This window comes from Microcystis sp. M20BS1 (genome assembly GCF_020245305.1).
Taxonomy (GTDB): Bacteria; Cyanobacteriota; Cyanobacteriia; order Cyanobacteriales; family Microcystaceae; genus Microcystis; species Microcystis ichthyoblabe_A.
This window is the reverse complement of sequence record NZ_JADBUZ010000030.1, coordinates 1-57,671: the sequence shown is the minus strand read 5'-3', so window position 1 is coordinate 57,671 and position 57,671 is coordinate 1. Positions and strand designations below refer to the sequence as shown.

At 41.0% G+C, this 57,671-nt stretch carries 43 protein-coding genes (1 of these 43 running past the window's edge); 24 read left to right on the top strand and 19 right to left on the bottom strand.

What is annotated here, in order from left to right; genetic code table 11:
• Together IM507_RS03110 and IM507_RS03105 are read left to right on the top strand one after the other, a co-directional pair.
• Window positions 1-192: the final stretch of a DUF29 domain-containing protein gene (locus IM507_RS03110; RefSeq protein WP_069473880.1), read on the top strand. It extends 300 nt beyond the left edge of the window; 192 of the gene's 492 nt are visible here — the last part of the coding sequence; the start codon falls outside the window, past its left edge; its stop codon occupies window positions 190-192.
• A gap of 13 nt (window positions 193-205) precedes the next feature.
• On the top strand, window positions 206-697 hold the full coding sequence (locus tag IM507_RS03105; protein ID WP_002736970.1) for a DUF29 domain-containing protein: 492 nt from the start codon (window positions 206-208) through the stop codon (window positions 695-697).
• Window positions 698-706: 9 nt separating this feature from the next.
• Here the strand turns inward: IM507_RS03105 and IM507_RS03100 are convergent, their stop codons facing one another.
• From IM507_RS03100 to cobN, 5 genes are all read right to left on the bottom strand, one after another.
• Entirely contained in the window at window positions 707-1,087 is a 381-nt protein-coding gene (locus IM507_RS03100) for a DUF7682 family zinc-binding protein (RefSeq protein ID WP_002735921.1), read from the bottom strand.
• 206 nt (window positions 1,088-1,293) lie between these two features.
• The gene (locus tag IM507_RS03095; protein ID WP_042790604.1) at window positions 1,294-2,346 is read right to left on the bottom strand and encodes a phosphotransferase enzyme family protein; all 1,053 of its coding nucleotides are present in this window, start codon (window positions 2,344-2,346) and stop codon (window positions 1,294-1,296) included.
• Window positions 2,347-2,629: 283 nt separating this feature from the next.
• Entirely contained in the window at window positions 2,630-3,301 is a 672-nt protein-coding gene (locus IM507_RS03090) for a DUF4276 family protein (protein WP_002736813.1), read from the bottom strand.
• A gap of 4 nt (window positions 3,302-3,305) precedes the next feature.
• Window positions 3,306-4,595, bottom strand: coding sequence for an AAA family ATPase (locus IM507_RS03085; RefSeq protein ID WP_287636551.1), 1,290 nt, complete (start codon window positions 4,593-4,595; stop codon window positions 3,306-3,308).
• Between the two features lie 273 nt (window positions 4,596-4,868).
• Window positions 4,869-8,486 carry a cobaltochelatase subunit CobN gene (gene cobN, locus IM507_RS03080; RefSeq protein ID WP_002736989.1) on the bottom strand — a complete coding sequence of 1,206 codons (3,618 nt, stop codon included), beginning with the start codon at window positions 8,484-8,486 and terminating at the stop codon, window positions 4,869-4,871.
• A 471-nt stretch (window positions 8,487-8,957) separates the two neighbouring features.
• Between cobN and IM507_RS03075 the strand changes: the two genes are divergently transcribed.
• Window positions 8,958-11,159 carry a hybrid sensor histidine kinase/response regulator gene (locus tag IM507_RS03075; protein WP_287636549.1) on the top strand — a complete coding sequence of 734 codons (2,202 nt, stop codon included), beginning with the start codon at window positions 8,958-8,960 and terminating at the stop codon, window positions 11,157-11,159.
• A 506-nt stretch (window positions 11,160-11,665) separates the two neighbouring features.
• Here the strand turns inward: IM507_RS03075 and IM507_RS03070 are convergent.
• From IM507_RS03070 to IM507_RS03060, 3 genes are all read right to left on the bottom strand, one after another.
• Window positions 11,666-11,782: a photosystem I reaction center subunit VIII gene (locus IM507_RS03070; RefSeq protein WP_002737043.1), complete on the bottom strand. Its 117-nt coding sequence runs from the start codon at window positions 11,780-11,782 to the stop codon at window positions 11,666-11,668.
• A 57-nt stretch (window positions 11,783-11,839) separates the two neighbouring features.
• A complete protein-coding gene (locus tag IM507_RS03065; protein ID WP_002737469.1) occupies window positions 11,840-12,322 on the bottom strand; it encodes a photosystem I reaction center protein subunit XI in 483 nt (160 codons plus the stop codon).
• 518 nt (window positions 12,323-12,840) lie between these two features.
• The gene (locus IM507_RS03060; RefSeq protein ID WP_016516027.1) at window positions 12,841-13,251 is read right to left on the bottom strand and encodes a universal stress protein; all 411 of its coding nucleotides are present in this window, start codon (window positions 13,249-13,251) and stop codon (window positions 12,841-12,843) included.
• A 163-nt stretch (window positions 13,252-13,414) separates the two neighbouring features.
• Between IM507_RS03060 and IM507_RS03055 the strand changes: the two genes are divergently transcribed.
• Window positions 13,415-14,623, top strand: a complete 1,209-nt coding sequence (locus tag IM507_RS03055; RefSeq protein WP_002750594.1) for a phosphoglycerate kinase — start codon at window positions 13,415-13,417, stop codon at window positions 14,621-14,623.
• A 133-nt stretch (window positions 14,624-14,756) separates the two neighbouring features.
• Here the strand turns inward: IM507_RS03055 and IM507_RS03050 are convergent, their stop codons facing one another.
• The 4 genes from IM507_RS03050 to IM507_RS03035 all read right to left on the bottom strand — a co-directional run bounded on the left by IM507_RS03050 (window position 14,757) and on the right by IM507_RS03035 (window position 20,010).
• On the bottom strand, window positions 14,757-15,341 hold the full coding sequence (locus IM507_RS03050; RefSeq protein WP_287636547.1) for a Uma2 family endonuclease: 585 nt from the start codon (window positions 15,339-15,341) through the stop codon (window positions 14,757-14,759).
• 157 nt (window positions 15,342-15,498) lie between these two features.
• Window positions 15,499-16,854, bottom strand: a complete 1,356-nt coding sequence (gene opcA / locus IM507_RS03045; protein ID WP_002736509.1) for a glucose-6-phosphate dehydrogenase assembly protein OpcA — start codon at window positions 16,852-16,854, stop codon at window positions 15,499-15,501.
• Between the two features lie 105 nt (window positions 16,855-16,959).
• A complete protein-coding gene (gene zwf / locus IM507_RS03040; protein WP_002736082.1) occupies window positions 16,960-18,489 on the bottom strand; it encodes a glucose-6-phosphate dehydrogenase in 1,530 nt (509 codons plus the stop codon).
• A 330-nt stretch (window positions 18,490-18,819) separates the two neighbouring features.
• Complete coding sequence (locus tag IM507_RS03035; RefSeq protein ID WP_069473873.1) at window positions 18,820-20,010, bottom strand: DUF3747 domain-containing protein; 1,191 nt, start codon at window positions 20,008-20,010, stop codon at window positions 18,820-18,822.
• 460 nt (window positions 20,011-20,470) lie between these two features.
• Between IM507_RS03035 and IM507_RS03030 the strand changes: the two genes are divergently transcribed.
• The 3 genes from IM507_RS03030 (at window position 20,471) to IM507_RS03020 (ending at window position 28,034) form a co-directional block, all read left to right on the top strand.
• Window positions 20,471-26,608, top strand: a complete 6,138-nt coding sequence (locus IM507_RS03030; protein ID WP_287636544.1) for a translocation/assembly module TamB domain-containing protein — start codon at window positions 20,471-20,473, stop codon at window positions 26,606-26,608.
• 82 nt (window positions 26,609-26,690) lie between these two features.
• Window positions 26,691-27,182, top strand: coding sequence for a GNAT family N-acetyltransferase (locus IM507_RS03025; RefSeq protein WP_002735254.1), 492 nt, complete (start codon window positions 26,691-26,693; stop codon window positions 27,180-27,182).
• Window positions 27,183-27,530: 348 nt separating this feature from the next.
• Window positions 27,531-28,034, top strand: a complete 504-nt coding sequence (locus tag IM507_RS03020; RefSeq protein ID WP_287636541.1) for a hydrogenase maturation protease — start codon at window positions 27,531-27,533, stop codon at window positions 28,032-28,034.
• Here IM507_RS03020 and IM507_RS03015 read toward each other — a convergent pair.
• From IM507_RS03015 to IM507_RS03005, 3 genes are all read right to left on the bottom strand, one after another.
• Entirely contained in the window at window positions 27,961-29,643 is a 1,683-nt protein-coding gene (locus IM507_RS03015; protein WP_002736343.1) for a mechanosensitive ion channel family protein, read from the bottom strand. The two genes, IM507_RS03020 and IM507_RS03015, sit on opposite strands and share 74 nt — an antisense overlap.
• 3 nt (window positions 29,644-29,646) lie before the next feature.
• The gene (locus IM507_RS03010; protein WP_002736382.1) at window positions 29,647-30,744 is read right to left on the bottom strand and encodes a saccharopine dehydrogenase family protein; all 1,098 of its coding nucleotides are present in this window, start codon (window positions 30,742-30,744) and stop codon (window positions 29,647-29,649) included.
• 92 nt (window positions 30,745-30,836) lie between these two features.
• Complete coding sequence (locus IM507_RS03005; protein WP_002736280.1) at window positions 30,837-32,276, bottom strand: sensor histidine kinase; 1,440 nt, start codon at window positions 32,274-32,276, stop codon at window positions 30,837-30,839.
• Between the two features lie 834 nt (window positions 32,277-33,110).
• On the opposite strand from IM507_RS03005, the gene IM507_RS03000 reads away from it, so the two are divergent.
• From IM507_RS03000 to IM507_RS02935, 14 genes are all read left to right on the top strand, one after another.
• Complete coding sequence (locus tag IM507_RS03000; RefSeq protein WP_002736163.1) at window positions 33,111-34,457, top strand: glycoside hydrolase family 10-like protein; 1,347 nt, start codon at window positions 33,111-33,113, stop codon at window positions 34,455-34,457.
• Window positions 34,458-34,502: 45 nt separating this feature from the next.
• The gene (locus tag IM507_RS02995; RefSeq protein ID WP_287636535.1) at window positions 34,503-34,769 is read left to right on the top strand and encodes a hypothetical protein; all 267 of its coding nucleotides are present in this window, start codon (window positions 34,503-34,505) and stop codon (window positions 34,767-34,769) included.
• A 17-nt stretch (window positions 34,770-34,786) separates the two neighbouring features.
• The gene (locus IM507_RS02990; protein ID WP_287636533.1) at window positions 34,787-35,116 is read left to right on the top strand and encodes a hypothetical protein; all 330 of its coding nucleotides are present in this window, start codon (window positions 34,787-34,789) and stop codon (window positions 35,114-35,116) included.
• 203 nt (window positions 35,117-35,319) lie between these two features.
• A complete protein-coding gene (locus IM507_RS02985; RefSeq protein ID WP_002736279.1) occupies window positions 35,320-36,870 on the top strand; it encodes a glycoside hydrolase family protein in 1,551 nt (516 codons plus the stop codon).
• Window positions 36,871-36,961: 91 nt separating this feature from the next.
• On the top strand, window positions 36,962-37,258 hold the full coding sequence (locus tag IM507_RS02980; protein WP_069473869.1) for an SH3 domain-containing protein: 297 nt from the start codon (window positions 36,962-36,964) through the stop codon (window positions 37,256-37,258).
• Window positions 37,259-37,597: a hypothetical protein gene (locus IM507_RS02975; protein WP_002738181.1), complete on the top strand. Its 339-nt coding sequence runs from the start codon at window positions 37,259-37,261 to the stop codon at window positions 37,595-37,597.
• A 94-nt stretch (window positions 37,598-37,691) separates the two neighbouring features.
• Window positions 37,692-38,573 (top strand): hypothetical protein, encoded by an 882-nt coding sequence (locus IM507_RS02970; protein WP_002737178.1) that lies wholly within the window; start codon window positions 37,692-37,694, stop codon window positions 38,571-38,573.
• The gene (locus IM507_RS02965) at window positions 38,557-38,907 is read left to right on the top strand and encodes a hypothetical protein (RefSeq protein WP_002736715.1); all 351 of its coding nucleotides are present in this window, start codon (window positions 38,557-38,559) and stop codon (window positions 38,905-38,907) included. The genes IM507_RS02970 and IM507_RS02965 overlap by 17 nt, the downstream gene beginning before the upstream one ends.
• 250 nt (window positions 38,908-39,157) lie before the next feature.
• The gene (locus IM507_RS02960; protein ID WP_002737462.1) at window positions 39,158-40,135 is read left to right on the top strand and encodes a DUF3616 domain-containing protein; all 978 of its coding nucleotides are present in this window, start codon (window positions 39,158-39,160) and stop codon (window positions 40,133-40,135) included.
• Between the two features lie 409 nt (window positions 40,136-40,544).
• Window positions 40,545-43,667, top strand: coding sequence for a DEAD/DEAH box helicase (locus IM507_RS02955; protein WP_002735148.1), 3,123 nt, complete (start codon window positions 40,545-40,547; stop codon window positions 43,665-43,667).
• A gap of 13 nt (window positions 43,668-43,680) precedes the next feature.
• Window positions 43,681-44,520: an SWIM zinc finger family protein gene (locus IM507_RS02950; protein WP_287636527.1), complete on the top strand. Its 840-nt coding sequence runs from the start codon at window positions 43,681-43,683 to the stop codon at window positions 44,518-44,520.
• Window positions 44,521-44,745: 225 nt separating this feature from the next.
• A complete protein-coding gene (locus tag IM507_RS02945) occupies window positions 44,746-46,017 on the top strand; it encodes an AAA family ATPase (RefSeq protein ID WP_103111932.1) in 1,272 nt (423 codons plus the stop codon).
• Window positions 46,017-46,442, top strand: coding sequence for a hypothetical protein (locus tag IM507_RS02940; RefSeq protein WP_002737875.1), 426 nt, complete (start codon window positions 46,017-46,019; stop codon window positions 46,440-46,442). The genes IM507_RS02945 and IM507_RS02940 overlap by 1 nt, the downstream gene beginning before the upstream one ends.
• A 287-nt stretch (window positions 46,443-46,729) precedes the next feature.
• Window positions 46,730-48,754, top strand: coding sequence for a potassium channel family protein (locus IM507_RS02935; protein ID WP_287636522.1), 2,025 nt, complete (start codon window positions 46,730-46,732; stop codon window positions 48,752-48,754).
• A 49-nt stretch (window positions 48,755-48,803) separates the two neighbouring features.
• On the opposite strand, the gene IM507_RS02930 is transcribed toward IM507_RS02935, so the two are convergent.
• Complete coding sequence (locus tag IM507_RS02930) at window positions 48,804-50,576, bottom strand: hypothetical protein (protein ID WP_002737748.1); 1,773 nt, start codon at window positions 50,574-50,576, stop codon at window positions 48,804-48,806.
• A gap of 248 nt (window positions 50,577-50,824) precedes the next feature.
• Here IM507_RS02930 and groL point away from each other — a divergent pair, with 248 nt between their 5' ends.
• Both groL and IM507_RS02920 read left to right on the top strand, forming a co-directional pair.
• The gene (groL, locus tag IM507_RS02925) at window positions 50,825-52,507 is read left to right on the top strand and encodes a chaperonin GroEL (protein WP_002797729.1); all 1,683 of its coding nucleotides are present in this window, start codon (window positions 50,825-50,827) and stop codon (window positions 52,505-52,507) included.
• A gap of 190 nt (window positions 52,508-52,697) precedes the next feature.
• Complete coding sequence (locus IM507_RS02920) at window positions 52,698-54,587, top strand: ABC-F family ATP-binding cassette domain-containing protein (RefSeq protein WP_287636518.1); 1,890 nt, start codon at window positions 52,698-52,700, stop codon at window positions 54,585-54,587.
• A gap of 29 nt (window positions 54,588-54,616) precedes the next feature.
• Here IM507_RS02920 and IM507_RS02915 read toward each other — a convergent pair whose 3' ends face one another.
• From IM507_RS02915 to rpmF, 3 genes are all read right to left on the bottom strand, one after another.
• A complete protein-coding gene (locus IM507_RS02915; RefSeq protein WP_287636517.1) occupies window positions 54,617-55,087 on the bottom strand; it encodes a hypothetical protein in 471 nt (156 codons plus the stop codon).
• Window positions 55,088-55,302: 215 nt separating this feature from the next.
• Complete coding sequence (locus IM507_RS02910) at window positions 55,303-55,902, bottom strand: sulfite oxidase-like oxidoreductase (RefSeq protein WP_123229989.1); 600 nt, start codon at window positions 55,900-55,902, stop codon at window positions 55,303-55,305.
• An 88-nt stretch (window positions 55,903-55,990) separates the two neighbouring features.
• Window positions 55,991-56,173, bottom strand: coding sequence for a 50S ribosomal protein L32 (rpmF, locus tag IM507_RS02905; protein WP_002737202.1), 183 nt, complete (start codon window positions 56,171-56,173; stop codon window positions 55,991-55,993).
• A gap of 189 nt (window positions 56,174-56,362) precedes the next feature.
• Between rpmF and acsF the strand changes: the two genes are divergently transcribed.
• Window positions 56,363-57,421 carry a magnesium-protoporphyrin IX monomethyl ester (oxidative) cyclase gene (gene acsF, locus IM507_RS02900; protein ID WP_123229990.1) on the top strand — a complete coding sequence of 353 codons (1,059 nt, stop codon included), beginning with the start codon at window positions 56,363-56,365 and terminating at the stop codon, window positions 57,419-57,421.
• Window positions 57,422-57,671: the final 250 nt, after the last annotated feature.

Sequence of the window (57,671 nt, the reverse complement as noted above, 5' to 3'; positions counted from 1 at the left end):
AGTCTCAAACCCTATTTATGCGAGATACTTGAGGAATGTTACAGCGATGCTCGGGAGATAATTATTGATATAACCCAATTAGATGCCAGTATTTTCCCCGGGGAATTGTTAGCTAATCTCGAGGAGATTCTCGATGAAAATTGGCTGCCGGATTGGGAAGCTATCAGCAATGATTCTGAAAAGTGCAATTAAGGAGTAAAAAATCATGAATATTACCATCCCAAATCTTTACGATAGCGATTATCAACTTTGGTTAGAGTCCACTATCAACCAATTGCGTCGGGGGGATTTTCAAGCGGTAGATTGGCCGAATTTATTAGAGGAGTTGGCAGATTTGGGAAAAAATAATCGACGAGCGCTTAAGAGTCTCTTAACTCGACTTCTAGAACATTTACTGAAGTTAACCTACTGGCAATCCCAACGAGATTACAACCAAGCGGGATGGAAAAAAGAAATCAGGAATTTTCGCCTACAAATTGCTGATCTTTTAGAAGATAGTCCCAGTTTAAAGTCCTATTTAAGGGAAATTTTAGCAAAATGTTATCTCGATGCTCGCAATCTGATGATTGACGAAACCAGATTAGATGCCAGTATTTTCCCCGGGGAATTGTTAGCTAATCTAGAGGAGATTCTCGATGAAAATTGGTTGCCGGATTGGGGAGATATAAACAGCGATAAATCTTCCGAGGTGAACTAAAGATTAGCTTCACCTACCCGGTTTACAGACATTATAGTCCTCGTGAGAGATCACCGCTTCTGGGACGAGAAGATTGCCGTGGTCGCGACAGATGAGGCGATAATTGCGGGTAACGGGGATACTGATAATAAAGCGATCGTGTCGCAATCGTTTACCGTGGAAATCTCGATAATTGCGGTGATCTTGCAATCCTTGCAGGATTTCCCTAGCTTTAAGTACGACATTTTTCGGTAATTCCCGCAGATCGATCGGATCCTGGGAAAAAGTGGCTTCCCAAGCATTTTTTTGACGTTTTCTTTCTTCCCAAGCGGCATCTAGTTGAGCGCAATGATGGCAGACTTGGCCATAACCCTTGTGACCACAGGGAAACTTCTTCTTTCTTCTGGACATAATACCATCTGTCTGTAAGGCTGTGAGCGACTATTCAAGAGCGGTAAAGCTTGCTTCACTTTTGGCAGATGGAGAAGAAAGTCTTTACCCAGTGATTATCTATACTTACCAGCATACAGGGATCGATACCTCGTTTGGCCATTGACCAGCCAGAAAGTTGATCTTGGTTAGTTAGGGACTGCTGTCACCAACAGGATTAAGGCTGCTTAGAATAATTCCCATTCTTGGGTTCTTAAACGTTTGAGAATAGCTAAACGGCTACTAAAATAATTAGCACAGAGACGACTATAATCGGTTAAACGCAGGTTATTTAAGCTAATTGACCAAGACCAAATATAGGCCGCTTGGGTGAGATACTGAAGACAAGATAATTCACCATCGGTTAAAGGCACTGTTTGCTCGTAACCTTGGATAAAACTGTGGCGAATCTGGCGATTTAAGCCGGATTGTAGGGAAACTTGCAAAAATTTAGCGATATCAAAAACTCGCCAACCATAACCGCACTGATCGAAATCAAATAGGGTCATCTGATTATCAGGGGTGATATGCACATTACCACTATGAGGATCGCCCCAACAAATGCTCCAATAGGGAGATTCTGTCGGTAATTTAGCGGTTTCTTCCTCTATTTCCCCAATGGTTTCTAAAACACAGTCTAGGTCGCTCGGTCGTTGGTGCAGAAAAGGTGCGATAATTTGCAGGGAATCCTCGAGAAGATATTTGAGGTTGAGGGGATGACGATAGGCTAGGGGTTGAAAATCTGCCGTCACCCGATGTAAATTAGCTACGATCGCGCCTAAATGATAGGCTTGTTCTATATCTATATCCCCAATAGCAATTCCCCCAGGAGCATAGGGAAAAAGGACGGCGTAACGTTTCCCTTCCGGGGCATTAATTTCTAAGCATAAATCACCGTTTTTGCTGCGAATTGGCGCGGCGACGGGAACCTGAGAGCGATCGAGATAATCTAATAATTCTAGCTCGAAGTCTATTTCCATTTTGCTGCGCCAATGGCAGTGAGATACGCGCAAAATGTAGGGAGTTGTCAGGGTTTCGAGGAGATACACATCACTTAAACCCCGATGCCAAAATTGACAATTTTTCGGCATATCAATCTCGTAACGAGAAAAAACTAAATCTGCTAGGGCAGCGGGAGCCAGAGTGGAGTAGAGTGTGGGAAAAGTCCATTCTCCAGTGCGAAAATTGGCAGCGGGAGAACTAGAAGGCAGTAAATTGAGCGAAGCCAGAAAAGTCGTCACGGTTCCCTCCCGATGCAAGTGTGGACAACGCTCGCATCATCCTATTTTATAGGCCACATATATTACAAATCGGTTCGATCGCTCCGTATATTTCGCTACATTCCTCTGTTAATCAGTCTTTAAGTAGTCAGGCAAAATTAATTACCAGCCACAGAGGGCTGAAAGCCTTGCTAGACAAGGATCGCTATGGGTAAATAATTTTACCCAGATACTTAATATCCCCTACTGCCCGCTCTCGACGATTATTTTAAATGCCTAAAAGTTTAGCCTGAAAAAATATTGCTCATCTTGATTCTTCCTGACTGAGATGACGTAGTTTATCTCGAAAATAGCCAAAGCTGGGCGATCGATTAATGTCCACATTCATCTGAGGAGAAATATTTTCTGCCCAGACTGTTTTCTCTTGACCCACAGAAGCTCCACCTAACTTAGATAATTGTTTCGCTCCACCTCTGTATATAGCATCTGCCAGTTTTTCCCAAGTACCACAGATACTATCATTAATATAGGAATCCAAGATAGCACTTTTGGCCTGGGGATAAGCAATTTTTATGGCATTAATATCACCTAAATACCAAGCTTCTCCTTCTTCAATAGCAATACAGAAGTAAATTTGGGATTGGATAGCAGATTTTTCCAGACAATTGCTTAATTCCTGTCGAAATTTCCGAAAACATCGATTATCCAGATCGCAAACCACAATCAGTACAGCAGCATAATTATCAGAGTAACTAGAAAAAGTTTTATCATATCCTTGAATCAGTTTAGGTAGTCGCTCAAGAAGAATCCTTTTACTAGGATCGGAAACAGACTGTAAGTCTCTGGGAATATGACCACTGCCTTTATAGGAATGAACCCTAAATGTATGACCTGCATTCATGTCAATAATCTTAGGAATTAGAATATCAAGTGCTTTTTTTCCCGACAAATCCTCGACCAAAATTTCAAAGTGCATGACCTTATCTCTCATCTAAGTAATCACTATACCAAAGACTACCAAGGGGCAATCCTTCTGAGACGAGATTCTTAATTAAAGGATTGTCACTGGCCCGTTTAATCCGAGAAAAACCATCATCACCCTTTTCCAGAATCCAAACTTCTTCCGGCTGGAGAGCATCAACAAAATAAGGTTGATGAGTGGTGATAAAAATTTGAGAACTTCCTCTCTGTCCTGTGGCGTGTTTTCTAAATTCTTGAGCCAAGGTTTCTAATAGTTTATGGTATAAGCCGTTTTCTGGCTCCTCAATACAGATAAATGGCGGTGGGGAAGGGTTTTCTAACAGTAAGAGATAGGCCAATACTTTTAAAGTACCATCGGACATTTGCTGTACATAAAATGGGTCTTGGAATCCCCGATCATTAAATTTTAATAGTAGTCGATTATCGGGACTTTTTTCGGTGCTAATTTTTTCTATACCCGGTATCTTACGAGAAATACTATTAAGTATATTCTGAAATTTCTTGGAATGCTCTCTTTCCATAAACTGCACCACATTACCGAGATTATCTCCATGGATATTCAAATGTTTCTGGGGTCCGGCTAGGGGCAAACTTCTGGCGGCATCGGGAGTAAAATAGCTGAGATACCATCCCTCAATAAATCTTCGAAATAGGGAAATTCTCGGATGCTGTTTGAGAGAACCTAACGTAGCAATTCCTAGTTTGCGCTTATCATTCAGTTCCACTAACTCGGTTTCCTTGCTTTCCTCATCAGCTTCTCGTTGAATTTTTTCTATTAACTTAAATAAATCAAAATGGTCTTGACCTTCTTCTACTTGTTTCCCTTCTTCTTCTCCTTTCCAAACGATTCCTTTCCCTTCATCGAGGAGTAAAAATGAAAAAGGCCATCCGGTCTTTTGACCTTTTCTTCTCTGTCTGAGTCTTTCTTTTTTTACATAAGGTCTATTATCCGTATCTAGATCAATAGCTAACTCATAGGTAATTGGTCGGGAATTGTAATCTTCTTTATAGTAAATCTGAAATTCAATGCTTCCTTCCTGACCCTGGGAACGAAGACGCTCAAACCCGCCCCGACCTCGCGCATCACAAGCTTCTTCTACTCCTCCTTTAAGACAATCAGATAAAAAACCGAACGCATCAAAAAGTGTGCTTTTTCCCACACCATTTTTGCCGATAACGGCCGTCATCGGTGTCAGAGAATCTCGATTTTGAGTATTCCATAACTTGCCCAGGGTTATATCCTTGAGCGCTCGATAATTTTTAATCCTCAATCCCTCAATTCCGGCCATTATTTAGTCCCGTTTCTCATTACTAAAGTAATTTGAGCAATTTCTCCCCGGAGAATATATAGTATAGATTGATTCTAGACCAGTTATTAATAGAGTTCTTGCCTAATTAATTTTTGAGAGTTCAAAAATGAGAAAAATAGGCATAAAATTGCATAAAATCCTTAGATAGAGCATTTAATTGATTAATGCTCATTCTTAATTCTCCTGACTACTGACTACTGGCTACTGACTCCTCACCTAAGGTCAGATTTTTGATTTTTGCCAGAGGTCTAATTACTGACCCGATTCGATCGCTCCTTCGGCCTCATGGACAATTGCCCTCAATTGATCTAAAGTTTTCTGGTCCACCTGAGTCCATAATCCCCGTTGTTGAGCTTCTAATAATCTTTCGGCCATATCTCGCAATGCCCAGGGGTTTTTCTCCTGAATAAATTGTTGTACCTTCTCGTCAAATAAATAAGCTTCGGCTACTCCCTGATAGATAAAATCCTCCACCAGATGAGTAGTGGCAGAGTAGGCAAAAATATAATCTACGGTCGCAGCCATCTCGAAAGCGCCTTTATAGCCGTGTCGCATCACTCCCGCTATCCATTTGGGATTAACCACTCGCGAACGGTAAACCCGGCGAATTTCTTCCTCTAGGGTTCTGATGCGGGGATTTTCCGGACGGGAATGATCACCAAAATAGGTGACGGGATTTTTGCCGGTTAATGCCCGGACACTGGCAGTTAAGCCGCCTTGAAATTGATAGTAGTCATCGGAGTCGAAAATATCGTGTTCTCGATTGTCCTGATTGTGCAGCACTATCTCTAATTCTTGCAGTCTATTTCTCAATACTTCCGGTAAAGAATGGGCAGTTCCTTGGCTATCATAGGCATAACAACTCCAGTTAATATAAGCATTAGCTAAGTCTTGATCATTTTGCCAGTTTTGTGACTCGATTAACCCCTGTAAACCGGCCCCATAAGCACCCGGTTTGCAGCCAAAGATTCTGGCAGTAGCTCTCAGTTTCGCCTCTTTTTCTCCTAAGCCCTGATTTAGCCAAAACTCCCTCTCTGTCTTCACTTTCGCCGCTAAAGGATTAATTTTTTCCTCTTCCTCTTGACAAGCTACCGCATTTATGCCAGAATTAAGAAGATGTAGTATGCTGGGGAAACTGTCCCTAAAAAAGCCCGACACCCGAACGGTCACATCAATACGAGGACGGCCTAAGCTAGACGGGGTAAGGATTTCAAACCCGACCACCCGACGGAAAAAACCATCCCAAAGGGGACGAATTCCCAGTAAAGCCATGGCTTCGGCCACATCTTCGCCACTATTTCTCATCGTCGAAGTTCCCCAGATAGAAATCGCCAAAGTGCGGGGATATTCGCCATTTTCTTGGGTATAACGTTCAATTAGTGCCTCTGCAGCCTTTCTTCCCACTTCCCACGCGGTTTCTGTGGGGATTGCGCGGGTATCGACGGAATAGAAATTTCTGCCGGTGGGGAGAACATCGGGACGGCCGCGGGTGGGAGCGCCGGAAGCACCACTGGGGACGTATTGGCCAGCGAGACCTTTTAAGAGATAGGTAAGTTCATCTGGGGTTTGTTTTAAAGCAGGAATTAACTGATTTTCTAGCCAAACCAATTCTTTTGCCGTATTTTCGCCTACAGGTTCAATTTTCTGGCTAATTAAATCCTGAGCGAGACTTTCCAGATAAGTAGTGGTATCGTTATATTCCGTCAGGGGGTCGCAGTCGAGATGGAGGTCAAGGGCGATCGAACGGGTTAAACCGGGGCGGTCGGGACTAGGAGAACGGGCGATCGATTGGATTAAATCAATTAACTGCTGACCCTGGGGACATTGACCGAAGATATGTAAACCGTCGCGGATTTGTGCTTCCTTGAGTTCACAGAGATAACCATCCACGAGGGTGAGAAATTGACCAAAGGAGGCGCTAATCGTGCCTAGCTCTCGATCGAGATTAGTTTTCGCCACCAGATCGTTAATCCGCTCGCGAATCAGAGCTAAACGAGAAGGATCAAGAGATTCTGCTTGATAATATTCATCGATGAGGGACTCTAACTTTTCCCAATCCCCATACAATTCCGCTCGCGTCATTGGGGGAGTGAGATGGTCGATGATAACAGCTTGGGAACGTCTTTTAGCGTTGGAACCTTCTCCGGGGTCATTGACAATAAACGGATAAAAATTCGGCAGCGACGAGAAAGCGATTTCGGGATAACAATGGGGAGAAAGAGCGAGACTTTTCCCCGGTAGCCATTCTAAATTGCCGTGTTTACCGAGATTAATCACAGCAGTGACGTGGAATTCCTGTCGTAACCAATGGTAAAAAGCGAGATAGCTGTGGGTAGGTTCGAGGTCGGGGGAATGATAATTAAGAGTCGGGTCAAGGTCATAACCGCGAGAAGGTTGAATACCGATAAAGACATTACCTAACTGGATGCCGGGGATAGGAAAATCCTTGTCTGGATGTCCCCAACGGTCAAGCAGAGCGCTTTGATTATCGGGGGGAAGGGAGGAGAAATAATCTAGATATGCTTCTAGGGAGAGAGATTGATAGATAGGTTTTAATTCCCTTGTTTCCAAGTCATTAGTGATACCGGAAATCAGCAATCGCATTAATTCGTCGCTATGGTCGGGTAGGTCGGTGAGGGTATAACCTTGGGTTTGTAGTGCGCGAAGAATTTCCAAACCACTAGCGGGAGTATCTAAACCGACTCCGTTAGCGATACGACCATCCTTATTGGGATAGTTGGGGAAAATGAGAGCAATTTTTTTCTGGGAGTTGGGAAGGGAGGAGAGTTGACAATAGTTTGCGGTTAAATCAGCGACAAAATCAACCCGGTGGGGGAGGGGTTGATAGATAACTATTTCCGTTTCTAGTTTGGGATGTCGGGTGAGGACAGATTTAAAGGAAATAGCGCGGGTGATAATTTTGCCATCCATTTCCGGTAAAGCGATATTCATGGCCACATCCCGGGGGGAAAGACCTTGATAACCCTGTTGATAAGCTTCTAAACTGCTGCTGCTGAGGATTACTTGGAAGATGGGTTTATTGAGGGACTGCCAGAAGTGATGATTTTGTTTGTCTTCCGGTCGCTGGATAGAGAAGCTAGTGGTGTCAAGAATTAGGTCTGGGGGATGGTGGGAAAAGAGGGTTAATAGTTCCTCTTGCACTTCGATTTCCCGGAGAGAGGAGAGAAAGATGGGGACAGTTTCAATGTTTCTTTGGGTGAAAGCGCTGATTAAAGCATCGATAGCTTTGGTATTACCCGCGAGATAATGGGAACGATAGAAAAGTATCCAAGTCCGTGCTTGGGGTTGGGATAGGGTTGTCTGGGAATAGATTCCCAACCTAGGGACAACCCCAGGAGGAGAGGGAAGATAGTCGAGATGGAGACAGGTATGCGCGATAAATTTAGCAGCATTAATCCAGTTATCTATCCCTGCTTCCGTGAAATAGCACCATAACTGGTTAACAGTAGTCAGGGAAGCAGTGGAATGACTCATCAACTCTAAATCCGGTTTATCCTCTCCCGGGAGGACAAATAAAGTCGCACCGGTTTCCTCGACAATTTCCTTAACTACTTCCAACCCGTAAGACCAACTCCCCCGTCCCCCCAATAAGCGAAGAATAATCACTCTTGCTTGGGATAGTACCTTGTCCCCATAGTTATCGATACTGTATTGCTGCTGTAACTGGGATAAATTGAGGGCGCGAATTGCGGGAAAATTATCGGGTAGATGGTCGATAGCTGCCGCTAGAGTTTGAATATCGGTATCAGCCATGGTGAGGAGAACAATCGGGGCCGGATTTTGGTCAATAATAATCACCCCTTCGGTATCTGCTGTCCAACCACCCGCTTGGGGAGCAATACGATGCATAAATTTTGAGAGTTAGGTTAAATAATGATTAGGTTTTGAGAATCAGGGTCTCGATCGAGGGATCATTCCTAGGTAGATAGAGATGATTATATCTGTCTGCGGCAATTTAAAGAACAGGGAATAGGGATTAGGGAATAGGGGATAGGGATTAAGCAAAATCTTCACTAAAACCCCAACACCCTAAAACCCCAACACCTTACTGATGACTGGGGTGTAGGGAAGTGGGGAAGTGGGGGAATTTCAACTAAAACCCTAAAACCCTAACACCCTATCACCCTATCACCCTATCACCCTATCTCCCTATCACCCTATCACCCTATCACCCTATCACCCTATCTCCCTATCTCCCTATCTCCCTATCTCCTCCTGCCTCCTGCCTCCTGCCTCCTGCCTCCTGCCTTCTGATAACTGATAACTGATAACTGATAACTGATAACTGATAACTGATAACTGATAACTGATAACTGATAAATGAACGCTTCTCCCGCTTATGTTTACTGTCAAGTGTTGTCATCTACTCACCTCGAACAAATTCGTTCTTGGTGGGGACAGTTGGCAATACAGGTAACAGGGCCCAGGATTAGTCTCAGTGAAAGAGATATTCCCCCACAGACAGGGGAAATCTATCAACTCTTGCTTTCCACTGACCTACAAGCTTTATTGTTAGCCAGTCCCCAAGCACATAACTTTGATTACGAAGTCCGCATTAGTTTTGAAGCGAACACGATTAAAAGTTTTCTGCAAGGACTGGCCGTCAAGTCTCTCCACCAACCGAAAATTGAGCAGGGTTATCAAATTTTAAATCTGCCTCTATCCACTAATGTCAGCAGTTTTCAAAATAAAATTTTAGTCAAAATTCTCTCGATAATTTCTTCTCCGTCTGCTGAGGGGGGTTGTCCCCGCATCTTCTCCGTTTGTCAACCGATAGAAGCTGCCCTATCCCAACAAATCGAACAGGAAAGATTATTAAACCAAGTCATCACCCAAATGCGTCAGAGTCTGGAGTTACCGGTGATTCTGGAAACCGTAGTCAGGGAAGCGCGGGAGTTTCTGCAAGTGGACCGATTGTTAATTTATCAATTTTTCCCCGATACTGGTGAGGGAAAGGGGAAAATAACTTCCGAGTCGCGCATTTCTGACCAGATAAATTCCGTGTTAAATTTAACCCCCGAAGACGATTGTTTTTCCTATATTCCCCAATACAAGGAAAAGTATCGTCAAGGATTAATTCTGGCCGTGGATGATGTGGATGTTAACTATTCTTCTTCCTTCTGTTTGTCCGAATTTTTGCGACAACACCAAGTGCGATCAAAATTAATCGCCCCGATTGTGGTACAAGAAGAATTGTGGGGTTTATTAATTGCCCATCAATGTGTAGGAAAACGCCAATGGTTGCCGCAGGAAAAGAAATTTTTAGGTCAGATTGGTGAACATCTCGCCATCGCTATCTATCAAGCGCAATTATATTCCCAAGTACAGGAACAAAAAGATATTTTTGAGTGCCGGGTAATAGAAAGAACCCAAGAATTACAAGATACTTTAATGGCCGCAGAAGCCGCTAACCTCTGCAAAAGTGAATTTTTAAATAATATGAGTCATGAGTTATTAACTCCCCTAACTTGTATTATCGGTTTGTCCAGTACCCTGCAAAAATGCTCGGCAGCCAATAATTTTTTACCCCCCGACAAACAAAAACACTATCTAAAAGTTATTCAGGATAACGGCAATAAACTATTAGAATTAATCAATGACTTGCTTAATTTTTCGCAAATTTCGGCAGGAAAAGCTGTTTTAGATATTAAACAATTTTCGCTAAAATACCTCTGTAATCACGTTTTAGAAATTATCAAAACAGAGGCAGAAATTAAAGAAATTAGTCTAATTTTAGAGATGAAAATTGCCGAAAAAGAGCATTATTTTTACGCCGATTATGATCGAGTTCAGCAGATACTTTTGTACTTGTTAAAAAATGCCCTGAAATTTACCCCCGAACAGGGTGCTATCACGCTGAGACTGTGGAAAGAAGGCAGTCAGGTCATTTTTCAGGTAGAAGACACGGGCATCGGCATTCCTGCTCAAAAAATACCGCTTCTGTTTGAAAAATTTACCCAGTTGGATGGCTCTCGTAAACGTCGTTATGGTGGTATGGGATTAGGATTGGCTTTAACTAAACAATTAGTGGAACTCCATCGTGGCACGATCGAGGTAGAATCTTGCTTAGATAAAGGTTCCATCTTTACCGTCCGTTTACCTCAACAAAAGCCACCCAAATCTCAACCCCAACCCTCGGATCATAATCCCCATTTTAATCAGCACCATCCCACTATAGTTTTAATTGAAAGTGACGAAGAAATTGCCAATCTTATTTGTGAGTTATTGATGGTGGCACATTATCAAGTTATTTGGTTAATCGATAGTGTCTCCGCTATCAAAAAAATTGAGATCGTGCAGCCAAGTATTATAATTGTTGATCGAAAAATGCCCGATATATATCATCTCTGTCATCTCTTAAAAAAATCCAGCCAAACTCAAGCCAGTAAAGTGCTAATCTTGAATGATACCCCCGAAATCAGCGTTAATTTCCTCGGTCGTCATGGCATTGATGACTATCTCCTCAAACCGATTCAACCCTCCCTATTGTTGGAAAAAATCCGCTATCTAACCGCTTTATAAGTGGGGTTTGCGGCAAAAAGTTTTTCGGTGGGGGTGGGGGTGTGGGGTGTGGGGTGTGGGGTGTGGGGTGTGGGGAGAAACAATTCATAACTTGAGAGTTAATCACACTATTAAAAAGGGATTTGGTATCATTTTTGTCAATCTACTAATTTGGGATTTTTCAGGGGAAACTTTCTCCTAAAATTGGGTGTGTTACTTTCAGTTTTATCACTCAATCCAAGCTTTTGGGGGGTTCTACCCCCCAACCCCCCCGCGCATTAGGTTAACTGTGAGATGCTTACACGCGATTGTTCATATTTTTTTACCAATTTCAGAGTCACTGATAATTGCTGATTGTCGGTATTTCTGCAAATGTGGGATGCAGCCGGGGGCAGGGTGTGGGGTCTGGGGTTTTACCCATTTTCATCTGGTCAATGTTTTTCTTTTTTCTTCAGAAAATAGGACTTGGAAACTAACTATAAAATAGCTAATTTTCAAGTCCTTAATTGTAGGAATCCTAGGCTAAATTAGGATTCACTTTCGATATAGATAAATAACAACCCCATAACCACGGCTGGCATTAACCAACAGACGATTGGGATTAAAATCCAAGGCAGATAAGAAGCTGCGTAGGCACCAGTCATGTCAAATGCTCCTAGTAAAAAAATAAGGAAATGATAATCAGGTAGAACAAGGGTTAATTATTGATTAAAAACCCCGCGCATGATGCCATCAACGACACCAAGATTTTCTAGGAGGAAATAGGCCACAAAAGCGCCACCCATACCACCAATAAAGAAACCGGCGGCGAATTGACTCCAACCCTCGGAGGATTGCAGAGGATCACCACTAGCGGCCTTACCTTGGAAGGAGACAAGACCATAACTAGCTAAACAACCCGTAGCCAAGAGAACCATGGCCAAAGCGGGGATTAAGCCGCCGAGATTAGCATATTCCGAGTCTCTCAAGGGACCCAGGACAACCCAGGGACCACCGAGGAAATAACCGTGGGCCATACCCACTTCTAGACCGCGCAGAATCGGAGCTAGACCGGGACGATAGGCAGGTAAGTTACCAATAAAAGCTTTGGTAAAACCAGAAGCGGAAATGGGGGTAGCTAGATGACCAATGAACGGATCATCATTGTAGGGTGTCACCACCTGTTTGTATCCAGTTTCAGCCATTGTGTTTGAGTTCTCCTTTTTCCGATCAACAGGAAAATTGATCATAAAACTTTAAGATTACACTTTAGGCCTAAGAATTACTTCAAGCAACCCCATCGATCGAGTTTTCAAGGGTTGACGGCTGAAACTCTCACAATTCGTTACATTTCTCTGAGGAGACGGGGGAGTGGGGAGCTTTGTTTCAGTGTTGCCAAAGGCACGGCGTAGCCGTCCAGTAAACAGTAATCAGTGAACTGAAAACTCACATCTGATACTAAATCCGTTGAGTATAGGCTACATATCAGGATAGGCAAGAGGCAAGGGGCAAGGGGCAAAAGGAGGAATAGATAATCAGTCTTTAATAACTGGATTTAGTATGATATAGCCTTTTTCAGTCTGCTGAGCTACAAAAGTTATGGGTTTTAGGCACTCATGCACTCATGCAAGAGGCAAAAGGGAAGAAAAATAGGTGTACCTCACTAGCTTAGGAAACGCTATAACTGCTCACTGATAACTGCTCACCGATAACTGCTCACTGATTAAGGGATAATCAACACTGGACAGGGGGCAAGGTTAATAACTTTGGTGGTGACGCTTTCGGACACACCTTCGCTAGTTAATCCTAAACCGCGACAACCCATAACAATCAGGTGAGCATTAATTTCATCGGCCACATCACAGATGACAAAAGAAGGCATTCCCTCCCTTTCAATCATTTCCGCCTTGATGCCAGCTTGGGCGAAAATGGCCTGTGCCGATTGTAACAATCTATCCACCGCTTCGATCGAACTCATCTTATCGTCGGCGGCAATTTCTCCGGTGGGTGTCGTTTCCACCACCGACAACAGCACCAAACGACTGTCAAAGATTTTGACTAATTCGATCACACTACTGGTAGCGTCACGACTTTCGCGGCTGTGGTCGATGGGAAATAAAATCGTCTCAAACATAATTAGCAAGTCTCTCCAATCAAATTTTTCTGGGCAAATCAGTCTTGGAACTGCAACACTGATCCCCAAATCTGAAATAATCTTTGTCAAAGTAATTGCCGCAAGTAGCGATACCCTGATTTAATCTTTATTGTACGGTAAGCAATCTAGGAGGTTATGGGCTGTGCCAAAAAAAACAGTAGCGAATTTAACAGAGGCTGATTTAGCGGGCAAACGGGTCTTAGTCCGGGTCGATTTTAACGTTCCCATGGACAAAGCCACCGGGGCAATCAGCGATGATACCCGTATTCGGGCAGCACTGCCAACTATTGAGGATTTAATCAAAAAAGGGGCTAAGGTTATTTTATGCAGCCACATGGGTCGTCCCGACGGTCAAGTTAAAGAAAATTTGCGTCTGACTCCTGTGGCTAAACGTCTCTCGGAATTACTGGGCCAAGAAGTAATCATGTGTCCCGATTCTATTGGTGAGGGAGTGACGGCAGCGATTAGTCAAATGTCTAACGGTCAAGTGGCCCTGTTAGAAAATCTGCGTTTCCACGGTGAAGAGGAGGCAAATGATCCCGATTTTGCCAAAAAATTAGCCGCTAATGCCGATTTATACGTTAATGATGCTTTTGGTACCGCCCACCGCGCCCACGCTTCTACGGAAGGCGTTACCCACTATCTCAGCCCCTCGGTGGCGGGTTATTTGATTGAAAAAGAGTTAAACTACCTACAAGCAGCTATTGAAACTCCCCAACGTCCCCTAGCGGCGATTATCGGCGGTTCTAAGGTTTCTAGTAAAATTGGCGTGATCGAAACTCTATTAGAAAAGTGCGATAAACTGCTCATCGGTGGCGGTATGATCTTTACTTTCTACAAGGCCCGCGGTTTAAGTGTTGGTAAGTCTTTGGTGGAAGAGGACAAACTGGAATTAGCCAAATCCCTGGAAGCGAAAGCTAAAGAAAAAGGGGTGGAATTTCTCCTTCCTACTGATGTGGTGTTAGCGGATAAATTCGATAAAGATGCCGAGTCCCAAATCGTCAAGGTCGAAAATATTCCCGATGGTTGGATGGGATTGGATATTGGACCTGAATCAGTTAAAGTTTTCCAAAAAGCTTTATCTAACTGTAAATCTGTCCTCTGGAATGGCCCCATGGGGGTGTTCGAGTTCGATAAATTTGCGGCGGGTACAGATGCGATCGCTCACACTTTAGCCGATTTAACCGCTACGGGTACAACTACCATTATCGGTGGTGGTGACTCGGTAGCGGCGGTAGAAAAAGTGGGAGTGGCGGAAAAAATGAGCCATATTTCCACCGGTGGTGGCGCTAGTTTGGAATTACTCGAAGGGAAGGTTTTACCCGGTATTGCCGCTCTCGATGAAGCCTAATTATCGCTAATATCTCAGGTTTAAACAAGGTGGGTCCTGGCCTGCCTTTTTTTTATGAATTAGGGAGTGGGTTTTTAAAGTTGGATTGGGAGTTAATCATACCAGGACTTTTGCGGCAAAAATAGTTGAGCCACTAGGATACTTCAATCGCGGTAAAATCGACACGCTGATATAAATCTGTCAGGGATATTTGAAAATCTAGAGAAAACAAAGTTAAAATCGCTTCTTGAGCGTGATAATCCCGAAATGCCCAATGATCGCCTCTTTTATGAAACTGTTCTATATAATAACCATATTGATCGATTAAAATATATTCTTCAAAACTATTAAGAGAGCGATAAAATTTAAACTTATCACCCCGATTATAGTCTTGAGTAGATTTTGATAAAACCTCGATAATCACCTGTGGATTGGTAATCGTATCGGTGCGTCCTCTTTCAAGAATTGGTTCTCCCTTAACGATCATAAGATCGGGATAGGTGTACACATTATAGGCGGGTATTGCCAAGCGTAGATCGGTGATAAATATATCATAGGCTTGATTCTGGATAGTTAAGGGAAATCTTCTATAAAAATTTCCCGCAATGCGATTATGGTTAGGAGTTCCCCCAGTCATAATAATAATTTCTCCATCTCGATACTCGTGTCTGTCGGTGGCAGTTTCCTCTAGTTGAAAGTATTCTGCGACTGTGTAGCGTTTCTCAGTGGTTGCGACCATATTGCCCCCTTGAAAGCAAAGCTCTGTTTTTATGATAACCTGTTTTCTGAAAAGCTACAATTATCGGTTTTAATCAGGTGCTGACTGCTGTATAAATATCGAGAGACCTTGTTAACAAGGTCTCTCCAAAGTGGGTGGGATTATTGTTGCTAATTTGTTAATCCGGTTGGGATAATTTGAGGATAGCGCTAGTGACTTTCATGCTTTCTTGATAAAGCACGTCCTGGCCCCAACGCTGTAACTGTTTACCTAGGAGAGTTTCTGTTTTTTGGTCTTCCAGATGGGACACTTGTTCAACCCGGCAAGATTGGGCCCCTCCCGAAGCTTCCATCCGCATACAGCCAGTAGTTCCCGAACAAATTACCGTACAACAATCAGCCTGAAGATTAGTAGAAGTGAGTTTAATACTAATCAGATCCCCTTGTACCTCACCCCAATCGGCCACGGGAATACCGGCTAATTCCGCCTCAATTAAACGCTGGTCCTGACCGAGGAAGCTAATCCGATGAATAGCGTAATCTCCCGACCGGTGACTATATCCCACCGGTCGCCATTGTAACCGGCTGGCCATCCAACCGAGGAACATAAAAGCTTGACAAGGATTGCCCTTTTCGTAATCAATAGTGATGCGATCGACTTCCAGAATAGCATCCCGGCGCTCCGGTGGATCAAAAGCCTCGGCGGTTAGTTCTTGCCAGGGAGCGAGACGACTCCAGTTTAGGTCAGCTAATGGCACATCTGTTGCTAATAAATCCCCCACTTGCAGCAGTTCCGTTTCCGGTTCCCGAAAAGTGCTGGAATCGACGATAATCGTATCACATTGACTGGCCAGACGCTTAAATAGTCCATATTCCCCATCGGGACTGGCTTTCCACCAGAGAAATTTGGGCAAACTGGGAATAGTTAACTCGGAAATAATGCCACCAATTCGTTCCAAGGCTTCCGCTGTGCCGCTTAAAGTGACGTATTCACAGCAAACTAAAGTGTTCTGACTACGTTTGTTAACGGGACAATAGGCAGAAACGGAGGCTTTTACCCCTTCATCGGCCTCGGCAGTGGGACAGAGGGTAATAATGCGACAGGGATTGGAAGCAGCGATCGCATCTGCCACCCCAATCGCATCCAAATCGGCGGCGTATTGACGATGATTAGCCCCATCCTCGGCGTTTTTTTCCGCTTCCCAGGCCGCCCTTAACCGAGCGACAAATTCATCGCTAGAAAGCCCAGTTACTTCTAGTTCTAGGTCCTTCTGGGCCACTTTGATGGCGGCGTGGGTCCGCGGACCGGCAATACCATCAATCGGGCCAGTGTAATAGCCGAGAAGGGTTAACAATTCCTGTACCGCATCGGGTTCATAGACAATAAAGCTAAAGGTGGTGGCCCGGGTGGCGGCCATCCCATCCTCATTATTATTATAGGATTGCCAGATATCGCGCAGTTCCTGCTCGATCACATCGATGGAAACATCTTTTGGTGCTTGCAGGGAGACAATGGGGGGGCTTTGGGTAGTCATGTCAGTTATCAGTTATCAGTTATCAGTTATCAGTTATCAGTTATCAGTTATCAGTTATCAGATGTGAGTTTTTAGTTTACTGTTTACTGATTACTGTTCACTGTTTTAGAGTCGTCGCCAACGACGGCCATCGCGGTTAAGGAGAAATTCCGCCTCTGTGGGTTCCCAGGTACCCGCTTCGTATTGGGGTACGGAGGCGGGATCGGCGGGGGCATCCCAAGCGGCGAGAGCGGGAGTAACGATGCGCCATGCTTCTTCTACCTCATCAGAACGGGTAAATAGGGTTTGATCTCCCAGCATAGCGTCTAAAAGTAGGCGATTATAGGCATCGGCGCTGGTGACACCGAAGGAGGAACCATAACTAAAGTCCATTTCTACCGTGCGTGTGCGTAATTCTGACCCCGGCATTTTTGCCTCAAAACGGAGGGCAATACCTTCGTTAGGCTGAATCCGCATACTCAGTACATTTGCATTAGTTTGTTGAGCCGCCGATTGGAAGATTAATAACGGCACATGGCGGAATTGGATGGCAATCTCGGAAACTTTTTTCGGCAGACGTTTACCGGTACGCAGATAGAAAGGGACACCCTGCCAACGCCAGTTATCTACCATTAATTTCATGGCCACGTAGGTGGGAGTGGTCGATTCGGGATTAACCCCCGGTTCTTGCCGATAGCCCAGAATGGGTTTTCCTTTCATCCAACCGGCTTTATACTGGCCGCGGATGGCGGATTTTTCTAGGTTATTAATATCGGCCAGGTGAGTCGCTTGCAGGACTTTGACTTTTTCGCCACGGACACTATCAGCGTTAATAGCGTTGGGTGCTTCCATCGCCGTCAAGCAGAATAACTGCATCAGGTGATTTTGCACCATATCGCGCAAAGCTCCCGATTTTTCGTAATATCCGGCCCGCTCCTCCACTCCCACGGTTTCGGCCACGGTAATCTGGACGTGATCGATAAATTGACGATTCCAGAGGGGTTCAAAGATGGCGTTAGCAAATCGGAACACCAGTAAGTTTTGGACGGTTTCCTTGCCTAAATAGTGGTCAATGCGATAAACTTGGTTCTCCTGACAAACCTCTTGTACGACTCGATTGAGAACTTGGGCAGAACTGAGATCTTTGCCAAAGGGTTTTTCGATCACTAACCGGTGTTTAATTGGGTCTTTCAGCATTCCAGCCGCGCCAAGGTTTTTAAGACCGGGAGGGAAGAAATTAGGAGAAACCGCTAGATAAAAGACTCGATTGCCACGGGTTCCCCGGATTCCGTCTAATTCTTCCAGAAAAACTTTCATTTTGGCGTAACTTTCCGGATCGTCCATGTTGCCGGGGAAATAGTACAACCCTTGGGCGAAGTCTTGCCAATATTCCTCACTACCAATCCCGTCGGAAAATTCTTCGATGCCTTGGCGCATCTGTTGGCGAAAATAATCATGACTCCACTCTCGGCGCGCTGTACCGACGATGGTTAATTCGGCCGGTAGTCGTCTTTCCCGTTTCAGTTGATAGAGAGCAGGAACCAGTTTTCTTTGGGTTAAGTCTCCCGATGCCCCAAAAATGACTAAGATTAAGGGTTCTGGGGTTCTTTCTTGTCGCAATCCCACTCGGAGAGGATTTTCGAGCAGCTTTACCATAGGATTTTGTCTAGCCGAGGTGCATTATTTTCCAGTCTAGCGGGAATACTCGACGGCATACCTAAAGTAAAAATTAATAACCACAATCAGTAATCAGTAATCAGTAATCAGTGACCAGTAATCAGTAATCAGTCATCGGTCATCGGTCATCAGTCATCAGTAATTGGATAATATCTTTAGGCCTTTTTGATATCAAAAAGTTCTGGGCATGGGAGTGAGCGGGGGGAAAATTGGGGGACTTTTTCCCTGAAAATTAGGTAATTGACCACCCAAAAATGGGTGAAACCCCACAACCTACCCCTAGGAAAAACTTTTTGCCGCAAACCCTACTTATTTTTTGGCGGTTTTAACACAATCGAGGGTACGGACGATGGCGGCCGCTGCGTAGTTACGACGGGTGGGATCATTTGGTACAAAAGCACTACCCTGTTCGTTCAAGGGAGAGGCCACAGCGCAAAATCCCGACATCTGGGTAATTAAACCAGCGGCCCAATGACCAGAAGTATCGGAAAAATTGGCGGGGGTTTTAGTTTGGGCCAAATCGGGGGCTTGTTTTTGCTGAGTTTTCAGGTAGGTGGCGGCCTGTTTGAGGATCGCCATCAATTCGGCCCGGGTGATGGGGTCGCCCGGACGGAATTCGCCGTTAGCTTTGCCGGCAACAATACCATTAGCCCGGGCCCATTGGATTTTTTTGGCACTCCAACGCGTCGCGTCCACATCGTTAAAACTGCCGCTGCCGGGGGGAATCTCTTCTAGGTTAATTTTGGTGACAGTTCCCATCCCTTCAATAATCATCGAGACGAATTGTTCCCTAGTGACGGGATTTTCGGGGCGGAAGGTGTTATCTTCTTTAAAACCGGCCACTATCCCAAGGGCGATCGCTTTTTCGATCTCAGTTTTATAGATATCGCCGCTAATATCCCGGAAACTGGCCTCAGCAGTAGGGGGAGGAGAGGTTTCGTTGATAGGAGGTCTGCCGGCGGCTGCGAGAACTTCTGTTTCTTTGCCGCTAAAGTAGAAGTGGCCTAAACTTTTGCCTTGGAAAGTACGACGGCTAAATCTCCAACCCGGTTCGAGGATAATTTTCATAAATCCCGTTTGCATTCCTCGGGTTCTTCCCACCACTAATTCCGGTCTGCGAGCATCCCGGGGAGTTCCCACTAAGTATAATTCGCCATTGCGTTCCACAATACGCAGGATGTAATCTAGCCCAAAATCCCGGCCATCGAGACGGATAGAATAACCATTACTATCGGTGGCGCGGCGACAAATGCCGGTAAAGTCAAAGTTGAGAAGCAGCGGGTCGATCATGACGGGATTTGAGCCGCTTTCGCTCCAACACTTCTGTTTTCCCTGGATTTGTTCCAAGACTAGCAGGTCAAATTTATTACCTCCGTAGGGACGAGCGATCGCTACTACCTGGGTCTGCTCGATGTCCTGTTCGTCAAAGTTGGCCGCTGGTGTGGCAGTTATGCCCAAGGTCATTAGGGCGGTTAGGGCGATCGATAATCTAGCTTTCATGATCTTTATCTATAAGACGATTTTTGCAGTAAAAATAATAGACGTGCTAATCCCACTATTCTAAGACTGAATACTTCCGGTTGTTGTTCCAGACTGCGCCGGATTGTTGTCTGTCTGCACAACTTTTCTCTCAATCTTCAATTTCCAAACCTATTGATCCTAGCAATATTCTGCTTGAACTGGTGGGTTGATCAATATTAATTCGGTTAGCTGTTGAAACTGGCGAGATGTTGGCGAATTGTTGAAAATTTTAGCCAGCCATTCGAGTCTTAGGCTAAGATGGGGAGAGAGGCTTTTAATTGGCCGCAGCCCTTGACTTCCCCACAGGATTTAAGCCCAATAATTGCCTAAAAAATGGCAATTAATCGATTGAGGGCTATCAGTGCCGCGGTGAATTATCATAGTTCATTAGCTCTGGTGAGCCATTGCCCTTTCTTTGGTGTGTGTGAGGTAGACAATTATGAGTAACTCCCCTGGTGATCCTTCTCCTCGTCCTAATCTTTTTCTGAGTATCGGTCGATTTGTCCGCCGGCCTTCTACTTTAATTGTCGGGGGAATTACTCTCCTAGGAATTACCTCCCTTGGCTATTTTACGACTCGTTATTTAGTTTATGAACGTCTAACCCCAATTTTAGACAATATCTTCAGTGAAATGCTGCACAGACCTGTCAGGGTAGGTAAGATAGAGGGCTTTTATTTTAATCGCATTCGTATCGGTAAATCGGCAATTCCAGCTACGGCCAATTCTGCCGATAGTGTATCTGTTGATGCGATCGAATTGGGATTAAATCCGCTGCCCTTACTTTTAGGTCTGCCGCTGCCAGTTGATGTCAAGTTAATTAATCCCAGTATTTATCTCGATCAGGATAAAAATGGTCAATGGCTCGATAATTTAGAAAAAATAGCTAGTAACTTAGATCGGGAGGCACTCATCAGGTTAAACCTGGGTTTTCAGGTGGAGAAAGGAGACATTACTATCCAACCCTATGCCCTGAAAAAACCGATAGAAATTAAGGCCAATGGTCAGGGAAGATTCATCGATAATCAAAGGCAACCTCTCACCTACGATTTTAGCGCAGAAATTCTCAAAAGTCAAGTAAAAATTCAAGGAGAAACGGCGTTAAAAACGGGCGAAAGTCAAACTAATCTTCAGATTGATAGTTTGAACTTAAATGAACTATTAACTTTAATTCCTCGGAGCAATTTCCAATTAAATCAAGGACAAGTAAATGCTAATATTGCTCTCAATATTCCCAGTTGGGCAAAGCTAAATCAAACCGAAGGAAATGGCAATTTTCAGGTGACAGATTTGGCGGGAAAATTCCAACCGTTCCAGTATCCAATTAAGCTAACAACTAAGTTAAATTTACAGGGAGATAAAGTATTAGTCGAACAGGCGACCGCAAGTATTGGCAAGATTAAAACTGAGGTGAAGGGAGAAGTAAATTGGCAAACTGGTTATCATCTCAAGGTCGCGCTAGAATCGGTGGATTTACAACAGCTTTTAAGAATTATTTATCTGCAATCACCTCTAGATTTACGGGGAGAGGCACGCTCTACTTTTCAAGTGACGGGAAAATTAGATCAACCTCTAATTAAAGGAACCGTTAGCAGCAGCAAACCGATTATTTTTGAGCAAATTCCCATTCAATCAATAACCAGTAATTTTCAAACAAATCTCAATCGTCTTAGTTTAGATAAAATTCAAATTAAACCCGTCGCAGGTGGAGAAATTAAAGGAGAAGGAAAATTGCAATTAAATATTCTGCAATCCCTGCAAAAAAATCAACCTCTTGACGGGACAAAAATGCCGATTGATTTGAATTTACAAGCAAATTTTCCCACAAGAAAAATTTTATCTAAATTGGCCACAATTCCTGATCAAATTAATATAAGCGATCTGCAAGCTAACATCAAAGCTAGAGGTAGTTTAGGACTGCCCCAATTATTAATTAATTGGCAAATACCCGCGGTTAATCAGTCAGGATTAATCAATGTTGCTGGGGAGGGCAAAGTATTTTTAGGAGGCAACAAAATCAATTTAACCGATACGGTCATTAAAACAAATACTGGCAAACTACAGGTTAATGCTAATAGTGATTTTACTAGCAAATTAGTCCAAGCAAAAATCACGGGTAATAACTTTTTATTGACTCCTTTTGTGCCTATCTTTTGTCAATATGTAGATATTATTTGCCCCTACTTAGAAACCTTAGAACCCTTAAGTTTAGAGACAGCTAATATTCAAGTCAGTGGCAAAATTGATCAACTCAATGTTAATACTTTAAACGGAATTGCTAACTTAAAAATTAGCAGTAAACAAGGCATAATTTTAGTCAATAGTCAAGTATCGCAAGGAAATCTTCAGGCTAAAGCTGTCTTAGCGGGATTGCCGATTAATTCCCTATTGCCTAACTTACCAACTCAGGTTAAATTAACGCAATCGCAAATTAATTTACAGGGTTATTTAGGGGAATTGCTGGATAATAAAAATAATATTTTCAGCAGTTGGCAAGGTCAAGGGAATATGGAGTTATTAGTAGATAATAATCCTTTAATTGCCACAGCCAAACTGAATCGAGGTTTCCTGACAGGAACAGTTAACACCGGGGGAATTAGTCTCAATCCTCTAGTGGAAAATTTAACAGTTCCCGTTAGTTTAGGCAGGACAAAAATCAGCTTTGCTGGTGGAATAAATTCTCTGATTAGTGGTACTTTAACGGATTTAAAAACTTGGCGCGGAGAAGGAGATATACAGTTATTTGTCAATAATCGATTTTTAAGAACGACAGCCCAACTGGAACAAGGTATTTTAAGCGGTATAATTAATACGACTGGGATTAACTTAAATCCGTTTTTACCCAAGATAAATATTCCTGTTAGTCTAGGAAAAACCCAAGTCAATTTCACTGGTGCAATCAATAATTTACTAGCGGGGAAAATACCAAATCTGTCCACCATCAATGCTAGAGTAAATACTCGCTTGTTAGTGGATAATAATCCGATTAATACTGATATTCAGTTAAACAAAGGTATTTTTAATATTCTTGGTAGTTTAGAGCGTTTTCAGACTAATATTCCCCTAGCGTTGAATATTTACCAAACGAAGTTTCAAGCAACAGGAAATGCCCAAACTATTTTCGACTCTCTGCTAGAAAAACGACTGAACTTAAGCAGTATTAAAGCAGTTTTTAACTCTCGTATTAATGTAGCTAAAGGAGAGATTAAAGCTAAGGCACAACTGAATAATAATTTCTGGCAAAGTGATATTATTGCCGCTAATCTTGATCCCGCTGTCCTACTAAGGCAATTGGGGGGAGTAAAATCAATCTCGATTCCTAACCTAGATTTTAGTGCCAATTTAGCGGGAAATATTAAAGAAATTTGGCAGGGAGTAACACCAATTCAGATTAATAATCTTTCGGCACAGTGGGGAGAAAATAGCTTTAATGTGGGAGGAAATATTCTTTTAGCTAATCTTACCAGTCAACCCGATATCGCTGAGGTTAACTTAAATCTACAGGCAAAAACCGACCTTGCTGCTGTACGGCTAACTCAGATTATATCGCTTTTACCGATTGATTCTAACCTAAAACCCAAAGAATCGACACTAACAGGGATCGGAGAATTTCAAGGACAAATCACGGGAAAAAATCTCTTAAGTGCTTGGCAAAAAGTGGGAAATATACGAATCAAAGGAGATATAAATTTAGCTAACTTTAGCATTAATGAGCGACTCTTTGAACCCCTACTAAAAGGAACAATTCAAGCAGGAATCGGTCAAAATATTAGTTTAAATCTGCGGGGAAATCAGGACATTATTGACCTAACTTTCGATCCTTGTCAACAAAATAATTGTCTGCTGCCCTATCTTCCTTTAGGGATAAATATTCGCCAAGCTTTTGGAAATAAAACTCCTTTTTTAGCAACAGCTAAACGAAGCGGAGAAAATTTAAATGTTCAGATTGCCGATTTTCCCCTAGAAATCCTGAAAATATCTCCGACGGCAGCCTACAATATTCCGGGGATTATTACTGGCCAATTGAGTGCTAATTTAGACATCAATTTATTTAACCTACAGGGTGAGGGACAACTAGAGATTAATCGACCTAGTTTAGGTAACTTAATCGGGGAAAAATTAACGGCAAATTTGGTTTATCGGGATTCTATAGTTCAACTGCAAGAAGGTAGTTTACAAGCGGGTGCAAGTCAATATAATCTGCAAGGTTTATTTAATTGGCGAACCCAAGAAATAGAAGCTAAACTCAGGGTAGATCAAGGTTATATTCAAGATTTATTATCAGTTGCTAGTATCTATGATTTAACCAGTTTAATCAACTTTTTCTCCTCTGAGAATAACCCAGCTATTCAACTTAGTCCCCTAGTAGTAGGTAATCCCGAAGCTTCCCTAGCAGAACAGGTAAATTTGCGGGCAAAAATTGAAGAAATAATCCAGCAATTAGCAGGGGAAAGGGGGGTAGTTGGGATACCGTCTGAACTAGATTTTCGTGGTCGCTATCAAGCAAATATAGCCTTAACTGGGACTTTAAAAAATCCCGATCTTAGCGTACAATTTCAGGGCAATCGATGGGAATGGCGACCCCAAAGACCGACAGTAAATATTGTTAAACCTCTCGGAATTGTCACCACCGATACCCAATTAATTCCCATTGATGAAGTAACAATTAATCTTAACTTAAATCGTCAGTTGCTCAGGATAGAACCGATTAGATTAAAATCACGAGATTCTTCCGTATTTTTAGCGGGTGATTTTTCCTTAAAAAAAGTAGAGGGGACTTTTGCCGTGGAAAATCTTTCTCTCGATCTCTTGAGAAATTTTGTGCAGTTTCCCTTGGATGTATCTGGTAGTCTAAAAACTCAAGGTCAAATTACAGGAACTTTATTAAATCCTCGTATTCAGGGTAACTTTGGCTTTATTGATGGTGCAATTAATGCCCAAAATATTAATCAAGATATAATTGGTTTATTTACCTATAATCAGTATCGTTTTGATTTGCGGACAACCTCCTCCGAATCAATCCAACTCTATGCCAGCATTCCCTATCCTCCCTTACCGAGTAATGATCAATTAAAAATCCAAGCAAAATTAGGAACCGATGCACTCAAATTAATTGAAGCTATCAGTCAAAACGCCATCGAATGGGTTAAAGGTGAGGGAGAGGTAGTTCTTTCAGCGACGGGAAGATTAGATATAAAAGAAGGCTTAAAAATCAAAGATTTAGAAGCAAATGGTATAGTTACTCTCAATAATGCCGCTATCCGCAGTGTTGCTTTTCCAGAGATTTTAACCGTAAATGGCCGCATTGGGTTAACCCCTGAAAGCTTAACAGTAGAGGAATTACAAGGCTCGATCGCTGACAGACAAATTTCTGTGGTGGGAGTTTTACCTTTCTTTCAAGCCATCAAAAATAATCCTAATCCCTTAACAGTTAATATTCAAGAGGGAGATATAGCAATTAATGGTCTTTATCGGGGATTAATTGCTGGGAATGCCATGGTAACGGGAACAATTCAACAACCAATTATCGGGGGTAATGTACGTCTTTCTCGGGGTAAAGTTTTTCTTCCTCGCACCCCAGAAATTAATCAAGAAACGGATAAACCAGTGAGTCGCTGGCTGCAGCCTCTCAACATTCCTCAGACGACCAATATTACTCCAGTTTTAAATAATTTCCAAGTGTCTTTAGCGGGATTATCCATCGAACAAGAACCTTTGTATCAATTTGATTTTAGTGGTGCTTTAACCTTGAACGGTTCGCTCACTTCACTGGAGAAATTACAAACCAATGGAGTGATTAATCTCGATCGGGGACGGGTTAGCTACATCGATACTCGTTTTCTTCTTAACCGACGCAATCAAAATGTTATTGTTTTTGATTCTAGTCGCGGGTTGGGACTTTTTAATCCCTTTGTTGATATTCAACTGCGAACAATTCTCAGCGAATTTTCTCAATCTCGCGATTTTGCTATCTCCCGTCCGGGGGGGGATTTTCCTAGTAATGAAATTCCCGATGATAGTCTGAATCGCATTCAAAGGATCGATGTCACCCTCAGCGTTGAAGGGGAATTAAACCGCTTGCTACCAAATTTAGGCCGTAATATTAATGAAGTGTGCCAAATTCGTCCCAATAGTCCCCCTTTTCCCCTAGAGGAAAACTATACAAATGCAGAATTACAAAAAGCTGCTAATTGTTTACAAGGAGTGGCTTTTGCTAGAGGTGAAGATGAGGGATTGCTTAATACTCCCCTAGTTAAATTAACTAGCACTCCCCCCCGCAGCCAAGGGGAAATCGTTCGACTGTTGGGGGAACAATTGCTGTCGGTTTTTAATGGTTTACAGGGGAAAAACACAGAACAATTAATTCAGTTTGGAGTGGTTCAGTTGGCGATTCCCCTCTTAGCTCAAGGAGTCGTGTATGATGTGGAGAATGCGGTTAGTAATGCGATTGGAGCAACGGATTTTAATATTCTTCCCAATTTGGAAACCGTCTATCGAGTTAATTCCCAGTCTTTTATCCGCTTCTCCTACGATTACAATTTGAATGAGTTTACCGTCCGCTATCAAACTCAATTTTAAGGTAAGATTGAGAGATATAGGAGAGTTCAGAAGTTAGGAGACAAGGCAAAATTAGGTTATACTTCATCTTACTTGATATTCTATGATTATTCGCGAGGCTAAAGAAACAGATTTACCAACAATTATCGAGATTTATAATGCTGCTGTTCCCACTCGCAAGGCAACCGCAGATTTAAAGCCTATTTCCCTCGAAAGTCGGCGAGAATGGTTTAAAAAGCACGATCCTGAACAGTATCCCATTTGGGTAATAGCGATCGAAGGTCGGGTGGTGGGTTGGCTAAGTTTACAGATGTTTTATGGTCGTGTCGCTTACCAAAAAACGGCAGAGGTTAGTTTATATATTTCCCCCGATTATCAAGGTCGTGGAATCGGTAAATTATTAGTAGAATATGCCCTGAATTGCTGTCCGAAATTGGGTATATCTAATCTTATCTGTATTATTTTTGCCCACAACCAGGCCAGTATTCGTCTCTTTGAAAAATTCGGCTTTCAACGATGGGGTTATTTACCCCAAATTGCCGCTCTAGACGATTTTCTGGCTGATGTGGTCATTTTAGGGAAAAAAGTCGCTTAAATAGGCAATTTCTCCATAGCTAGACTAAATTCTAGACTTAATTGAATATCAGTATTTTCTGGTTCGCCTAGAGATGATTTCTAGGTGAGAGAAAAGAGATAGTATTTATGGCTCTTCCTTAGCATAATTTTTTCCTCATCAAGAAACTACTATCAAGGCTTAAGTTTTCTTACCAGACTCAGTTAATTTATCGATTAGGTCAAGCTGTGTATCGAGATCATCCCAGATATCCTATACTTATTTTACAGCGTTTCTGGTCAAGACGAAGTATAACCTAATTTGGTATCGACCATCGACTCCCCAAAAAGGAAAACTTTGTACATCATCATTAAGATAACTGCTATGACCATGAATAATTTTAAAATACTGCTCATCGGCTATGGTAATACTTTAAGAAATGATGACGGAGTGGGAGTGAGAATAGCCGAAATTATTGCCGAGGAGAATTGGTCTAATCTAGAGGTCATCGCTACCCATCAATTGACTCCTGAGTTAGCGGCCGATATAGCTGATGCTTCTCTAGTTATTTTTGTTGATGCGGTATTATCTAATCAAACTGATATCCAGATAGAAAAATTAGCGGCAGTTACCGAATGGAATAATTTCGGTCATGCAGAAAGTCCTGCTTCTTTATTAGCATTAACTCAAGCAATTTATCAACAAACTCCTAGGACCTGGGGAATATTTATTCCTGCTATTAATTGTGAATTTGGTGAAGAATTATCAACAATAACTCAAAAGGGCTTGACAAATGCGATTAAAGCTATTAGGAAAATTATTACTTCTGAGGATTTGACTGAATACCAAAAGCAGGACTTTGATAATCTTCCGGCAGATAATTTTCAGGAATAGTGCTGTGATTGCCATCCCGGAGAGCCTTGTAGTGAGGAGACATAATTTCGATACCGACTTCGTTACATTTATCCTGAATATTTTGGTGTAATTCAGAATAAATATACACCATTTTGCTAGGATGATCGGTGTAGGCATTTAGCTGATAGCTGACATAAAAATCATCGAGACTGGTTTGCAAGACAAAAGGAGCAGGTTCTGAGACAATAAATTGGGTGGCTAAGGCTGCTTCTTTCAGGGTTGCGTGAACCTTACGCCAAGGTAAATCATAACCGAGAGTGACTGTGGTTTGCAAAATTAAAGGCTGTTTGAATTCCCTTTGAGAGACACTAAAGTTAATCACATTAGTGTTTAACAGCGATGAATTAGGAATCGTGATAATTCTATTAGCTGGTGTGCGAATACGGGTGACTAATAATCCTTTTTCAATCACATCTCCAATAACATCCCCAATAGAAATTTTATCTCCTAGTTGAAAAGAGCGGGTATAGATGAGGATAATTCCCCCCACCACGTTAGCAATAGCAGAGGTGGAACCCAAGGAAAATAGTACCCCTAAAAATACCGACACCCCCTGAAAAGCAGGAGAATTAAATCCAGGTAGATAGGGAAAAGCGATGACTATAGCTAAGGCAATTATCAGCAGTGACAGTAAATTATAGGTTGGTTTTGCCCAATCGGGATAGAAACCATTAATTACTAAATTTTCTCTTTCCAATCCAGTGAAAAATGGTTTAATTGCTCTCAACAGATAGTGAGTTATAAAAATAATTAGCAGTATGATAAAAATACTGGGTAAATATTTTGCTATTTCTTGGGAAACAACTTCTAAAGCACTAAAAAAGTATTGCAGAAAACCATCACCAAATTTTCTAGTCCAGGGAAAAAGACGAAGGACAAAAGTTAAATAAAAATAGAGAATAGTTAAAATAATTAGAGTGCGGATAAATTGCAAAACTCTTAGGGAAAAAATTCCTATTGTCTGGGAACTAATAATCTCAAAATTTTGGAATACGACCCCAGGAACTAGGGAGGTGATTAACCTCTGAATCTGGGGAAAAACCCGCGAAGATATAAAAATTATTACCCAGAAAATTAAGACCGTGGCCAAGGTAGCACTTACCGTCAAAACTGCATCTTTTAAGAGGTTATCCGGTTGACGTTCTTGACGATAACGGACAATGGCCGCTTTAATCTTTGCTAAAGCTCGTTCGGCTAATACTTCTTGACTGACCGCCTGTAATTTGGCATCTTTAGAAGTAATAGTAGCAATAACCGTATCTCCCAAAATAATCGAAGGGTTTTTGTCTTCAGGATCAATTTTTATAGTTAAATCTTCAGGAGAAAGAGCATCGTCATCGGCAATTTTTTCAATTCTGTCTGTAATCGATTTCGCTCTTTCTTGCGCTGAAAAAGAACCTATTCCCTGCCGAATCGTAAAAAGTTCTTGATTATCAAGCATGACGGGAAAAACTTCTCCCAAAGTTTCCAGGGGTGTTTCCTGTCCCTGTTTAGCAGGATTATTCTGGGCTGCTATCATGAAGATAGGGGATAAAGTCAGTAACAAAACTAAACAAAACAGTCCTAGGTAACGCCAGATTTTTTGCATCTTCTAAGCCACAATTGTACAGGAGCGATCGAGTTTAATACCTCTTTTTTTCATCGTAGCATGGAATAGTTCTGTGGATAACACCTGTTCCACGGGATAAATCCCAGCTTTTTGGAGTTTTGCCGCTAAGATTAATTCTGCCACGCTGCCAGTTCCCCAACCCGCTGCTTGAGCAGTATTCTCGTGAACCATAGTTGCTTGATAAACTGCTTTTTGCTGCCCTTGCCATCCGACGACTTTTGCCAACATTGCCACCCCAATTCCCGAAAATTTATCGGTTACTTCTGTCATGCGATAACTAACTTGGGAAAAAAACTCAATTCCCCGATAACTTTCTACCCAAGCATCGGGAAAAATATGGGCAGTAATCCAAGTTAAATGATTATAAAAATCGGGAATAGAACCAAATTTTGTGATCACATTTTGCACTGGAAAAGATTCGGCAAAAGTATAGGTTTCTGGCATATCAAACCAATAAACACCAGTTTTACCCAAAGGAGCGGGAAAGTCAATTACTTCCCTGGCAGTATAGGGTTTAATCTCTTGCCATTTTCCCTCAATCCAAGCTAAAAAAGGCTTTTTTAAACCGAGAAAAGTTGTCCGCATCACAGTTAATCCCGCACCTCCTGAACCGGCTACGGCATAATTTAAACGGATCGTTTCTACCCTATCTAAGTGTTCCACTCCCTCCCGCACTATACTATTAGAAATACCAGGAAAAATTCCCGTATTAACCACGGCAGTTATTCCCGCTTTTATCGCTAATTCTCGATAGGGAATTAACTTTTGATAAAAAGAACGATGATCACTAACATCAATATAATTGACTTTTTCTTCGATGCAAATTTTTACTACCCTGCCATCGCGATAATGAAAGGGACCGGCACAATGAATAACTAAATCACTCTTTTTAATTGCCTGTCTAAGCTTGTCTATTTCTTCTAAATCCAAAGCCAAAAACTGCATTCTTGGCAGTAATTTAATCGCTTTTTCCTTGCGTCCTGTGATAATAACTTTAGCTGAAGTATGATTAATAATATCTAGGGCGACACTTTGACCAATGCGACCGGTGCCACCTAAAATTAAAACAGTTTTTTCCATGGCAACTATCAATAATATTTGTTGCCCTAGTATAGCATCCTCTTGGCAATTTTGCCTATTTTACAAGATGAAAATTTTAGAATAATCCCAACTTATTTAATGCGTCCGAGGGGCAAGAAAATAGTTAAAATCTCACCTTCTTCGGGTTTTTCACGCACAATCAATTTACCTCCCAAAGCTTGAAAAAGGTTTTTAGTCACCTTCATATTCAGACTTAAACTACCGGTTTCTGGTTGAAACATTAGGACTTTTCCCAAAGCTTTGAGGGTAAGATTAGGTGATTTTATTTGAGTTTGAAACTGCATTTTTAATTGATTTCCTGCCGTTGATATATGTACTTGCAACAGTCCACCACTAGCCATACTGCGAGTACATTTTTCCACGACTCCATTTAACATTTGATCCAATAAATTCGGGTCGCTAATTACCGAAGGCAATTTTTTCGGTACATTAACTTCTAAATTGACATTGCGCCGTTTAGCCTGTTTTTGCCACCGAGGAATACTATCTTGAAAGACTTTTTCTAGAGCAATTGGAATTAATTGAATTGGTTTATCTCCCAGAGGATTAATACCCAATTCTGCGGCTCGGAAAATTAATTCCATGCGCTGAATTTGTTCACTACATTCTAAATCGATTGTTTCTAAATATTTTTCTACATCTTCCGTTACTTTGGCCCGTTTTAACAATAATCTGGTAATGGTGCGAATGGTGGTTAAAGGAGTGCGAATTTCGTGGGTTAAAGCTCGCAATAATTCCAAATCACAACCCGATTCTAAATTAGAATTATCTTCCTTTGGCGGAGTGATTTCGGCATTGATAGGCGATTTCGTTTTTTTCAGGTCTAAATTAGGCTGGTTGGGTAAATTTTGCAGTAATTGGCGACTAAATTGGCTAACTAGACGATAATCCGGCGAGGGACTGCCATTAGCCTCGATAATTGCCTCTAAAGTCTCGATTTGCGGATAACGCAGATTAACTAATCGTTGCCGCAACTGCTGCCAAGCTTGCTGAGTGAGGACGGGATCAAAGGAAAATTGAAAAGAGGACAAACCCCACTGATCCTCGCCTAAAACCAGCAAAAGAGCGAAACTTTCGCTAAAAACCAGACAAAATCTTTCATTAGCAATCGGATCCGTTGGCAAGAGAGGCAATTCATGAATCTCTGTCGGGGAAATATCGGCGGCGGATTTTTCCTGAGAAGGCAATTGCAAACCCAGCCATTGTAAATGTTTTAAAGCTTTAACGGTAAAAACACCGAATTTAAAACCCGTTAAAGCCTTGCTTTCTCTGACTAAAGCCGTCGGACCGGAGAGAATTAAACCCCGACTGGCGGCATTATTTGGGTTTTGTAATAAGATATTTTCTAAAGATGCGATCGCTGCGAACCATTCACTTTCCGCTTTCAGTTGCGAGCGCTTGAGCCATTCCGATAAATTAGGATAAAAAGCATTGGGGGTGAAAGTTTCCCGGTCCTGATGGTCAGTCGGCGGGAAAATATCGCTTAATTTCGGTAAAGACCCCTTTAACATCGTCTTCATCACTGACTAGATACAAATTCCTTACCTAGAATATTACCCCCGTTAATGCCCATCCCATAACGGTAAAACCGAACTCTATTGGCAGTGATATCCGCGTTTTGATAACAGTTATCTTAATGGTGAGGTACAAAGTTTTGCTTTTGGGGAGTCGGTCGTCGATAGCAAATTAGGTGGCTCTTCTGGTTTCTGTGTGGAAACGAGGTCTATACTGATAGTCTCTTCGACAAAATAGTCCTAAAAGTGTTACCCGATAAGTATTTCACGATTCCATAAGCAAAAATTATCACACAAAGTCGAGAAGAGCCATTAGGTTACACTTCGTCTTGATCGGAAAGGCTGTCAATCGGCTTAATGATTTGTAATATAGGTTAGTCCAGTTGATTACCTATGCCAGTTGTGGGTTTAGTAGCTCAATTCAACCTCGATAAGTCTAATATTTAACTACACCTCCCGACTTATGTGTTTTTTTGTTACATTTAAGTATTTTTTTTGTTTATCTATGGTTATCATAGAGCGAGTTAAATTGTTCCCAAATGATTTCCCTAACTAACCGATCTTTGCTCCCAAACCCTTTGTCCTTGACATTACGTCAATAGGAGGAACCATCGGCTCTTGGTTTGCCTGTTTAAGTGTTGCTTTCAAGCTAGGTAAACAGTTGAGTAGTGGTAACTTTCGAGCAATAGTTGGGGTCGGTTATTGACTATATTTTGCCGTGAGCAAATTCTGAGAATTAATCAGAACTAAGTGCGCTTGTCTGTCTTCCGAACCCGTCGATGCTGCGGATTTGAGGTTCATTTATCCTTTGTCTGAGAGAGAGTAAAAAATATGCTGCACATTCATATTCTTCAGGATACGTTTTTCAAGTCTTCCACAGCTTTTTCTGAAACCCTCAATAGTGGGCAAAAATCCTTAATCAAAGCGGGAACTAAACTGCCAATTAAATCTTATTTTCGCCAAAATAATCATTATTCTGTCAAGTTAGCCGCAGAACAAGGTTCAGTGGGGAAAGCGGGATTTTTCTTTGATGATCATGTACAAGTAGAAGAAATACGGGGCGTTTGGCTCACCAATGTTGACAGTGATATTCTCAAGTCTAAAGATAACCTAAAAGCTGGGTTGGAAAAACTTAAAAATTTAGGATTTAATACTCTTTATCTAGTAGTTTGGAACAAAGGCTATGTGTTTTTTCAATCACAAATTGCTGATAATGTTTTCACTGCCGATAAGGAAAAACTCAAAAAAGTCAACCTTGAAAAAGAGTTAGTCGGTAGAGATCTACTAGCAGAAATCATTGAGATTAATCAGACAGAAAAGTATAACTTTCGGATTATTGCTTGGTTTGAATATGGTTTAATGGTTCCCCCAGCTGCTCCCTTAGTTGCCCAAAAACCAGATTGGTTTATGCTTACTCATCAACAGAAAAATACCGTTGATGGTGATGGAAATTGCCGCTTAAATCCCGCTCATCCTGAAGTTAAAGATTTTTGGGTTAGTCTTATTCGTGAAGTAGTTAAAAACTATGAAATTGATGGTATTCAATTAGATGATCACTTCGCTATTCATCACGCAAAATTCTTGCCTAATGGTACTAAAAATTTTGATTTTAGCATGGGGTTTGAATCCTTTACTATCAAACTTTTTCAAAAGGAAACTGGTTCAGTTAGTCCCTTAAGCAATCCCCAATTAGCGAAATTTAAAGATTGGCGTAAGGAGAAGTTAACTCAATTAGTGCGATTGATTTTTAAAACCATTAAAGCGGAAAAAGACGATTGTATTCTCTCCATTTCTCCCAATCCTTTAGGATTTTCTGTTGATCATGCTTTAGCTGATTGGGAAGCATGGGAAAAGGAAGGATTAATTGAAGAACTGGCATTGCAAACTTATCGTGGAGATGTCCAGAGTTTTGAGAGAGAAATCGATAAATCAGAGGTAAAAGCAGCGCGGGAACATATTCCCACCGTCATCGGTATTCTCACAGGTTTAAAACCCAGTGATAGACGAGTAAATTTCCAATTAATTCAAGCACAAACTCAGGAGACTCGTGAGCGAGATTTTGCTGGTTTTGCCTATTTTTTCTATAGCAGTTTATTAGACCATATTCCCACCACAGAAACCGTGGCTGACAGGGAGAAGAAATTGGCTCAAATTCTTGCTACCGATCAATTTGTTTAATTTATTCTTTGAGATTCAAAATTATCCATAAAAGGAGCTAAATTCATGACTCAATCTTCTCTTTCCTTGCATAGCATGGCTATAAAAACTGAAAAATTTTTGCTAAATAATCCCTTCTGGTTTTTGCTGTTTTTAGTCGGATTGGTGGCTTTTCTATTGCTTGCCAATATTGCCATTTTTCCCTCGTTAACTCTGCGGGGAGATATCGCCCTAGATAAGATTTTCATTGGCACAATTGCTATTGTTGCGGTGGTGGAACGCAGCGTAGAATTTTTATTGCTGCTTGGCGTAATCCCCAGAAAGAGGTTTTAGAACAAGAGATTAGTGTTTTGGAAAATATTGCCCCTCGAACGGAGGAACAAGAAGCACAATTAATCTCAAAACAAAAAGAGTTACTCCAGTACATAACTCTAACCAAAAAATATGCTCTCCTCTTAAGTCTTGTCTTTGGTTTTATGGCAAGTTTTACAGGCATTCGTATTCTAGAACCTTTGGTAAATATTATGACGACAACAAACCCTGAGCAAATCGCTACATTCTACAAATTAGATTTAGTTTTGTCAGCCTTAGGTATTGCCACGGGAACTAAGCTATTTCATGGTTTGCCCGCTTTAGTCTCTGATACCATTACTGCCACCAGAGGGCAAGTTAATAAATAGTTAACTGTTATCATTAAGTCACGAAACATCAATAAATTCTAGATTTTCTGGTTATAAAAACTGGGAAAATTCCTGTTGAATTAATTTCAAAAATACTTAATAAGAAATATTAAATATTTGCCAATTATGTCGAGGTTTATGAGAGTATAATAGCTGTACGAAAAATAGTCAAAATTTGACTATCCTCAAGAGGAAAATTAAATATGGAAATTTCGCAAATCTGTCTTGACTTAATTAAAAAATGGGAAGGATTTCGTGCCAATGCTTACTTAGATCCAGTGGGAATACCTACTATTGGTTATGGAACGATTCGTTATCCCAATGGGCAACCTGTGGAGTTAGGAGATATTGTCACCGAAGCAGAAGCGGAGGACTTATTAAAATTAGAAGCTGACGATTTTGCTGAGTTAGTTACCAAAAAAGTAACAGTAGGACTCAATCAGAATCAATTCGATGCTCTAGTTTCTTTTTGCTACAACGTGGGTGGTGGGGCGTTTCAAGGAAGTACTCTACTGAAAAAACTTAATAGTGGTGATTTTACTGGAGCGGCAGAACAATTTTTAGTTTGGAATAAAGCAACAAAAAACGGAGTGAAAATTGTTTTAGAAGGTTTAACTAATCGTCGCCGTGAGGAAAAGGCTTTATTTGAAAAATCTGGAAGTGAAGGAAAACCTTTAGACAAGCCTGAACCCTCCTTACAAGCTCAAGTTGATTGGTTAGAGGGCTATCGAGACAGAAATAATGATGATACGATTATTGTGGCTCGAAAAGGCTCTGATGTTATAGAAATTTTGACTGTAGAAAGCCCGGATAAAGAGGACTTAATTACCGTCATACGTCAATATCCTAATGCTAAAAATTTCCTCATTGCCCCCCAGGAAAAACAAGTACCTACGGGGGAAAGAATCTTAATTCAAAAAAGAGAATTTGCGACAATCACAAAAGTTGCTGCTCCTCCCTCATTGGATAATCAACTTTTAATAATTGGAATGGGAGCAGACGAAGATACTCCCGCCAGTTTAAAGCAAGATATTGAGGAATTGCAGGTACGTTTGCGAGATTTGGGCTACTATCAAGGGGAAATTGACGGCAACTTTGGTTCAGGAACGGATCAAGCTGTTAAAGCTTTCCAAGCCAAATTTTTTGGAGCTAATGAAGCAGATGGCAAAGTCGGCCCCCTGACTTGGAAAAAACTGTGGGAAGGAAATCCAGTTCCTGTAACTCCTCCTGTCGGCGTATCCAGTCCGGGTAAAAATTATCTTAAATTAACCAAAATCAACAAAAAAGATGAATTTGGTTGTTTCGTTTTAAAAATGGAATACTTTAAAGATGGACAACTGAAAGACAGTCTTAATGTGTGTTCTGGTACGCCATCGAGACAGATTTTTAAGACGGCTACCGCTAGTGTACCTAAATCATTTGAGCCGCTACCAGAAGGGTTATGGCGAATTGAGAATATTAAATGGGCAGGGGGTCCTGCACACAAAGATGATTACTCTGGAAAATTTGTATTTCCTGATCCTGGAGTTGGTCCAGTGTCAACGCCTTTAACTTATCAAAAGCCCAATTCAACCCGTAGAAGTGCTATTGAAATTCACATCGACTGGAATCGCCGCAAGAAGTCTCCTGGTACCGCAGGATGTGTGGGAATTTATACGATTGGCGATTATCAACGTTTTGTTCGTTGGCTTCGGGAAACTGACCCACGAGACTTTTTTGTGGATTGGGGTTTAGGAACTTGTCCCAAACCCTAGCCTATCTTTAACAAGGGGCAATTGAATTGTTTAATGATGGTTCAATTGTCTCTAGTAATTATTGGTATATTGAAAATTTTTCTAACCATAAATGTTACGCAAAATCACCGTTTTTACCTTATCTTTATTGCTAACAGGTAACTCAATTATTGGCACAGAATCTTGTCAAAAATTTTTTGTTACTGCCACCGATGGTTATGTGAATATCCGTTCCTATCCTCAAATACAAGGGAATAACGTTATTGCAACTTTACCTAGCGGCAGTTCTGTACAATTAAGTGAGGGTCATCAAAAATGGCTGAAAATTAAATTACCTCTTGCTGGTTGGTTAGCTGGTAGTCAAATTTCTCGAATTTCTTGTGATCAAGGTCGTGATTTACTTATATAATTGGGACTGCCGACTATAATTAAACTTGGAAACAAAGCAGCAAATGGCTATCAAAAAGATGCGGAAACTTTGGTTAAAATGTCTCCATATATAGATGGAATAGTAGAGGAAAATTATGCCACAGTTATTGTACAATGGGCTAATCAAAATCCGAAATTTTTAGTTGCCATTCTTGATCGTCAAAGTCCAACCATTCGCCGAGCAGTTTTATCTTCTCTCGATTTTGGATTAGGGACTAACACAAATGAGCGTAAAAACTTGGAAAAATTTATGCAAAATATTTCTCCAAAAAGTTTAACCTACGTTGATTGGTATAGGCGTAATCCTGTTTATCCTTAGTAGCAAATACAAGATCAATATTATTCTTTTAATTCATTAAGGAGGCTCTTCATTGAAACCTAGCGCAGTCATCAGAACATCAATTATAACTGTCATGGGAACTATTTTAGTTGCCTGTGGAGCTTCCCTTGAAGAATATCAGAAGTTTGCCAAATCTGGTCAGGAATACGCCACCGCTCTTGATAGCCTGTTAGTTATTTCTGGTGATTATTTTGTGGATGCCAGTTCGGAAAATTTGATTGCCAATGATTTACAGGATCAAGATAGAGACAGTAGTAACTATGCTGAGACTACCAAAGAAGATGATGAGTGGCTCACTTTAATTGCCGAAATGCGTCAACACAATCATCTATTAAAAGAATACTTTTTTGCCTTAGAAGATTTAGCCACTTCTACTGCTCCTCAAGAAGCGAGAAAAGCGACTGATAATATTTTTAAACAGTTAAATAGTATCAGTAACATTATTCAGGCTAACCCTAGAGTTGGTTCGATTCCTGTACCTTCGATTTCCGAGATTATCCTAAGTCAAAAAATCAAGGGTGAACTAAGAAAAGAACTAGAGGCAAGGAAGGAAGCAATTTATCGAGAAATTGCTATACAGGAAGCTTTACTGAAACTGCTTACCAGTCAGATTAAAACTGATTTAAAGGATATTCAAAACCTCAAAGATGAGCGCTCTGTTTTACCCGCATTTGCTGCTGAACAACCAATTGAAAAACCCGATGATTGGATAATTAGACGCAGACAAATTAGAACGATGACTCTCTCAGTTCAAGGTTTAGATGACGCAACTAAAGCAACAGAATCTTTTAAGGAGTCTTTTAAATTGCTCTTGGAAGATAGATTTACTATCGGACGTGCCAATGCTTTATTATCTGAGATCGAATCTCTCATCAACATATCGGAAGATTTAAAAAGATCAATCAACCAAAACAAGACTACCACAGGAGTAAAAGACAATGACCACAAATACTGATACACAAAAATTACTTGAGGCACTGCAAGAATTTCTCGATGAAATTAGTGCAATTCAAAATCAATTGACCATTCCTGGTATTCTGGGTAAGTTTCCTGATGATGACCAAAAAAGGCAATTTAAGCAGTTTCGTACAGAGTGGAAAAGACTTGTTAATAAAACTCGTATCAATATTGCTAGTGTTTTAGTTAGTGAACTAAAAGCTAATGAAATTGAACTACATGAAGGAATAGATGCTATCAATAAAGAAATAAAAAAACTTGATGATACGGTTGGTTTTCTAAACCTTTTGGGTAGAACAATCGAAATCCTTGGCAGAATTATTAAACTTTAGTTTATGTCACTGCTTTTTGTAATAGTTCGCCAATTCAAAAAAGATAGCAAAAACAGTTGTTATTTGATATAATTTTAGAAAGTCTTGGTACTCTAATTATGACACTCGAAAATTTTTTTAACCTAGAAGGAATTAGTTATTCAAATTAATCCTTTCTCAGATTATTTCTAGTCATTTTTTGTCCTTTTATCTTTTATTGCCTATAATTTTCTTAATCCTCACTTTTTCAGTTAATAAGGAGAAGACAATCATGCAACCTCTGAACTTTTCTATTATCCAAGAAATCAAACATCAAGGAATTTGTGATGCTTCTGCAGCCACTGCTTTAGGAGAAAATAAATTTGTTATTGGTAATGATGAGGCAGATGTAGAATTAGGTAATATTCTCTGGATTTATTCCTCTCAAGAGTCGGGAAAAGCGCTGGAAACCATTGACATTAATGGTTGGCTAAAAAACAATCCTAAAAATAGAGAAATCGACTTAGAAGGGGTAACTGTGCTAAATGACATAATCTATTGGATTACTTCCCACGGTCGCAATAAAAATGCTGAACAAAAACTCCCTCGTCATCAATTTTTTGCTAGTAAAATTACCGATGACGGCTCTAGTATAGTTCAAGTGGGTGAGTCTTATACTCAGTTAGTATTGCGCGATATTATCGAAGACTCTCAATTGGCTAAAATATTTGATTTCAAAACAGCAGAAACCAAAGCTCCCAAAGCTGAAGGAGGATTAAATATTGAAGGTTTAACGGCAACTCCAGACGGAAATATCTTAATCGGTTTTCGTAATCCTGTCCCCAACGGTAAAGCTCTTTTATTACCCCTAAAAAATCCCAAGAGTTTAGTTACTAATTCAACCACGGCTAAAGCTGAATTTGGTGATCCTATCCTGCTAGATTTGGGAGGATTAGGAATTCGTAGCCTTGAATTTTGGCCAGCTTTAGAAGTATATTTAATTATTGCCGGAGAATTTCATGGAGGCGATCAATTTGTTTTCTATACTTGGTCAGGAAAAAAAGAAGATGCACCGGAAAAGATAGAATCACTGCAATTCCCTGACGGGTTTCGTCCAGAAGCTTTGTTGTTTTATCCCCATTTCCCAGATCGCTTTCAGATTTTAAGCGATGATGGTACAATCGAGCGAGTTGGTAATACTCCCTGTAAAAATACCGATAAAAATAATCCCGAAAAATATTTCCGCAGTATTTGGGTAAAAGTTAATTAATACCAATTCTCACCCATAAAAACTACAGATCGAATTATCGAATTTAAGTTCCCCTTTTCCCCTTTTTCCCATTTTAAGGGAGACGAAGGCAGAGGGATCAAACTCCTGTAGCCGGATTTTGGGGAATTGCTATAATTAGCCATCCTTCTTAGTGGAACCTCAACAAAACCTAGAACAAAAATAGCTTTAAACCCATATAGGGATAAGCTTTAAGCTCAAAAAAACCGTTGATCACGTCTTCTCAATGGTTTTTTATCCTAGAAGCTCTATTAACCTTTTTCTCTGATCCAGAGGACTTCTGGGTTCGCAAAGGGACAAAAAAGTGTGGAGAATCCTCCCATAATCGCTACAATTTTTCTAGAGGCTAAGTATTGCCCTCATTTAAGTTCTTTTGTACTCATTAAAAACCATGAAAATTCTTCACGGTACTTGGATTCCCCAATCAACGGATGAATTTATTCAGAAGGGTAGCTTTTATCTTTGGGGAGAAACTAGCACCCCGAAAAAGAGTCGCACCACTGCCGATAATTATCATCCTTTTCAGTTAAGCAAAGAAGAATTAACTAGCTTTCTCACTGGAGAGTTAGGAATAGTTCAATCGAATTATAATCCTCTTAGTCGGCAATTTGTCCCCCGCTACTTTCTTTTACCTAGTCACGAGAATCAACCTTTACCCTCCTTAGAATTACTGCGTTATCTAGAAAAAGAACCCCCAGAAAATAGCCAATGGCAATCTTGGCAAATTGATTGTTATCCCCTTAATCCTGTACTTAAACTGCTCAATGATCTGCACTTTATCTGTCTTTACAACTCCTCAGAGATTCAGTTAGGTGCAGATCTACTTTTTTGGTATCACTACAGTCAAGCTTTTAAAGAAATAATTCTCAAAGATAACTATATTCCTGCCTTTAAATATCGAGAATTAACCACAAATAACAAGAAAACCGCTAACTTTGCCATCTACCCTCTTTGGGAAATTATATCAGCAACCTACGAAACCAATCTCGATCGCTATCTCGAATATCTTCCCCGCATTTGTCTTGCTGGTGCTGAAAATCCCCATGCTTCACCACAATTATACGACCCCAACACCCTACTCCGGCACTTCTCGGAATGTCTCCTCAATGAAATTGTCACTAATACGGCAATTCCTGCCAGTTTTGAGAAAAAAATTAGCGAGACAATTATAGGTGATTGCTTCTCTGTGACTAAGACTGCTGGATTTCTGCAAACCGCTGCCGCTTTAGAAAAATATCAACAGTGGCAAACTTGGAGACAGCAATTACTAGGAGACCAAAATATATCTAATTTTACCCTGGGTTTTAAACTAACCGAGGCCCCAGAAAATAATATTGAACAGTGGCAAATTACTTTTATCCTCATCTCTAAACAAGACCCCTCCCTGCGATTAGAATTAGAAGAATATTGGTATGCAGTACCCGAAACTAGGACAAGCATACGAGCGCATTTTGGTCAAGATTTAGACAAAAATATTTTACTAAGTTTGGGTTATGCTGCCCGTATTTATCCCCCCATTTGGCAAGGATTAGAAACGGATAAACCGACGGGATTTTATCTCAACCTTACAGAAGCTTTTACTTTCTTAAAAGAAACTGCTTGGATTTTAGAAGATGCGGGATATAAGGTAATTATTCCCGCTTGGTGGACTCCCGAAGGCCGTCAACGCGCTAAAGTTCGGCTAAAAACCACTTCTAAATCAGGCAAATCTACCCCCGTTAGTAAAGGGATTTTTAGCCTCGAAAACATCATTGAATATCAATATGAATTAGCCATCGGTGAAGAAACTATTAGTCAAGAGGAATGGCAACAATTAATTAACACCAAAACACCCTTAGTTAAATTTCGAGGCCAATGGGTAGAATTAGAACAAAATAAAATGCAGCAAATGCTAGATTTTTGGCAGAAATATCAGCAGGAAAATCCTGAAATGAATCTGATTGAATTAATGAAAAAAGCTGCCGAATACCCAGAGGAAATTATTGTTGAAACCGATGATTTTTTAAGTTCTATGCTAGAGAAATTACAAAATCCTAGTCAACTAGAACCGATCGAAAATCCTCCCCAATTACAAGGAACGCTGCGGGAGTACCAAAAGCGCGGAGTTGCCTGGATTCAATACCTGGAACAATTGGGTTTAAATGGTTGTCTTGCTGACGATATGGGACTGGGGAAAACCCTACAAGTAATTGCTAGATTGATTGGGGAAAGAGAGGGAGATAATAATGTTTTACCAACTCTGCTAGTTGCACCCACTTCCGTGGTCGGAAATTGGGCAAAAGAAATTGAAAAATTTGCCCCCCATCTTCAGGTTTTAATTCACCATGGTAGTAAGCGCTATCAAGATGAGAACGAATTTCAGACAGTAGCTAGTCAAAAGGATATCGTCATTACTTCTTTTACCTTAGTTCGCAAGGATTTGAAATTATTTAACTCGCAATCCTGGCAACGTTTAGTAATTGATGAAGCACAAAATATCAAAAATCCTAAAGCGGCACAAACTAAAGCAATCTTGAGTTTATCTGCACAACATCGTCTCGCATTAACGGGAACTCCAGTAGAAAATAGACTGCTTGATTTATGGTCAATTTTTAACTTCCTTAACCCTGGTTATTTAGGTAAAGAAACTCAATTTCGTAAAGCTTTTGAAGTGCCAATCCAAAAACAAAATGATCGTCTCCAGTCCACGGTTCTCAAAAAATTAGTGGAACCTTTTATTCTGCGTCGGGTAAAAACCGATAAGCAGATAATTAAAGATTTGCCTGACAAAGTGGAAAACAAACAGTATTGTAATTTAACTAAAGAACAAGCTTCTCTCTACGAAGTTGTTATCAAAGAAGTGGAAAAACAATTAGAAGAAGCGGAGGGAATAAAACGCAAAGGATTAATTTTATCTACCCTGATGCGCTTGAAACAAATTTGTAATCATCCCCGTCAATTTTTACAGGATAACAGTGCTTTTACCCCTGAGCGATCGCATAAGTTAGAGCGTTTGGGAGAAATGCTAGAAGAAGTAATTTTAGAGGGAGATAGTCTGCTAATTTTCACTCAATTTACTGAAATCGGTGACTCCTTACAAAAGTACCTCAAACAAACTTTTCGCTATAATACTTATTATCTTCACGGGGGGACTTCTCAACCAAAACGAGAACAAATGATCGAAGAATTTCAACATCCTGAAACAGAACCTTCCGTATTTATTTTATCCCTAAAAGCTGGGGGAGTGGGGATTACTTTAACCAAAGCAAATCATGTTTTTCATTTCGATCGTTGGTGGAATCCTGCGGTGGAAAATCAAGCAACCGATCGCGCTTTTAGAATTGGTCAACAAAAAAATGTTTTCGTGCATAAATTTGTCACATTGGGAACCTTAGAGGAAAGAATTGATGAAATGATCGAGGAAAAGAAAAAGGTAGCTAATGCTATTGTTAGTAATGATGAATCCTGGTTAACGGAATTAGATAACGAAAGTTTTCGTCAGTTAATCGCATTGAATAAACAGACAATTATTTAATCGAGGTAAACCTATGAATAAATTTAGTAAAACTTGGTGGGGACAACGCTTTATAGAAGCATTAGAGGAATTTACCGACTCAGCGCGTTTGAGTCGAGGACGTTCCTACGCTAAAAATGATAAAGTCAAGAATTACGAAATTGACGGTAATTTAATTACTGCTCAGGTGCGAGGTTCCATTAATCCCTACTTTGGGGTTTACAAAGAACCTTTGTATAAGGTGAGTATCGAGATTAAACCAATTACTAAAGCAGAGTGGTCACAAGCTTTATACAATCTTGGTTCAAGAGCGAGTATGATCTCTAAACTGCTGCTGAAAGAAGTTCCCGATAATATTGATGAAGCATTTAGCGATCTGAATCTGCACTTATTACCCCACAGTCAAAAGGATTTTATCACCAATTGTTCCTGTCCCGATTGGGAAAATCCCTGTAAACATATTGCTGGAGTTTATTACCTCGTTGCTTCCCAATTAGATCAGGATCCTTTCCTCTTATTTGAATTACGCGGTATCTCTCGTCAAAAATTACTGCAAGAGTTAGCAAAAACTCCTCTCGGTAAGTTGCTTTCCTCCTCCATCCAAGAGGAAAAAATTCCTCTTAACCCCGGGACTTCCTATCACACTAAACCCGAAACTATACCAGCAGCACAAACAATTGATCTCAAAGAATTTTGGCACTCTCATCACCGTTTACCAGAAAATCCTCAGTTAGTTAAATCCGCAACTATTCCCGCAATTGTCATTAAAAAAGCTGGTGATTATCCTGCATTTTGGGATAAGGATACCTCCTTTATCGAGGTAATGGAAGAAATGTATCAACGGGTACGCAATAAAAATGCAGGGATACTTTAAAAAAATATAAGTTTTCCTTTTGGGGAGTCAGGAGTCAGTCCCGATGTCAAATTAGGTTACACTTTATCTGGATCAGAAACGCTGTAGCTAAATTGCTGACTTTTTGACTTAGGTATCTATCCATAGGAGGGTAGATTAGAATAAACAGGTTAACAACTGACAGTAATTGAAAATCTACCCCTAACCTGCTAGTATTGTTATGAGACTGGACATAAGAGAGATACAATGGAATCCTTAATTATTGAAAATTTTCTGATTATTAAGTATGCGGAAATAGAGATAAAAAAAATTAATGTTATCATCGGTGAACAGTCCACTGGTAAAAGTATTATTGCTAAATTAGTTTTTTTATTTCAGACATTTTTGTTTTATCAAGTTAAATTATTAGTCACTCATCTTCAAGATCAGCAAGGACTCAAAAGGCACCTACAGAAGCGATTTGAGGAATTATTTCCTAAATACGCATGGAAAGAGCAAGTATTTAAAATAGTTTATCGTTTGGATGACATGAACTTTTTGATTGAAAGATATAAGGACAAATCTGGCTATTTTAAACTACAATTTACCTATTCAGATAATTTTAAAAAGTTTTACAATACAACAATTAGACAAGTGAGTAAAATTGCCAAAAGCAATAACAAAGTCACTCAAGATATTTATTCAGATATGAATGATTGTGTGGCCAAAAATATTGCTGATTTTTTTCAAGGCAATGAAAAAATTTTTTCTACAAAGATTTTATTTGTACCAGCTAGTCGCACTCTTTTTGTTAAATACTTTACCAATAATATTTTTGCCTTTTTGGCCAATAATTTTGATCTTGATCCTCTGATTATCAACTTTGGCTCTAATTATGAAAATGCTCAACGCCTATACAGAATAATTAATGAATCAGAAAGTTTATTCCAAGATAAAAAAGATGATAAAAAACTTTATAATCAAATTAAATTAATTAGCGAAAAGATTCTATCAGGCAGCTATGCGCGCGTGAAAGATCAAGATTGGCTTTTTCATGCCGATGGGAGAAAGATTAACTTAATTGATGCTTCAAGCGGACAGCAAGAAGCTTTACCAATGTTATTAATTCTCTTAGTTTTCTCGTTTTTTCCTGATTCCGAATCCAACCAATTTTTTATTGAGGAACCCGAAACCCATCTTTTTCCCTCCGCTCAAAGAGATATGGTAGAACTATTTACCTTACTTTATGCTAATAAAAATTGTCGTTTCTTTCTCACTACCCATAGTCCCTACATTCTCACAGCTTTGAATAATAAAATCATGGCGGCTAACGTTGAGCCTGTCAAAGCGGAAAAATCTTTAGGTTATAAAAATACTATTCAATTTCAAGATGTGTCAGCTTACACAATTAGCAACGGACAAACTCAAAGTATCTTAGATACAGAGGTGAACTTGATTGGTATCAATAACCTCGATGCTGTCTCCGATGAACTTAGTCAAGAGTTTGAAGAAATTTTAGAAAGAAAGGCTCAACAATAATGGATATTAGTCACTGTTCTGAATGCAATAATAATAAAATAGTCAAAGTTAAGGAAAATGGGAAAGAATTCATCGTCAACAATAATAGTCAGAAATTAGTTACTAAGATAAAAATAGATAATTGTTTAATCATCGAGGGAAAAAAATGCGACTGGCTTTTAGAAATTGATGATCCCTGTAGCTTGGCTCTTTATATTGAACTCAAGGGTAAAAATATTGAACAAGCTTATGATCAATTATTGTCAACTCTAAATCATTTTTACTTACAAGAAAGACATAAAAAATCTAAAAAAGAATGCTATATTGTCGCTTCTAGAGTACCAAAAGCTGGAACCAATGTTCAGGTTTATCAAGCAAGATTAAAGCAATCTCATCCCGAAGTTAGTTTAAAAGTCAAGTCGATGAAAGCTGAAATCACTATTTAGGTTTTTCCCTCAGAAAAAAGCTGAACTAATTATTCCTGTCCCGATTGACAAAATCCCTGTAAATATATTGCTGGAGTTTATTACTTCTTCGTTGCTTCCCAATTAAATATGGAAGAAATGTATCAACGAGTACGCAATAAAAACGCTGGTATGTTATAATTAGGTAGGTGTTTAAAATTGTCTAATACCCCCCTTAGTTAAAAGTAAATTAAGGGTAGATTAAAGGGGGATTAAGGGGGGATCAGAAGTTTGAAAAATCCTTCTATTTTTTAAGACAAGCAGAATCTATGAACCAAGAATCTCTCAGCTTTGTCCATGGGAATGTCAAGTCAGCCGATCGCTTTTTAGTTTGTGGATTGGGTAGTCTCGGACAACACTGCGTCAAGTCTTTAAAAGAGTTTGGGGTTAGCGTCGTCGGTATCGAACTAATACAGCCTCCCAGTTGGGAAATTAATGATTTTCCCGATTTATTAGAGGAAATAATTATCGGTGATTGTCGTCAAAAAAACATTTTAGCAAGAGCGGGAATTGATCGCTGTCGGGCTGCTTTAATTGTCACCAGTGATGAGCGAATTAATGCCACTACTGCCCTAATTATTCGGCAATTAAATCCCCTTACCCGCTTAGTGGTGCGTTCTTCTAAAGATAATCTCAATCAGCTACTCAAGGAACGTTTAGGCAATTTTATCGCCTATGAACCCACCCAACTACCCGCCAATGCCTTTGCTTTAGCCACATTAGGCACGGAAACCCTCGGTTTTTTGCATCTCGACGGTCAGAAATTGCGGATTATCCAGAGACAAATTAGCCCCGAAGATGGTTTACTCGATCGCTTTTTAGGTGATTTAAATACTCCCACCCGTCGTCTGTTAGCACACACAGCCCCCGATGAACCTTTAAGGGCCGGATTTTATCAATGGTCTCCCACCACCACTATCGGGGCAGGTGATACCATTACCACCATCGAAACTACCTATCAAAACATCGATGCTGTCCGCCAGAAACCGTCAAATTCTCCCCAGAAGTTGCGGGATTTTTGGCAGAAATTGCTCAAAGAAATCCAACAATTCTGGCAATTGAGTTTTCAGCAGCAAATTCACCAGGTGGCTTTCCTGTCAGTATTTATCATTATCCTCCTAGTAATTATCGGGACTTTTCTTTTCCATCTCTACGCCCCGAGAGCTTCCTTTATTTCCTCTCTTTCAGGAACAGCGATCCTTTTATTAGGTGGTTACGGCGATGTTTTCGGTGGCTCTAACCCCGAAGATTTAAATGCGGTTCCCTGGTGGATGCAGCTATTTAGTCTCTTTTTAACCTTAGCTGGAACCGCTTTTATCGGGGTTCTCTATGCCATTTTGACAGAAACTTTATTATCATCAAGATTTCAATTTATCCCTAACCGTCCCCCAGTTCCCCAACAGAATCATATCGTTATTGTGGGCTTAGGTCGAGTCGGCAAAGAAGTGGCTAATTTATTACTAGAAATGCAACAGGCAATCGTTGGGGTCAGCTTAAATAGGGATTTTGATGCAACTATCCTGCCAAAAATGCCCCTGATGACGGGAAATATCGAAGAATCTTTAAAAAATGTCAATTTAGATAGGGCCAAAAGTATAGCCATCGTTACCGATGACGAAATCCTCAATTTAGAAGTGGCCCTAACCACCCGCAAACTCAACCCCCAAAGCTACTTAGTCATCCGCACCACCGACGACAACCTTAGTCAACAATTAAGTCAAATTCTGCCCCGATCTCACATTTTAGGAACCAACACCGTAGCGGCAGAAGCCTTTACGGGAGCGGCTTTCGGAGAAAATATTATCTATCTGTTCCGTTGGGCGCAAAAAACGATTCTGGTGACAGAATACGAGATCGAAGCCGGAGATACTCTCAATGGTAGCTCGATCGGGGATATTGCCTACGGTTATCGAGTCGTGCCGATCCTACACCAACGAGAACGGCAAGCCCCGAAATTAATGCCCGAAGATTATCTCAATTTACGCATCGGCGATCGCATTGTGGTGCTGGCCACCATCAACGGACTGCGACGGGTGGAGCAGGGTCGTCGCACTCCCAAAACTTGGCGCGTGCGGGTGGAAAAAGCCTTTAACCGCAATATTGCCGCGGAAGCACCCACCGTGATCAGTCGTTTTTCTAATTGTCCCCTGAAAACCGCCAGCGATCTCATGGAAAATTTGCCAGCGACTCTCGGCGCCCCCCTCTACGAACAGCAGGCGATTCGATTAGTTTCCGAGTTAAAAAAAATTCAAGTTCAAGCCTTGGCTATTCCCATTAACCCGAAATCGGGGTAAATGGGAGTTATCCTTTTTTGTCAAACTAGAAGGCTCTCTCGGTCTTTTTTTATGCAGTTAAAGTGACCGTAGCCTTGGCAGTTTGTCCGGAATCAGAAGTAGCAGTAATAGTAATTGTATCCCCAGCATTTCCTTGTGGGGGTGCAGTGTAGGTAAATTTGGCATCAGTGGTATTTTTATCAATTTTACCGCTTTCTGGCGGTGAGATTGTGATGGTGTAGTTACCAACGGGATTAATGCTAAATTCCTGGATTCCATTTAATGCTAAAGCTGCGCTAGACGGAGCGATCAAAATCGTTGGAGGTAGTCCCTGTCCAGTGGAACTAGCCTCTACAGTTACTTTTTTCTCTACTTGATTAATTAAATCGGGAATAAGACGTTCGCTAAATCCAGCCACAAAAGCCATTGTCAAAAGTCCATATAAATAGGTGTCATTCCCCTTATTTCCATTGTCAGTCCGAATTTGTAAGGGAGAAATGCTAGAGTTAAGAATTAGCAGAATAAAGAAAGCGAAACTTCCCCCTAAAATGGGTTTGGTTAAACCAATTGACAATGGCAAGAAGTCATCGTCATATTTTTGATTTTTGGGATTATCAAAGTCTTGCAAACGAGTTAGAAGACTAACTGCTCCCCCTAAAGTCCCTGTCATCAATATCAATATCAAGAGTCTAAAATTTTCATCTTTGTCCTCAGTATTTTGGTTACTAGAATTTGAGATTGGAGGTAAGGGCATAAGCAAATTCTTCACTGGAGGGGAGTTCATAATACCCCAATTCAAAGGGAGAGCTAACACTAATCCAATTAAAACTTTTGTAGGTATTTTGATAGAATGGAAAAGATTACCTCTGAATTCGGCTAGACCATTCCAAAAACCCATCTGGGTTTTTCTTAATCCTGTTTCGGCAGCATAGCGTAATTTTTGTGCCAAAATAATATTAGGTTGACCTGTTAAAGATTTAATCGCAATTTCTCCAGCATCTACCACCGACTTTACTTGCATGATATCCCAAGCTTTGGAACTGTTGATGAGTTCCACCTGCGCTATCCCTAGTATTATAATTAATTTGGCTAATTCTCCCTGTACTTCCCGGTCTAATTCTGGAGGGAATCCCGCTACTTGTTCTTTAGTTTTTCCCAGCAAAATATCAATTCTTTGATTTAGTTTAATCACCTCATCTCTAGCTTTAATTTCATTGATTAAATCGTCTAAAGTTTGAAATAAAACACTTGCTTCTTGTAGTTGTGCAGAATTATCTTTAAATTCCTTGACTAACTTTTCAAAGGGTTCATCTACTTCAGGAATTGAACTATATTTGTCTAATTTATCCTTCAGTTCAGCAATCAAAGACTCATTTTTCTGTTGTAATTCCACAGTCGTGGAAAATTTAACCAAAGTATCTTTAACTTTTGTTTGCCAAGCAGTTAGCTTTTCCTTAAGTTTTGGCAAGTTTGGAACGTTAGCATTAGCATCGAATAGAGTCGTAATTGTTGCAACTAAACTATCAGTTTCTTGGCTTAAAGTATCAAGAGGAGTTTCTGAACTTTTACCCGTAGATAAAAGGTTGATTGTCTCCACAAGCTGATCTATATGAGCTATTATTTGTTTTTCTAATTCTTCTCTGCTAGGTAAAGGGTCTGAAAAAGTTAATTCACCTAGTTTTTGAATAAGTTCATCTCTTAAATTATTAGTCTCTTGAGTGATTGTTTTGGCTTCTGTTTGGTAACTAGCAAGGGTAGCTGATTTATCCTGACTAAATTTATTTTGGGTTTCTAGAATAAATTGATTAATTTTTTGTTCGATAGCAGGATTTGGATTAATCATGGTTGTCTTCTCCTAAAAAAAAGGCGAAAATGGGCTAAAATTCGATTATCTCCCCGATGCTACAATAGTTATCATTGATTTTCTGCAATTATTCATAAATCTTGATAAATTTTTATTTTTTTAACTCAATTCAGTCTGCCGTGGGGAGATAACACCCTGATCTCCTCAATAACCGCACACCGGGATTAGCACTCAAGCCCTAAGAGTGCTAAATTAACTATAAGGAGTCCTATCACAACAGCGATACCATGTCCAAAATCATTGCCTTTAAAGATGAATCCCGTCGCGCCCTAGAAAGAGGTGTCAACGCCTTGGCCGATGCGGTAAAAATCACCCTCGGTCCGAAAGGACGCAATGTCTTGTTAGAAAAGAAATACGGCGCCCCCCAGATCGTTAATGACGGCATCACCGTGGCCAAAGAAATCGAATTGTCCGATCCCCTCGAAAACACCGGGGCGAGATTAATTCAGGAAGTAGCGGCAAAAACCAAAGATTTAGCGGGAGATGGCACCACTACCGCCACCATCATCGCCCAGGCTTTAATTAAAGAAGGTCTGAAAAACGTTACCGCCGGGGCCAATCCCGTCGCCTTAAGACGCGGACTGGACAAAACCATCGCCTATCTGGTGGAAGAAATCGCCGCCGTCGCTAAACCGATCGCTGGAGATGCGATCGCTCAAGTGGCCACCGTTTCCTCCGGCAACGACGAAGAAGTGGGAAAAATGATCGCCGCCGCCATGGAAAAAGTCACCACCGATGGCGTAATCACCGTGGAAGAATCGAAATCCTTAACCACCGAATTAGAAGTAGTGGAAGGGATGCAGATCGATCGCGGTTATATCTCTCCCTATTTCATCACCGATCAGGAAAGACAGATCGTCGAGTACGACAACCCCCTGATCCTGATTACCGATAAAAAAATCAGTGCGATCGCTGAATTAGTCCCCGTCCTCGAAGCCGTTGCTCGTCAAGGTCGTCCCCTATTAATTATCGCCGAAGATGTGGACGGCGAAGCCTTAGCCACTCTAGTGGTCAACAAGGCCCGGGGGGTCTTAAATGTCGTCGCCATCAAGGCCCCCAGTTTCGGGGAACGTCGCAAGGCGGTTTTACAAGATATCGCCATCCTCACCGGCGGTCGTCTGATTTCCGAAGAAGTGGGCTTAAGTCTTGACACCGTTAGCCTCGATCTGCTAGGGCAAGCGGCAAAAATCACCCTAGAGAAAGACAATACAATTATTGTCGCCTCCGGGGACAGCCGCAATAAGGCCGATGTGCAGAAACGTCTCGCCCAACTGAAAAAACAGTTAGAAGAAACCGATTCCGAATTCGATAAGGAAAAATTACAGGAACGCATCGCTAAATTAGCCGGCGGTGTGGCCGTGATTAAAGTCGGGGCGGCCACAGAAACCGAACTCAAGGATCGCAAACTCCGCATCGAAGATGCCCTCAATGCCACCAAAGCCGCCGTGGAAGAAGGTATCGTCCCGGGCGGTGGTACAACCTTGATTCATCTGGCTTCTAAGGTGAAGGCTTTCAAAGCTTCTCTGACTAACGATGAGGAAAAAGTCGCCGCCGATATCGTCGCCAAAGCCCTAGAAGCACCCCTGCGTCAGTTAGCTAATAACGCCGGCGTGGAAGGGGATGTGATCGTGGAAGGTGTGCGCGATACCGCTTTTAGCGTCGGTTACAATGTCCTCACCGGCAAGTACGAAGACTTAATCGCCGCCGGAATTATCGATCCGGCTAAAGTGGTACGGTCAGCCGTTCAAAACGCCGCTTCTATCGCCGGTATGGTCTTAACTACGGAAGCCCTCGTGGTCGAAAAACCCGTTAAAGAAGCCGCAGCCCCCGATATGGGCGGCATGGGTGGCATGGGCGGCATGGGCGGCATGGGCGGCATGGGTGGCATGGGTGGCATGGGCATGATGTAATTCCTGATGCCCTCTGGCCCCTGAAAATAATCTCATTCCATTGAGCCAATCTGTCCCTTTTCTCGTTATCGTCGGCATTAGGGACAGGTTTTTTTTCATCGGGAAAAACTTTTTCAGCAGAACCTGCTTAATCTATCCTTTGCATTAGTCCAGACACTACACTAGAAAAGAAGGATTATTCCCAGAAATCATGACACTGCTGACGGTTCGATCGCTCAAAAAAGACTTCGGTATCAAGGAAATTCTCAAAGATGCCAGTTTTAGCCTCGATGATCGCGATAAAGTCGGCCTGATCGGTACGAATGGATCGGGAAAATCGACCCTATTGAAAATGATCGCCGGATTAGAATCGATCGATGGTGGCGAAATTCAAATCAATTCGGGGATGAAAATCGTCTATTTACCCCAGCAACCGGAGCTAGACGACGATAAAACGGTTTTAGAGCAGGTTTTCGCCGATAGTGGCGAAAGTATGACTTTAATCAAGGAATACGAGGAATTGTCCGATCGCCTTGTCCATGAGCCAGAAAATCTGGATACTATTATGGAGCGTTTGTCAAGGGTTTCGCAACAAATTGATAAACTTGCCGCCTGGGATTTAGAAACCAATGCTAAAGTTATTTTAAGTAAACTGGGTATCGATAATTTTAATGCTCGCGTGGGAGATTTATCGGGGGGATATCGCAAAAGAATCGCCATCGCTACCGCACTTTTAGCCGATCCTGACTGTTTATTGATGGATGAACCCACCAATCATTTAGACGCGCTTTCCGTGGAGTGGTTACAGAGTTATTTGTCCCGTTTTCGGGGAGGATTATTATTAATTACTCATGATCGCTATTTTCTCGATCGAGTGACTAATCGCATCATTGAAATCGATCGGGGAGATTTATCTACTTATGCCGGTAATTATGCCTATTATCTAGAAAAAAAAGCTTTAGCGGAAGAATCGATCGCCAGTAGTCAACGCAAACACGCGGGAGTTTTACGACGGGAATTAGAATGGTTATCCCGGGGACCAAAAGCGCGCAGTACCAAACAAAAAGCGCGGATTGATCGCATTCAGGCAATGGGTAATAAGGAATTTAAACAGGTGGAGGGAAAAGTCGATATTGCCACCGCAGGAAGACGCATCGGCAAAAAAGTTATCGAAGTAGAAAAGATATCGAAAGCTTACGGCGATCATACTTTAATTAAAGATTTTACCTATATTTTTACCCCCGAAGATCGCATCGGTATTATTGGCAGTAACGGGGTAGGAAAATCTACTCTCATGGATATTATTACCGGGAAAACTCTCCCCGATTCAGGCACGGTTGACATCGGTTCCACTATTCATATTGGTTACTTCGATCAACAATCCGATGATCTCAATATCAACGAAAATCAAAGAGTAATCGAATATCTGAAAAGTGTGGCCGAATTAGTCAAAACCCTAGACGGCAGCGTCATCACCGCTTCCCAGATGTTAGAAAAATTTCTCTTTCCTCCCGATCAACAGTATGCACCAATTTATAAACTTTCTGGAGGAGAAAGAAGACGCTTATTTTTACTACGAGTTTTGATGAGTGCACCTAATGTTTTAATCTTAGATGAACCCACCAATGATCTCGATGTGCAGACTTTAGCAATTTTAGAAGAATATTTAGAGGACTTTAACGGTTGTGTGATTGTCGTTTCCCATGATCGCTATTTTCTCGATCGAGTAGTTGATACTATTTTTGCCTTTGAAACCGGGGGTAATATCCGTCAATATCCGGGTAATTATTCCCTTTATCTCGATCAGAAAAAAGAGGAGGAGGAACCCAAAGAAAAAAAAGTCACCCCAAAAACTGTTAAAGCTTCTCCGTCACCTGTCAATAAAAAAATCTCTTTTAAAGAGAAAAAAGAATACGAAGATATCGAAAAACAAATACCAATTTTAGAATCAAAAAAAGCCGAAATTGAACAGGTACTTTATGGAGAACCCCTAGAAGATTTTACCAAAATAACCGCTCTAACCGAAGAATTAGCTCAATTGAGTCAAAAAATTGATAATTTAACCGATCGCTGGTTAGAATTAGCGGAAAAATTAGGCTAGGATGATACCTATTTTCCCGATCGATTTAGTCAAAACTGAGTGATAATTTCCGGTGAATCATCCTCATCCATGACCAGATCTACCGACTCCACCCGCAAGAGTGCCAAATTATCGTTAACCACCCCTTGAAGATAGATTTCCCCCATCCCTTCACCCCCCAGATCGATCGAGCCAAAAACTTGACCGGTTTTTGTATTAAAATTAAACTGAAAATAATTAGCTGAGGAAATTCCCTCGCTGACATTATCGTATTTAGCGATCTCTTGACCACTGTTATCATAAAAAGATACCTGAAAATCTTCTAAGACTCGCATTTTTCCCGAACCTTTTTCCGAAAAGATAGTCGGGGCCGTTTTTTCATCATAACTAAAAGAACCTTTAGCTGTATAACCCTGATTTCCCAACCATTGAAAATCGATCGTCACCGCTAAAACCCCTTGGCTATTCATGTTAGCAACTAAAAGCAAAGCTAATAGTAAAGTCAATATCCTCTTTTTCATGGTCAATCCGAATATCATTAGTCGGTTATTTCAGTTATCAGTGATCAATGACTACAACCAGTCTTCGGGGGAATTTTTATAAGGGACTCTGTCTATCCCTATAAACCTTAAGAAAACTTCAATTACATGGGTACAAGAAAAGGAAACCCAAATGCTCTTTTGTGGGGGGGGTAACTTCCGTTTGCTGATATTACCTGATTTTAAGACAAAAATCGTCAAAAACCGCCATAACGTTCCTCCAACCAGGGATCACCTCGTCGATGGTAGCCATTAAGTTCCCAGAAACCCAATTGCTCTCGATCGAGAAATTCTAGGCCATTAATCCATTTAGAACTTTTCCAAGCGTAGAGATGGGGGACAACTAAGCGCAGCGGACCACCGTGGTCGGGGGTTAAAGGTTGACCAAACAGTTGAAAAGCGAAAAAATTATCCTCGTGCAGGAATTCCTCTAGGGTCAGGTTAGTGGTATAACCACCATAACAGTGTTGCATGACGTGGGTAGCTTCCGGCAACAGGTCAATTAAGGTGATAAAATCCGATACCTTAATTCCCGTCCAAGTCACATCTAATTTTGACCAACGGGTGACACAGTGAAAATCCTTAGTAAATTCCCACTGCGGTAGGGCCATAAAATCCGACCAGTTAAAAATTTTAGTCGTGGCCACCTTTCCCCAAACCTTGAATAACCATTCCTCGGTCTTGATTTGGGGAGTATCTCCGTAGGTAAGCACAGGAAAACCACTAGCGAGATATTGGCCCGGAGGAACTCGGTCTTGATCGGTAGATTCTGGTTTTTTAAAGAATTTGCCTAACATTAGTTGAGACTCACAACGAAAACCCTAAACAAATCTTAAAATATTAGGGAGCGAAAAGGTTTTCTCTACCTCACTCCCCACCATCAAGTTATTCCTCGTCTCCCCCTTCTTCTTCCTCTTTAGTGGGATAGACAAAGCTGTTAGAACGACCAGAAAGAACAGATTTACCCAAAGATAAGGCTTTTTGCGCTTCCCGAGCCGCTTGCTTTCTCCAGTGCGCTCTCCGTTGGTCGCGCTTGGCATTTGAGGTTTTCTTCTTGGGACAAGCCATAGTATTTTAACGATAGTTATAGACTCACAACCTTTCTATTCTACTCCCTATTTCCCTAATCGGCTCGCCAACTTGTCTGATTCCCTTGCTCACTACTGCCCAAAATATTGATAAAACTTAATAATTATCATTGGCCTACCTATTTATGTTTAAAATCCTATATAGCTATGTAGTCAAGTAATTTCCATCATGGTCACTACCGTCGAACCTCCCTCCCAGAAAAAAGCTGTTCTGCGCGAAACTATCCTCACCCCGCGTTTCTATACCACCGATTTTGAGGCTGCCGCTAATTTTGACCTTTCTTTGCAAGAAACCGAAATCAAAGCGATGTTAGAGGAGATGCGGACCGATTACAACCGGCATCACTTTGAACGTCAGCAAGAATTTGAGAACTATCAAGATAATCTCGATGAAAAAACGAGAAATGCTTTTATAGATTACCTAGAACGCTCCTGTATCTCCGAATTTTCTGGCTTTTTGTTATTTAAGGAACTGTCACGACAACTAAAAAGCCGTAATCCCTTGTTAGGGGATATATTTCATCTTATGGCTAGAGATGAGGCGCGTCATGCAGGATTTCTCAATAAAGCCATGGCTGACTTTAATATTTCCCTCGATCTAGCCAAAATTACTAAAACCCGCACCTACACCTTTTTCCCCCTTGAATGGGTTTTATATACGGTCTATCTCTCCGAAAAAATCGGTTATTGGCGTTATATCCTCATTTATCGTCATTTAGAAGAACATCCAGAGTATAAATTTAATCCTCTTTTTAATTACTTCGAGAGTTGGTGTCAGGACGAAAATCGCCACGGAGATATCTTTAAAACCTTACTGCGAGCTAAACCACAATTGTGGAATAATTGGCGATCGAGATTATGGAGTCGTTTTTTCCTGCTTTCCGTCTTTGCTACCCATAGTTTAACTGTACGCGAACGCTCAGACTTTTATGATGCTTTGGGAATGGATGCGATCGCTTTTGATCAAGAGGTAATTCGCCAGACTAATAATACCTCCGCTCGCGCTTTTCCCACCATTTTAAATGTGGACCATCCCCAATTTTTCCCACGTTTAAACCGTTGTGCTGAACGTAATTTACAATTAAAAGCGATCGATGAAAGTAGCGCTCCTCAATGGCTAAAAACAATGCGTAAGTTACCCTTACAGCTAGGTATCGTCGGAGATCTGTTGCGACTGTATCTAATTAAACCCATAGATGCAGAGGCCACCAGAGAAATGGTACTTTAATTAGTTATCAGTTATCAGTTATCAGTTCACAGCAAAAAACTCCCCAATTTCCAATTCATAATTCATAATTCCCACACCCTACACCCCACACCCCACACCCACGAAAAACTGGTGGTGATTCGGTAGTAGTGATGGCGGCTTAATCCTTTGCTTTGCTGTGCATTGTAGTCATGGATAAAATACCAAAGGGTTCCCCAAGGTGATTCTCCATTTTTTTAGAGAAAGATAGACTCTCTCTCACCAGCCGAGA

What these genes read in the sequence shown, in the direction of transcription:
- IM507_RS03105 (WP_002736970.1), top strand. Translation starts at nt 206, where the DNA reads ATGAATATTACCATCCCAAATCTTTACGATAGCGATTATCAACTTTGG.
- IM507_RS03100 (WP_002735921.1), bottom strand. Translation starts at nt 1,087, where the DNA reads ATGTCCAGAAGAAAGAAGAAGTTTCCCTGTGGTCACAAGGGTTATGGC.
- IM507_RS03090 (WP_002736813.1), bottom strand. Translation starts at nt 3,301, where the DNA reads ATGCACTTTGAAATTTTGGTCGAGGATTTGTCGGGAAAAAAAGCACTT.
- IM507_RS03085 (WP_287636551.1), bottom strand. Translation starts at nt 4,595, where the DNA reads ATGGCCGGAATTGAGGGATTGAGGATTAAAAATTATCGAGCGCTCAAG.
- cobN (WP_002736989.1), bottom strand. Translation starts at nt 8,486, where the DNA reads ATGCATCGTATTGCTCCCCAAGCGGGTGGTTGGACAGCAGATACCGAA.
- IM507_RS03075 (WP_287636549.1), top strand. Translation starts at nt 8,958, where the DNA reads ATGAACGCTTCTCCCGCTTATGTTTACTGTCAAGTGTTGTCATCTACT.
- IM507_RS03070 (WP_002737043.1), bottom strand. Translation starts at nt 11,782, where the DNA reads ATGACTGGTGCCTACGCAGCTTCTTATCTGCCTTGGATTTTAATCCCA.
- IM507_RS03065 (WP_002737469.1), bottom strand. Translation starts at nt 12,322, where the DNA reads ATGGCTGAAACTGGATACAAACAGGTGGTGACACCCTACAATGATGAT.
- IM507_RS03060 (WP_016516027.1), bottom strand. Translation starts at nt 13,251, where the DNA reads ATGTTTGAGACGATTTTATTTCCCATCGACCACAGCCGCGAAAGTCGT.
- IM507_RS03050 (WP_287636547.1), bottom strand. Translation starts at nt 15,341, where the DNA reads ATGGTCGCAACCACTGAGAAACGCTACACAGTCGCAGAATACTTTCAA.
- opcA (WP_002736509.1), bottom strand. Translation starts at nt 16,854, where the DNA reads ATGACTACCCAAAGCCCCCCCATTGTCTCCCTGCAAGCACCAAAAGAT.
- zwf (WP_002736082.1), bottom strand. Translation starts at nt 18,489, where the DNA reads ATGGTAAAGCTGCTCGAAAATCCTCTCCGAGTGGGATTGCGACAAGAA.
- IM507_RS03035 (WP_069473873.1), bottom strand. Translation starts at nt 20,010, where the DNA reads ATGAAAGCTAGATTATCGATCGCCCTAACCGCCCTAATGACCTTGGGC.
- IM507_RS03030 (WP_287636544.1), top strand. Translation starts at nt 20,471, where the DNA reads ATGAGTAACTCCCCTGGTGATCCTTCTCCTCGTCCTAATCTTTTTCTG.
- IM507_RS03025 (WP_002735254.1), top strand. Translation starts at nt 26,691, where the DNA reads ATGATTATTCGCGAGGCTAAAGAAACAGATTTACCAACAATTATCGAG.
- IM507_RS03020 (WP_287636541.1), top strand. Translation starts at nt 27,531, where the DNA reads ATGAATAATTTTAAAATACTGCTCATCGGCTATGGTAATACTTTAAGA.
- IM507_RS03015 (WP_002736343.1), bottom strand. Translation starts at nt 29,643, where the DNA reads ATGCAAAAAATCTGGCGTTACCTAGGACTGTTTTGTTTAGTTTTGTTA.
- IM507_RS03010 (WP_002736382.1), bottom strand. Translation starts at nt 30,744, where the DNA reads ATGGAAAAAACTGTTTTAATTTTAGGTGGCACCGGTCGCATTGGTCAA.
- IM507_RS03005 (WP_002736280.1), bottom strand. Translation starts at nt 32,276, where the DNA reads ATGTTAAAGGGGTCTTTACCGAAATTAAGCGATATTTTCCCGCCGACT.
- IM507_RS03000 (WP_002736163.1), top strand. Translation starts at nt 33,111, where the DNA reads ATGCTGCACATTCATATTCTTCAGGATACGTTTTTCAAGTCTTCCACA.
- IM507_RS02995 (WP_287636535.1), top strand. Translation starts at nt 34,503, where the DNA reads ATGACTCAATCTTCTCTTTCCTTGCATAGCATGGCTATAAAAACTGAA.
- IM507_RS02985 (WP_002736279.1), top strand. Translation starts at nt 35,320, where the DNA reads ATGGAAATTTCGCAAATCTGTCTTGACTTAATTAAAAAATGGGAAGGA.
- IM507_RS02980 (WP_069473869.1), top strand. Translation starts at nt 36,962, where the DNA reads ATGTTACGCAAAATCACCGTTTTTACCTTATCTTTATTGCTAACAGGT.
- IM507_RS02970 (WP_002737178.1), top strand. Translation starts at nt 37,692, where the DNA reads ATGGGAACTATTTTAGTTGCCTGTGGAGCTTCCCTTGAAGAATATCAG.
- IM507_RS02965 (WP_002736715.1), top strand. Translation starts at nt 38,557, where the DNA reads ATGACCACAAATACTGATACACAAAAATTACTTGAGGCACTGCAAGAA.
- IM507_RS02960 (WP_002737462.1), top strand. Translation starts at nt 39,158, where the DNA reads ATGCAACCTCTGAACTTTTCTATTATCCAAGAAATCAAACATCAAGGA.
- IM507_RS02955 (WP_002735148.1), top strand. Translation starts at nt 40,545, where the DNA reads ATGAAAATTCTTCACGGTACTTGGATTCCCCAATCAACGGATGAATTT.
- IM507_RS02950 (WP_287636527.1), top strand. Translation starts at nt 43,681, where the DNA reads ATGAATAAATTTAGTAAAACTTGGTGGGGACAACGCTTTATAGAAGCA.
- IM507_RS02945 (WP_103111932.1), top strand. Translation starts at nt 44,746, where the DNA reads ATGGAATCCTTAATTATTGAAAATTTTCTGATTATTAAGTATGCGGAA.
- IM507_RS02940 (WP_002737875.1), top strand. Translation starts at nt 46,017, where the DNA reads ATGGATATTAGTCACTGTTCTGAATGCAATAATAATAAAATAGTCAAA.
- IM507_RS02935 (WP_287636522.1), top strand. Translation starts at nt 46,730, where the DNA reads ATGAACCAAGAATCTCTCAGCTTTGTCCATGGGAATGTCAAGTCAGCC.
- IM507_RS02930 (WP_002737748.1), bottom strand. Translation starts at nt 50,576, where the DNA reads ATGATTAATCCAAATCCTGCTATCGAACAAAAAATTAATCAATTTATT.
- groL (WP_002797729.1), top strand. Translation starts at nt 50,825, where the DNA reads ATGTCCAAAATCATTGCCTTTAAAGATGAATCCCGTCGCGCCCTAGAA.
- IM507_RS02920 (WP_287636518.1), top strand. Translation starts at nt 52,698, where the DNA reads ATGACACTGCTGACGGTTCGATCGCTCAAAAAAGACTTCGGTATCAAG.
- IM507_RS02915 (WP_287636517.1), bottom strand. Translation starts at nt 55,087, where the DNA reads ATGAAAAAGAGGATATTGACTTTACTATTAGCTTTGCTTTTAGTTGCT.
- IM507_RS02910 (WP_123229989.1), bottom strand. Translation starts at nt 55,902, where the DNA reads ATGTTAGGCAAATTCTTTAAAAAACCAGAATCTACCGATCAAGACCGA.
- rpmF (WP_002737202.1), bottom strand. Translation starts at nt 56,173, where the DNA reads ATGGCTTGTCCCAAGAAGAAAACCTCAAATGCCAAGCGCGACCAACGG.
- acsF (WP_123229990.1), top strand. Translation starts at nt 56,363, where the DNA reads ATGGTCACTACCGTCGAACCTCCCTCCCAGAAAAAAGCTGTTCTGCGC.